The sequence below is a fragment of the Halorarum sp. SLYT50 genome, assembly GCF_059821265.1.
Genome location: NZ_JCAMRW010000004.1, coordinates 1 through 57,671, shown reverse-complemented (window position 1 = coordinate 57,671; position 57,671 = coordinate 1). Strand labels below are relative to the sequence as shown.

Genomic DNA, 57,671 nt, shown 5'->3' with positions numbered 1-57,671 from the left:
ACTGCTTACTCGTCTCAAAGTCATCCGGGTTCGCTGTATCGAGCTGATTGCGAGCCCGCTGGAACATCGTTACGTCCGCACGTCGGAACCGGTAGATGCTCTGTTTCTCGTCGCCGACGAGGAAGACATTCTCACCATCGAACGTTGGGTTGTCGCTCCCCGTCAGCAGTCGGACCAACTCCCACTGTCGTGGGTCGGTATCCTGCACCTCGTCAACCATGATGTACTCGAATTGGTCGCGCAGCGCGTGGCGAGCGCGATCGTCGTCCTCGAGGAATCTAATCGTCCGCTCGACGAGGTCCGAGTAGTCAAGTCCGTTCTGCGTTGCTTTTCGTTCGTCGTACTCGTCACGAACGACCCGATAGAGTCGAGCGATCGCAAACACGTACGGTGTTGACTCGACAGCTGCGTCTAGGTCTACGTCGGTATCTCGCGACTCTGGGTCCAATGCCTCGATGAGCGGGTCGAACGCCGCGACGAGCATCTCGTTATCATCGCCCCGGTCATGTTTCTTCCAGCGGGTCTTTGATCCAGCATAGTAGTGCGACTGCGAGTAGACGGAGCCACTTCCGGACGTGACAATGTCGCATATTTCGGTGAAGAGCCGCTGTCGGTCAGTGGTGGTCTCCGCTGGAAGGAGAGCGTCGATTCGAGAGAGGCTCTCGCGCCCATCGTCTTCGTCGGTACTGAATTCGAATGACTCGCCTGCAAGCGTTTCAATGGTAGTGAGCGCCTCTTGAACGTCGGTACGCTCTGCCAGTGTGTCCGCCTCTATCTCACTGATCGGAGACGCACGGGCAATGACGTCGTCGAGATATGCCGCTTCTGACCCTTCGAGCAGGGATGTCGCCCACCGATCGCTATCGGGACGTTCAGAGAGCAGTCCGTCAAGGAGGCTACGTAGCTCATCGCGAGAGAACAGCGTTGCCAGCGTGTCCACATCGTCTGCGATTGCTTCGAGTCGATGATCTGAGAGAGAGAGACTCTCCAAGTCACCCTCATCCGACGTCGCCATGAGGATTTCTTGGATGACCTCGATGGCAAGCGTCTCCGCGTCAGTTTCATCGAGTGTCTCGAAGTCAGGGTGTAGGTTCGCCTCAACAGCGAACTCGCGAAGGATACGGCTACAGAAGCCGTGAATCGTGTGAATATACGCGTCGTCGACGCCGTCTTTCGCGCGTCGCCAGCGATCGTACCGATCCGGGTCGGCGTCGGCGAGATTCTCGTCGACGACCTCTCGGATCCGATCCCGCATCTCGGCAGCGGCGTTCCGCGTGAACGTGATGGTCACGATATTAGTCGGATCGATGGAGGGCTCGGATTCGAGGATCTTCCGGTAACGTTCGGTGAGAACCGTCGTTTTCCCCGTCCCCGCTCCCGCTGTGGCTGCAGTATTGTGGTCTAACTCGAGGAGTGCACGCTGTTCCTCTGTGAGCGAGAAGCCGTCCTCTTCGTCCCTTTCATTGGTATCAACTGCGGCGTGTTCGGTCGTGTCTGTCTGCTCGCTCACTGGCCGTCACCCCCGTCGGACTCGAGTGTGATGTGTTCAGCTAACGCACCGTGGCGTGCATCGTCTGGCACGTACGCCGGGTGGTCGGCTTGGTCAATCGCGTCGATCGTGTCGAATCGACGGTGATGGCGGACGTCACAGACATCCGTGAAATCACAGTGTGCACATTTCGCTGCGTCTTCACCGGCGACCGACGGGTGGAACGCTCCCGACTCGATGCTCGATACAATGGTCTCAATCCGAGTGGACCCGATTTCTGCGAGGAACGTTTCGAGGTCTATCTCGAGATCGGACGCGACGCGATCCTCGAGACTCGCGGGATGTTGCACCAACGCTGGGGGATTGAACACCCGATACGCGCCGTCGAGCGAGTCAGGCTCGCTCCCAAGTGTCTCTTCAATGTGGGTATGCGCCCCGAATAGATACGAGAGTATCTGGAAGTCAAGTCCCTTGACGGCGTCTTTGGCGTCCATTCTGTACGTTTTGTAATCGATGACCTGCGTGTGCAGACGACCGTCGTCGGTCTCGTCGAGATCGACGCGATCGATTCGACCATGGATGGGGAGAGGTGTTCCATCAGGCAGCGTAACTGGCCGATCATCTCCGAACTCTGTCTCAACGAATCGGGGTGACGCATCAGTGCCTATCTCTCGGTCGAGAATGCGCACGAAAAGTCCACGCTCGTCGGTGGAGTCAGCTGAGTCGGGACGGAGTGCGTGAAGTCCGTTCTCCGTAGGTGACGCGAGGCCAGCGAACAGCGTTCGCAGTTGGTACCGGTCGAACGCGCTTGTGAACTCATCATCCGCCTCTGCACGGACTTGCTGTGCCGCATGGAGCAACCGACGTTCTAACTCGGTGCGGCCGTACGCAGCTAAGTCTACAGTGCCCTCGGCTTCCTCCAGCAGTTCCTCGTAGAACCGTTCAAGCGTCTCGTGAACGATATCCCCGATCGCGAACCCGTCGGCATCGGGGGAAATCTCATCAGGACCAGAGACCTCCAATCCGTTCTTCAGGTAGTATTTGAATCCACACTGCGCATAGACGTTCAGGCGGGAGGGGCTATAGGGGGTTTTCGTGAGATCTGACCCGACCTCCTGGAGTGTCGCTTCAGCAAGTTGGCCGTCGTGGTCAGTCAGATCAGCCCTCGCTCTATTTGCACACGCCGTTGCGCCTGTCCGTATGGCAGCAACTTGTTGTGACGAGAAATCACCGGCTTCCTGTGTACTCTCAAGAGGGCCTGTGAGATCATCGGGTGCGAGGCCGGCGAGAGTTCGCTGAATGTCCTCACGAGAGCAGCGGAGTTCATCTCTGATCCCCTCGGTCCGATCAATCGTGGCGACTTGACGGAGTTCATCAAGCATCGGCGAGGGGAGCAGCTCCTCGCCGTCCATCGTCTCGGCTGGTGTCGTGATGTGGACAGTGTCGGCGTTGGCGAGCAGCAGTCCGAAGTGATACCGTGCGAGTTCTCGCTCTCGGTTCGCCGGGAAGAGGTCAAGTGCGTCGCCAATCTGCTGGAAGTACCGCGGTCGCGTCGGCCGACCGGGGAGATGCTCCCGAGTTGCACCAAGAACGTACAGATGTTCGAACTCAGCCATCGGCGTGTCTCTGAGCCCGATGATACGCACTCGGGCGTCAGTTGATTGCTTCGGCGGCGAGACCCGAACCCCTTGGAGCGCTTGGTCGATTTCGGCGAGTGGGTCATCAACACCGCGTTCGATAACGGGGCCGAGCGAGTCGAGAATACGACGGACCCGCTGAACTGCACGTGTTTCATAGCCGACCGCAACGGTCTGTGTATCGGCTCGAGTCGTCGTAACCGATGGAGCGTCAACGTCGGCCGCAATAGCGTCAATCAATTCATCGAGTTCGCCGTTCTCGAGTGCGTCGACGTTCGCCTGTATTTCGAGTCCGTCGAGGAGGTCACCGAACGTCTGGAGAGCAGTTAGCCCATCGGCGTGTCGGACTCTGTCGACACGGTCGAGGAAGTCGCCGAGTGGCCCCCGCAGCGTCTCGTCCGCATGTTCACGGAGGGTTTCAGGGTCGGTTGAGGGGGCGCGTTCGGCCAAAGTTGTCAAAGTGGCCGAGTCGATACCTGGCAGGGTCACGACTGGGTTCGTCGCCAGTCGAGTGAGGTGACTCGAATGGGGCGTCGTACAGAACGCCGCAGCGTCAAGTATTGCTCGGCCGGCGTACGTCCGCTCGAGGAGAATACTGATACTCGCGACGTGTGGGACACCGTATTCGGTGAACACGTCGCTGATCCGATCTCGGTACGAGAGCAACCCAGGGGCAAACACGAGAATGTCTTCCGGGGCTGTGTCGGTCGTCGCGAGCTGCTCACGAAGACGGCGTGCGAGATGGCGTGCCTCCCGGTCGGCGGTCGGCGCTTTGTGCCATGAGACCTTGTCAGCTGCGTCGATCGAATGCTCGTTCGCGGTTGCAGTGTACAGTCGGCTGGAGAGATCGTGAAGTGGTGCCTCGGCGGCGGGCGAGACGTACTCGCTGTCGTGCGTGATTGCCTCGAAATCTTCGAGAGCTGAGGCGAGCGCGCTATCGGTACCGGTTGGATCCGGGGCGGACCGCTCGCTCTCGTCGCTTCGGTTATGGAGCGCCGGGAGGATGATCGTGGTTGGGAATGTGGTCACAATACGCTCGAGAACGTCCATCTCGATAGACGACGGGTCGACGTATCCCGAGACGATCACGTGGGTGACCGCCGGGAACGCATCTGCGAGTGACCCCGGCGCAGTGGCCACCTCCCTGAATCGTTGACTCCGGGTTTGAGCCTCCGGGTGGGCCAGCTCGTTCCGGAGGTCGTCGTACCGTTCGAAGACGGCCACAACTGCATCGACCTGCTTCGCATCGAGATCGCTTTCAGTCAGGACTGCAGTGACGTCGGCGGGCGTGAGATGGCCGTCTGTCTCAAGTGCACGGAATAATTCTGAGAACGAATCGGCGTGCTGACGGGCGTCGTCGAACGGTTCGACATCTGCAAGCGCCTGTTCGATCGTTCGCTGTCGCGCCATCGCTCCGACCTCGGGGGTAGCATCCACGAGCCGATCATGTGCCTGCGAGACGAATGCGGCGAGCCCGTCGACGTTCAGCTGGAGGGTGGTTCGGTCCGGCTCATCAGCCCACAGGTCGATGTGGGTGTCTCGCTGTGTATCATTCGATTCGAAGAGGAGGACACTACCCGGATAATCGGTGGCATCCGTGGCTGCCCGTGAAAACGCTCGTTCGCGAAGGCATGAGAAGGAAGGCCCATAGAGTAGTTTCGGCGCTGTCATCTCGTTTGCAAGTTGTGACATAGCTGATGACTTGAATCTATGGGTGGCTGGTAGGATTGATACCAGATAGCACGGCGGGACGGTTGACACCGAGTAGCGGCCATTTATCTCGAGAAAGGGGAATGACAGCCAGATATTCTCGAATGAGAAGGGTCGCATCATCCTCTATCTACAGCTGCGCATTTCGGATGAAGAACAATCGGGCGCAGCAATCCTCATATAGCCATCCGTACACAACGCCGACAATGGGGGACGACCGTCGAATGACGGCCGATCGGTTCTATGGGGGAGTAGATGGCCGACTCGAGAATCTACGCGCGATGTTGGCGTATATTGCGAAGACAACGCCAGGTGAGGAAGCGTTACTCGAGTGGGTGACCTCGAACACGACTGCCGGCAGTACTGATGCCGTCGAACACCATCTCGCGTTTCTTGCGGCCATCGGCCTGATCGAGCATGCGGAGAGGGGATATCGGCTTGACAGCTACGGGCGGAAATACCACCAGACACCCGATGCAGTCGTGTTGTACAATGCGCTCACAGATGGTGTCAAGGGGTTTCGGACGCTGTTAAACGCGCTCGATGAGGAGCCAATGACTGACGAGGAGATCATGAACCTCCTCGTGGCGACCTACGAAGAGTGTGAAATGACCACGCCGGGTGTTGCGGCTCGGCATCGAGAGTGGCTACAGGCGATCGGATATGTCGGTCGAGATGGCGACATCAATCGAATTACTGCGGCCGGTCGAGCTGCACTCGATGCGACGGCCAATCACCAGCAAAGCGACGACCTGGCGTCACAGCTCCGGCAGTCGGAGTTTCGTTGCGTACCTGCCGGGACACAGCAGCTGGTCGATGACATCTATCCGGCTGTTCAACAGGCGTATCCAGACCTCTGTAAGGGAGAGACTCGAACTGCGGATGACGGTGAGCCACTGGCGTGGCAATGTACTGTGCGAGATACGCTGCCCGAGGTAGCAGACAAGGAGGGTAGTCGTGTCTATCGTGAGGACGACTCCGAGACGTGGGTGTTCGCACCACGATTCACGCAAGGGAAGCAGTACCGGCGACGCAAACTCCACGATCGGTATGGTGGGATGCGGCAGAGTGGGATCGCACCCTCTCGAGATGTACCGGTGGTGTTCATCTTCACTAGCGATACCGGCGAACTGTACGGATACGACGACGAGTTCCGTGAGGATGGGACGTTCATCTACACCGGTGAAGGGCAGGTCGGTGACATGACCTACACCCGGGGGAACAAGGCGCTCGGTGAGCATCGTAACCAGGGACGCGAGCTCCATGTTTTCCGATCCGATGGAGGAGGGGTGGTCACCTACTTTGGACAGTACCTTTGTGAGGACGACTTTGAGGAGACGCTCCCGGACAAGCACGGTGACGACCGAACGGCGATTCGCTTCAAGCTACGGCCGGTCGATGAGGACGAAGACGATAGCGGCGAGGAGGAGTCAGTCCAAGGGGATGGTGAGCGGACGCCTAGTCGTGTTACGGTGACGCGGCAGCGAATCCAGCGCAATGACCAGATCGTACGAGAACTGAAGCAACGATACGATGACACCTGCCAGCTCTGTGGCGATCGTCGTCAACAGGGTGACGATGTCGGATACTCGAACGTTCACCATATCAAGCCACTCGGCAGCCAACACGGTGGGCCAGACTCCAAAGCGAATATGCTTGTGCTCTGTCCGACTCATCACGATGATTTCGATAATGGAATGCTGACCGTCGACCCAGAGACGCTCACGATCACTCACGACTATGAGGAAACGTTGACCGGAGAGGCGATGACGGTGAAGCGAAGTCATTCACTCGATACGCAGTTTCTCGCATATCACAATCAGACGATCGCGAATGAATAACCAGCCTCTCTAGTTGAGGACACTGGAGAATAGTCTATTTGGGCAATGGCTAGCGTGAAGCAGTCATACGTAGCGTAGGGTTCAAACTTCACTGAGCTTAGCACACACTGTTCAGTTCACGATCTGAGGAACTAGTGATTGCTACTCGAGAGCTGACTCCGCAACTTCTCCGAGCAGTTGTGTCAGTGCCTCCTCAAACTCTCTAGTCAGATCAGCGTGGCCGCCGCTTCTTGGATGTGCGATTTCGTGTAGGAGCGTACTCGCGAAGGTACGAGTGTTTTGTAGTCTATCACGACGGAGTACGATTTGTCGTTCTGCTCTATTCCATACGCCTTTCGCCATCTCGCCTTGCTTGGTCATCCGGATCGTCTCAGATACACGAATCTCATCGACCATCGGAGGGTGTTCGGCGAGGTCAAGAATCTCATATCGAAGCTCCCAGATGCGATGTTCTTCGGGAGTCATCTCCGCTTCGCTGACCCATTCATACTTGAAGCTGTCATTAAACGCCTCCCGATACACGTCTACACCTTGAATTCGGTTGCCTTCCGTATCACGTCTGTTCTGGAGTTCACTGCGGATATTCTCGGGGACCGTTACTACTCGCCGTCCCTCTTGCTGTGCATGGTCGAGAAGGTCCGTCTTTTTCCGTTGCTCCTCCACAGTCGCAAACACGACATTATCTTGCGCATTGAGCAGCTTTACCGCGTGCAGTCGGATCGGCTTCCAGCCAACCTCATCGTGGGTTGATCCGTCAGTAAAGCGCTCAAAGTCGTCGACAAGACGCTGGGCGACTGTATGAGTCCTGCACGCTTGGAGGATATCCTTTACCCGTGCACTGTAGGCCGTTCGTCCAACGTTCGACCGCTCTCGGTTCAGCGCGTCTCGGACCTGTTTCGTCGTTTTCGTAATATTGTAGCTGAAAAGGAAGTTCTCCTCGGTAGCGACCTTAAGACCCGTTACATAGATTCGGGAGTCTTTATCGGGGGGCGAGGTATACACCTCACCGAAGGAAGTCTCTTCGAGCAGTTCGTCGTCAGTGAATTGGAGGAAGTTGCGCTTCGCCTGCTCAATATGTTCTCTAGTGATACCGTCGAGTACGACGTCTGTCCCTCTTTGGTCAGACTCCGGCGACGAAACGACGCCATGGAGGGTTTCGATATCCTCGAATTCGGCCTTCGGAGCTTTCTCGACGGTGATCGTCGCATGCGGTGAATGAATCGTGACGTCGACATCATTCCGGTAGAACGTCGCGAGTGCGTCCTTGAGGCCAACACCGAACTTCCCGATCACTACATCCGGGTTGGAGAGTTTTTCATCGTTCTCGTTCTGTGTGAGGTGCTCAACACGAAGTCCACGACCATAATCCTGGATATGCCAGCGGCCGTTGTCGTCTTCGTAAATCTCGACGTCGTCGGTATCGGTTAGCTCCTGTTCATCAAGCGCATTGGCGATTACCTCCCGGGCCGCATCAGCGACGCCCCACGCTTCTAACACCTCCTCCATGTTGAGGTCGAACCTTCGTGGTGCTGCTGCCGTCATTGCCGTTCCACCTGCCTCCCACACTCGGGGCATTCATACACACGTCCCCTCACTCCATGGATGCCTTCCTCGAAGGGGCCCCCCATCTCAGCAGCGTATTGTTCGGCGAGCTGGCCATCCGTCATCGTCTCAGGATCGGGCTCGAAGGTGCGGCACGTCTCTCCAACCTGTTGCATCTCGACAGCACACCCGGGACAGGTAACGTCGCTTGTCATGCAGACGACTGATGATGAGAGAGCGACTTAACACTTTCCCACACTCATCCATATAGTCTGTCTAAAACTCCGTGTTTATCGTATTTTTGGCCATCAAATTCTCCATCAGTTTTCCATGTTCGATTTTGGCTGAGATGGCTGGTAGGAGAATATACTGAGATTACCCGGCGTGAAATCGAAGCCGAACAAACGAAGTAAAAATTCGGCCCAGTTCGTTCTCAATCACCTAATCAGGAGAAAGGTATATTAGGTGGTATGTAAATATCTCTATCAAGGAACCATCTAATGGGAGCAACTCACAAAGAAGCTCATTCACCCGGACGACGCGTTTACGATCGAAATGAGGGTCCCGGTACTTCGCTAGTCATAGTCGAAACACGCGATACGCCCTGCGAGGAGTGGCGAATCCCGGGCACTGAACAGACGGTCGCGGATTTTAACGATACCTATCCTGCTGACGCCCCGGTTTGTGTCGCCGCTTTCGCCGCTAGCCTCTATGATCCGATCCCCAACTGGGAATCGATGGAGCCAGCTGTACTGGCGGCAGCCATCCATGATGCAGGTGTGAAGACCTACAGCTACCCTGTTCCACGACTCAGGCCCTACGAGACTGACGATAGTTCTCTTGTCCCATCCGAAGTTACAACGTATTTCGAGCTCATTTGCTATCAACACGCACGGCTCATCCAGCTGGCTGCGGGCGTCGAAGAGTTCGGATTTCTCTGGACGAAATATGAGGATCTCGTCAGCGGTGAGATCGAGATGGCCTCAATCACAAAGGAGAATATGTACCAGCTTCGGGCGGGGTTTGGGGTCTGCACGTACTGTGGTGAAGAGGATGAGACACAGTACGACCACGTCATCCCAATTAGCGACGGGGGGTCCGCTGAGATCAGCAATCAAGTACCAGCATGCGCGTCGTGTAATCACGATAAGCGAGATCAGGATCCGATCGATTGGCATCAAGACAAGGGAGAACCCGTTCCGCGGATCGTTTGGGGGAAGTACCTGAAGCTATATCGAGACCGGCTCGCAGCCGCCGGACGCCTTCATGACCAACTGCCGGAAGCGGAGCGAGAACGGTGGGATGGTATCGAGCTGACGCGGAACATTACGAAGCAAATCCGGTCAAGCCACCTCAAACGCGATGAAGCTTGACGAAACCCATCACTAGATGACTTCGATAGCGTGGCCACGAGTCCGAATAGCGGTAGCTCAGCGGACACCGGGCAGACCACTCTGAACCAATGGGAGTAGGTGTAGATGCATGCCATTAGAAGCCCGTGACGCCCCCGACAGCGAGCAGGTCGTGACACCGGCTGAAGTCGCACCTAAAACGGATGCGTATTGTCCGGCATGCCAGGGACGGCTCCGAGTCCGACGGAGCTACACGCGTGAAGACGGTGTTGTGGTTATCCGGCACTTCTTCCACGTTTCGACTGACCAGTCCGGCAGTGGTGGATGTGGCGCGAGTGGCGGTGAAGGCGACCCACATGCCCGCGCGAGAGCCATCGCCGTTGAGACGCTCTCGGAGTTTTACCCCAATGGTGAGGCAACGTCAGAACAGGCATTCACGCTTTCGGCTGGCTTCTCTCAGCAGACGCGGACCGCCGATGCGGTCGTCGAGTTTGCCAAGCCCCATCCGACACTTGGCGCCGGAGTCGTTGTCGAAGTACAGGACAAGCACAAAGACAAGAATGTACTCGATACGACTCGAGCGTACCTCTCGCAAGGGTTCAGTGTCTGTTGGCTCTCGATTGACGCGTTTGGAAAATACAGTCTGCAGTACAGCAAGAGCGAATTCGAGCAGCTGGTTCACAACCAGTTACCCGACGCCAACGGCGTGTTTGAAGCATCGCTGAACCCCGATGGGACCGTGCCACGGGCCGACTGCTATCCGCTCGTCGCGGCGGCATGGCCACACACGATCGAGGTCGTTCGTGAGACGACGCCACTCGTCGATACAGGTTGGCGTTATTCCGCGTTCGACTCACAGGCCGGGTGTGTACAGCTCAACGCCGAGGCAGGTGTTTCGAACAAGCCGATGGCGCCACGAACGGTCAGGCTTCCGACCGAATGGTACGGGAAGCAGGCGCGTCAGTGGTATCGGTCGACGCCGTGGACTGAGCTGTTCTCACCATACGTATGGGATCCTGCCACAGTGCGGAGGAAATGGGGCGATGCCGTTGCGATTGACAAACTGGAGGTACGGTTCCCCATGGCAGCGTGGCTCAACAACCGTGATACCGTATTGGTAATCGGGGAACCCGCTGATACGGGCAAGCCGGCCGACGTGACGCTAGCAGGCGCGTCAGAACTGGAAAGTGTTGAGTTAGCCAATGAGAAGATCGCTACGTTCGTCTCTGGAGCAGCGATTCGTAACTCGACAGAATGGGAGACAATGTCGACAGTCGCAGTTACAACGGATGTGGGGGAGATTCTGCTTCGGGAGGCTGAATACTACGTTCCCGACACGACGACATGGAACTATGCGCCATGGATGAGTCGGTTCCCGGGGTCTCTTTCGTATCCAATTGAGGCAGGCAATAATGAGGACTCGTCGATGCCGCGTGAAGATATTCCACTCATCGAGTGGTTGACGAGCGCCGATGATTCGGCACCGGTTCGGCAAATGCTCCATCGCGCCTGGAAGCACGGACGACGAGCGCAGCCCCAGCGGCCGGGTAATGCCACTGAAGTAAAAACGAGCGTAGCCCGAATTGTCGAGTACAATACTGGTGGTCCGCAGCCAGAGAGTATTCGTGAAGTACATATTCTCATAACAGGTTCGAATGCTGGGCTGGAATCAGACGCAATTCGGTGGGCGTTGCGTGAACTCGTATCTGAAGGTGTGTTGGAGCGAACGAAGAACGGCCGATATCGAACCGATGAGGAGTTGGACCGTGGAACCACCTGACCATCTCGTCTTCCAAGAGGGCGTTAATCCTAAATAGTGTAGACGTTATCATCGATTACACCCAATACACAGGGTGTATTGAGAACACCAATGGCCGAGAAAACAATAAAGACGGACGAAGTTGTCCACGAGGAGCTCGAGACTCTTAAACAGAAGTATAGAGTAGAGACCTTCAACGATGTCCTTAGGCTCGAACTGGACATCGATGCTGGTACCGATATTGACAAACTGTCTGCGTTTCTCGACGACGAACTTCAGGTGGCAGTAGAGAAGGTGATCGACGATATTAACGAAGTTGCGCAGTTCGAACAGCGCTACGAAAAGGAGTACAGCAAAGACATCTTGACGTTCCATGTGCCGGGCGAATATCAGAAGATCGCCGAAATACGGTTCAGTGATGGGAGGTTTGTAGTCCAATATCGAGATAACAGAGGGGAGATGCGGAAGTGTGGTGAGATGAAAGAGGATGATGAACGAGGAGCACGATATGGGACCACTAGTGGGCCCTTTGATCACACTGGCTTCTCTGACGTGCGCAACTCAGTCCGAGAGAAGGTTGAGAAGTCACATCGTCGGTGGAGCTAAGGAGACTTCGGATGCGAGTTCCAACAGCTCAGGTTGAGGACAGCAGGTTTCAGCGAATCTAGCATGGCGAATAGTCGGCTTCGGTGGAGCGTCGCCCGCGACGCAATCCGAAGACAGGAATCACACATCAGAGAAGAACATGGAATGACTCTTTCTGTTTACGGCACCGGTTCACAGGGCTACAAGCTCCTTGCTGAGTGTCTGAATCGCGGGGAGTACCTGAAAGGAGGGAGAACCTCTGCCGCGGATATCTGGGTTGAGAGTGGGCGACGATCCCACATACTCCACAAACAGGTTCACGAGTACTGGGTTTTTCTGGTGCTAGTTGAGCGCCTCCTCAACGGATATCGATACGAGGGCAACGAAACGATCTACTATCGTCCAGTCCAAGGAAGCGAGACGCAGGGGATGACGTTCTTTGCACCAGGTGGGTCTCTCTTCGTCGAACCGTGCCTCACCGGATACGATGAATCTCGGATCTTGAGCGCATGGGAACGTCGATTAACATATCTCACGGCGAAGCAGACGCGAAATGTTCGGCCGGATTTTCTCGTTGCTGGACCGGATCTCGAGAGACTTCCCTGGGGAGCGTGGCTATATGAGTCCGGCGGCTTGGCTGACGAACAGCAGCAAGAAGCTCAGTGGGAACGAGTACGTAGTGAAGTTTCCTGGTTACTCGAGTGCAAGCATACGGTGCCGACTGCAAAGGACTTGTCACAGACACTGTGGTATGCGCTTGCCTACAGGGTGCCTATCGTGCTGTTGGTACAGGAGCAGATTCCAGCGGCGACGCGTGAGACATTCGAGGCAGACGCTGCACAGTTGGATACGCCCGTGCAAGTGATTGACGGGGTCACAGTTGGGGAACGCGAACAGAGTCTCCAAGCGGTCCAATCTGTGATTTAGATCGGACGGCGACAGTCCGATTTCGGCAGGTGGTAATGAACAGGTTGGAGACGGCCAAGTGTGGATAGGCCAGCTTCCTCAGCTCGCGATCTTGGATTCCGGGGTTCTGACACTTCCAATCGTCTACGACACTCAGCGAGAACTACGCGGACTGCCGGCTCACTTGACCTTGTACCCGACCAGTCCGCGATTTTCAAAGCCCGTCTTGATGATGACCAGGGCGTGACGATTCCGTGCGCTGAAGCAGATGCACTTGGGTTTGAATCAGGCGATATTCTTCGAGTGATAGCCTACAAAATGGAAGACCGATCAAAGAGCAGAGTGAGAATTAGGCAATTGAAGTAGTCTAAGCACCGATGGCCAACTCGTCAGTCACCACCCATCAGTGAACTCAATCTCCAGTCCGAGCTTTGAGGAGAGCTCCGAGAAGTATCGAATCTTTGCCTCAGCGCTCAGTGCTGTGAATAGGTAGTAGTCCCCCGAGAGAGGCTCAAACATTCGCATCTCGGTACCATCGGTGTGTTCAGGACGGTCGTTAATCAGCGCCCGGCTTCCGCGCCCCGTACCTGGTATGTGTGGGAGGTCGAGTACGTCCATCAACCCTTCTTCCTCGATGAGATAGTCGGCGAGTCGAGCAACCGCTCCTGCCTGCCGCTCTCCAGCAACTTGGTGAACTTCGTCTCCATTTCGGAGTAGCCGGATCACATACTCACTGCCTCCATTGCTCGACTCTGTATCTAAAGACTGAGTCGCAGTATCAGGAGTGCTCTCGACGGTCTCGGTCCGGGTCGCCTGTGCTTCGAGTGTATCCGTCAGTTCGTCGATGAACGTCTTTGCCTCGTCTTCAACCTGCTGGGAGACCGCTTCCCCAACGACCGCCGTGATAACGCCCGTGACGTCCTCTGCGAGCTCTTCCTTGTTACCCTGAAGAGCATCGATTGCACGCTGGATGGCTTCGAGTCTCTCTGCTAGCCGGCGGGACTCGCCTGACCTGATAGACCCCTTCGAGAGCGCACGGAGTGGCTGGTCGTGGTCGGTAATTGCCTCGATCGGGAATCGGGCAAGCGAGATTTCATTTGGGCGATCACTAGTGAAGTCACGACGGAAGATCTCAAACGTGCGTCCGTTTGAGAGGAGACCCCAGTCGACCCCGACCTGTCGCATATAGCTTTTCAGCTGGTCTTCGTGACTCTGATTGAGCGAGGTATCACAGCCTTTCGCCTCAACGAACACGACCGGTGCATCTTCAAGTTTGAGTGCATAGTCGACCTTCTTAGTGCCTGAACCCATTTGCACCGAGTATTCGAGTTCTATCTCACTTTCCGGTGAGAGGACGTCCCATCCGAGAAGCTCAATGAGTGGCTCGATAACTTTTCGCTTGGTATTCTCTTCGTTCATCTGCGGCGACTGCTCAATGAGTGTCGCAGAACGGTTCTCGTAGGCAGCAAGCTCCTCCCGAAACCCCATTTGACACATCGGTTTCGCCGGTCAGCGGATAAAGTTCTGGGGTTACTGGCCAATAGCCGGCGGCTTACCGCGATCGCTGGCGCTTGGACTGTGTATTCAGACCGGAGCTCACGAATCTCGGTGGAGGTCGCTGATAGATTTTGACAATCCGGTCGATCAAGGCATGCTCAGCAGCTAGAGAGAGCGCATCGACAGCCGTTTCTCGAACTCCTGTTCGGTCTGGGAGTGAACCTGCTTCCGCACCTCTTTCGGATTTGCTTCCATCCCAAATTCGTCGCTGAGTTCGTCAAACTCAACGCTATCAAGAATGTCAAGTAGTAGGTCAACACGACGGTCTTTGAGCCCTTCGTACGTCCAGAGCGAATCGAAGTACTCGGTTAGTTCTGTATCGATAGTATCTCGATCTTCCCCTTGGAGCTCTTCCCATTGCTTGAGTAGTCGCTCAAGCTTTTCTCCGTCAACTGGCCCCTCATCAGGAGTGAAATAACGATTCGGATAGATACTAATGAAATCATCTTGGCTATCGAAATACTGAGGCATCTTCTCGGAGAGGGGTCGGTTGCTAGCACTGATATTATCACTATCGCGGAGTAGAACAAAATTACCAATGTCATTTACAAACCGTTGCATGATGAACTCCTCAATATTGTCACGCCGTTGTTTTTGATCCTCGTCGAGTTCCTCATCTGGCTGTTGGATGAGTCGGATATACTGGCCGATCGCATCAGCGATCTCGACATCCGTATCATCCAGCTGGAAGAAGTGGGTCAGCCACACCGGATCGTCGGCATCGTGAACCAGACTCTGTGGGAGGACGTGCTCAAGATGAATGCTCCCCATGTTTAGTCGCCGATCGACGATCGCTCCAATTTCGCGGAAATGCTGATTAGCAATCTTCCCGAAGAGCAGCTTCGCATGTTGTGGATTCCACGACTGGGCCTGCGTAACAGTGTCTAAGAAGCGATCGGAGAACAGGGAGGGGTTTGTAGAGCGCATCTCCCGGATGAGATACTGCCGTGACCGTTCATAGAGGTCGTCCTCGTCAGCTGCCTCAGGGGAAAGAGAGAAGCCGTGAACTGCCTCGAGGAAGACCTCCTGGAAGATGTTCGGATCTTCACCTACCAATAGCCGTCGGAAGTTGAGCTTCTCAACAGCATTCAATGCTTTGTAGAGCTGCTCTCCGTCCCCATTCGACGAGGTGTCCGTATGATGGTAGAGTGACAGTATGAATGGACGCCATTGGTCCATCTGTTGGTCGTTCAATCTAATGAGAACCTCTTGACATCGATCCCGGTGTTCTGTGAGTTCGAGAGTCGTCGATTCCAGCGCGGGATTCGTGATATCCGTATAATAGGAGACGAGTTCATGCGCATGGTCGATGAACGCCCGAGCGTCCTCTAACCGTCGCAGGCGGGGCCGGACATCAGACTCGAGGTTCCGAGTTGCGAACGCATTGGTGAGTTCGGCGCTCGCTTCACCTACTGTATCGACTTCGTTATCAACGATACTCAAGTAGACGGAGAGGTATTCATCAATCTGGTCATCATCTGTAGCGAACGCGACGACGATATCCTCCCACTTGTCGATATACTCTTGACGATCTTCTGCATCGAAGAATGCATTCACTACAGCAGCTCGGATACGATCGATCTTCGTAAGCTCAAGCCCCCGATCATTGAGAATCTCGAATATCTGCATCCGGAAATCCGGTGCTGCATTCGTGATGATGAACTCGCCAATATGGTACGACCGCTGAATATAGTGGCTGAGATTGATTAGTGCCAATGCTTTGCTGTCTGGGTCGTCTCTCCTCTGGACAACCTCCTCAATCCGATCTTTATAGAAGTTGTACGCTTCAAGAAGTCGCCAATTCGAATCGTAGATTGGAATGTATCTCTCAAGCGTTGCTTGGTCCGGATTTCGCTCTTCAAGGATCTGATCTTCGATGTTGAATGCTTCAACCAGATCCGAAATACGAGTCGCATCGCCGCGTCGCCCGTCGACGTACTCGCGATCATCTGAGCACAGGTAGGTGAGTTGCATTTCGGACCCAGAAATCAACGCTTCGAAGAATCCGATGTCGTCTTCAGCATCGTCATCATGCTTGTTCAACGTCAAGCGCGGGACCTCTCCCATCATCACGTCCTGATATTTGTAAAGAACTGACTTGATCTGACTAGCGCTATTCGACCGTAGCGTTTCGATCGTTTCCTCCTCAAATGGTTCGCCCCCGAGGTCGTGAAGTTCCTCAAGTATGGTCCGAAGTAGGATATGGATGGAAGTTAGACGTTGCTGCCCGTCGATTATCTCGTGGGTGTGAGTTTCGTTGTCGACGGCAAAGTACATCGAACTAAAGAAAACGTCAGAAACCTCAGTCTCTCCCGGTCGAAGATCTGCATCGATCAGTTGCTGGAGGTCCGCCCACAACTGGCGGTGGTGTTTCTCCTCCCACGAGAACAGTCGTTGGTACTCGGGGACGTTGAAAGTTCGATCAGAGAGGACTTCTCCGAGCTTTCTCTTTCGCATCTCGAAGTTCCCCTCTGCGATCTGTTGCATCGCCTGGTAGTCCCCAATCGAATTGATAGGCAGATCCATAGTTTGATCATAATCGATGAACAGATCGTAGATCGACGAGGATTGCTGTGTCATATTTCTATATCAGACAGTGTCCATTTAGTATTGTCGCCGACTAGTTCTATTGAACAAAGGAGTTCCGAGAAATAAGTCGGTTTAGTCCTTCGGTAGACTTGCGCAGACGACGTTTAACGCAGAGATATAGACTTAGAAGAGACGATGAGAGTGGTCCTAACCAGAGGAAGACATAAATACTAGTATTTATTCGGTAACTACTGAACAACAAATTCATTTCCCTCCAATGACCACGCTATACACTGACCTTGAAGAGCGGACTCGTCTCGACATTACGGTCGATTTCAACAGCCAACAGTCGATAGACGATATTGCTCGGCTGCTAGTTACCGACAACTCTGACAGGCAGTTTACGCTCCTCGTCGCTCCTGACGTTGACGAGCTCCCTAATTTAGAGTCGGGCGCTACGTACTCATTTGCGAATCTCTTGGGAGCGGCTCCCATCGATTCGGCAGATGAGAGTCTCGGTGAGTGCCCTCACTGTGAGGGTACGCTTCGACGAGGGAGGGCTGTCGACACGGCCAGTCCAGCCGTCGTAGAGGCAACCCAAGAGCTAGAACTTGACGGACTATTCGGGCTGGTAGATACAGAGACATCCGTCAGTCGGGTTCGAGACAACACCGGTATCGTCGACGATTGGACGCCAATGCAGAACGGTCGGGGGCCTCGAGTTCAGCCACCTGACTGCGTCTGTGAATCCTGCGGTCGACACGTCGATGCGCACGAACACTCACAGGATTCTGATCTCCGCCGTCAATTCACCAACCAGCAAGTACTACACGAGACGCCCGCCGCTCCGTCGACTAGCGGTGACCAGACGCTTGGGCTCGCAACGGGCGGGGCGAAGGACGTGGTCAACTTCCGAGAAAACATCCGAAACGGCTACACGCCTCAACCGGAGGCTATCGCGGACGAAGGGTTGTTCTACGACTACTATTTCGAGACGGGGAATCGAGAGGAGTCTGATGCGCTCTTCGCGCCCCGGTATGCCGCTGCCGTAAGTGAACACCCCCTCACCGGTGACACTGAACAGTACCTCTCCGTCGGACTGGATTCGACGCTCTCCGTCTCCGAGTTCGAGCGACCACGACTCAACCTCGTCGCCGTCCTTGACGTCTCGGGGTCGATGAGCAGTCCGTTCAACGCGTACTACTATGACGAACACGGTCGCAAGCGCGAGGTCAAAAACGACGCGACGACCAAGATGAAGGCGGCGACGCGGTCACTGTGCGCGCTCACCGAGCAGTTGCGCGACGACGACCGACTGGGTGTTGTCCTCTACAACAGCCGCGCACACGTCGCAAAACCGCTTCGGGACATCGAACGTACGGACATGAACGCGATCAGGCGTCACATCCGAGACATCGCTGCCGGCGGTGGAACGAATCTATCGAAGGGATTCGAGACAGCTATCGATCTGTTCGACGAGGACGGCTACTCGGCTGAGACTGAACGGCGCGTCGTCTTCATGACCGATATGATGCCGAACGTGGGAATGACCGATGAGAGCGGGCTCACGCAGTTGTTCGCCGATGCGGCCGCTGACGGAATTCATACGACGTTCATTGGAATGGGGCTAGACGCGAACGCCGAACTGGCTGACGCGTTGTCGGGCATCCGCGGAGCGAATCACTACTTCATCCACTCGGCGTCGGAATTCGAGCACCGACTTGGTGAGGAGTTCGAGTATATGGTCACGCCGCTCGTGTACGATCTGAACCTCGAACTCGATGCCGACGGTTACGAGATCGCCGCGGTCCATGGATCACCATCTGCGGACGCCGCGACGGATCGACTGATGCACGTCGGAACGTTGTTCCCGTCAGCTAAGCAGGACGGAGAAGCGCGCGGGGGTGTCGTTCTCGTCCGGCTCGAAGGAACAGCTCCTGACGGGAGCCTAGAGCTAGTCGCTTCGTGGACTGAGCGAGATGGTGGGGAGCATGCTGAGCGCGTTTCTGTGACTCTTCCCGACGAGTCTGAAACGTTTGCACACGACGGTGTTCGGAAGGCCATCGGGTTGGCCCGATACGCCTGTGAACTCCGCGCGTGGGCCAGAGACGTTCACGAACAGGATGAGGCGACCGGTGCCGATGACTGGCAGCTACCTTCGTGGGGCAGTAGTCAGAGAGGCGAGCACGAACGTGAGTCTGTCTCATTGCACCTCTCCAATCAATATGCAGAGCGATTCGCTCGCCTCTCCGAGTACCTCAGCGTAGAGAAAGACGTGGTCGAAGACGAGACGATTCAGCAGGAGATAGAGTTACTAATATGCTGTGTGAAGTGCGAGCCGATACTCAGTCCCCAATCAGTGATTGACCTCGCTCCAAAACGGTAGACAGGCCTATAGATAGGGGAGGATACTCTTCTTGGTTGTTCTGGAGACAACTGACCTCCCTTCTCATTAACCAACAGATAAGTGGTTCTGTTGGTTAATCAAAAGACTCCGATCCCCTCTCTGCCGTCAGACACTCCACAATTGCCAGTAAAATCGCCGTGCGTAGTCACTTCTAGTGGAACTGGCAACGGTGGTTAGAGCAATTCGTCACGAGGAATGGCGAGATGGGTTTACTGGCAGAAGTGGAGAGGGTACTGGATAAACTGGCACCCCCGGTTGCCCTATTACTGGCAGAAGTGGAGAGGGTACTGGCAGTACTGGTAGCATTGGTTCCATCAACTACTCAAGAACCCGACGCTGTTCGGCGGTTTCGCGAATATCACTCAGATCTCCAAACTCGTTTTCGAGTGCATCTAGCGCCGACGAGAGCGACACATCCAGTTCGTACTCGTTGTAGTTACCGCGACCCCCTGACGAATCGACGAGTCGGAGGATCCCATGGAGGCTCAAATCGGAGAGGTGATCGTGGACACGTCTCCGCTTCAGCGGTTCGCCCCCGTGACTTCGCAGTACCTCTTGGTATCGCTTGTAGATTAGTTTCGTCCGTTCGGGGGTGTCACCCTCGGCTGCGAGCTGGCAGACGGTCAATAGTACGTACTGTCCCTGCTGTGTCAGTGAGTGCATCCCCTCGACGACCTGTTGGCGCTGTATCTGATGTTCCGCCTCGCGAACGTGTTCTTCGGCTATCGTGCCCTCACCTTCAGCCATAGCCTCGTTTTCGGCGATATCGGCTGCCTTTCGGAGGAGTCGGAGTGCCTGCCGTGCCGACCCGGAATCTTGGGCTGAAAACGCTGCACAGAGTGGAATGACATCCGAGTCAAGGACATCGGTGTGAAGGGCGATGTCCGCTCGTTGCTGGAGGATGTTTTGGAGTTCGTCCGCGTCGTAGGGCGGAAAGAGGATTTCCTCCTCACAGAGTGTGTCTTTTACCTTCGGTGAAAGATTCTCGCGGAACTTGAAGTCGTTCGAGATGCCAATGACACCGAGCTTGACGCCCAGATCCAGTTGGGAGCGTGCTCGTGGAAGCTCGTATAGAATATCGTCATCCGAGCCGATGTTATCGATCTCGTCGAGAACGATGAGGATCGTCCCACCAATTGACTCGAGATCGTTGTAGAGTTCGTTGAAGATCCGCTTTTGCTGATACCCGGTCTCACTCATCGGTTCTCGTCTGGATGAGATCGTCGTGAGCGGGTGAGATGGTGAGCGAATCTCGTTGACAAGGTTAACGGCTACCTGATAGGAGGTCGTACAGCCGGTACAGTTGAGCTCGATAACGTTGAGGTCGACATCATCGTACTCTTCTGCGGATTCTTGGAGCTCTTCGAGTAGGTCGTGGGTGGCAGCGGTCTTCCCGACACCTGTCACTCCGTAGAGAAAGACGTTGTTCGGTTGCCACCCCTGGATAACCGGGCGGAGAGCGGTCGCGTACTCGTCTAATTCCTCGTCTCGTTCCTCGAGGGTCTCCGGCTGGTAGTCGTCCCGGAGGACGTCTTTGTCCTGGATGATGAACGATTCCCGGTTGAACCGACCCATGTGGAAGCCCCACACGAGGAGACTGCATAAAACCACGGGATCCAGTATCACCACTAACCCACCACTACTACCAGTATTGCCAATATCTCGGTTGTTTATAAAACACACACACTCCACTATTGCCAATAACTTGATCAGGTAGTGGAGGGGCAGGTGACGCTCTCCTTGTAGTTGGCGATGGTTTATTATATAGCGGATCTAATTAGTCCGTAGTACTCTCACAAATGGAAAGTAGCTAGAGCAGAGGTGGAGTTGCCTGCGCCCCACCCTACTAGTTACGTTGATTACTGGCAATTGTGGAGGGTGTGTGGAACTTAAAGAACGCCATTACTGGCAACACTGGTTAGGGTGGTCCCACTACTGTTTACTGTCAAATCAAGAACGCCAGTTCTAGTTGGGGGTGAGGTAGAACTCATTCAGTGCGAGGTGTGTCTCTCAGAAACGTTGACGAATTAACAAAGGCCATTTCTCAAGGCAAAGTACTGCACTACACTGACATTAGCGAGGGATCCGATAGGTTGTGAAGGATTTTCCGTGATTCAGTTCCCTTGGATCGCGTCGATCACCATCGCTGCGGCGATGATCGGCTCCTTTGGGACAGTACTCGCATCGTCGATCGTAATTTCGTAGCGATCTCGAATCGATATCTGTCCACTAATCGTCCCGACGTGATTGCCGTCGGCGTCAGTAATCTCGTACTTGTGGGGAATCCACGCACCGAAGGGGACGTATCGGCGTGCCAGTGTAGCCATCGCACCTCGGGAGGTGATCTGAGCCAGCTTTGAACGTGTGCTCGGATCACGAATCGTCCACGTGTCTTGGAGGACAGAAAAGTCGTTATCCAACATCACGATTGGCTCGTTGGTCTGAGCATCCGAGAGCAGGTAGTCTCCGGCAACGTCGATGATACCACTGGCCTTCACCGTGAACACCTCTGTCCCATCGGCGTCGACGAACGGGAACTCTTCCTTCATCCGGAACATCTTCTGTTTACCTCGAAGAACTGTGTTCCCGGCCGCATCGAGAGCTCTGTACTTGTTCCGGATCAGACTCTGTTCGACCGTGTACCGATCGTCTGAGAGATCGATTCCAGAAATATCGTAGTCGATTGGGGGGACCATCGCGACTTCGTATATTGGTGAGCCAGAACTTCAAACTACATATGCGACTTCGCACAGATAGTTGAGAGATACGAAAATATATTGCGCACAGGTGCGTAGCAACGTGTATGTCTGAGTTCGACCCGGCTCCACCGGAGGCGGCAGTCGACGACGTTCGTCAACGGTGGCGTGACGAGACCGACACGTTCGGACGGGTGTATGAAACCATCCTCGGGATTACCGAGCTGACCCCGTACGACGACATTGCGGAGATCGCGGGGTGTTCGCCGAATGCAGCCAAGAAACATCTCGACCGACTGTCGGAGATGGGGATCGTCCGTGCTGACCAGGAGAGTCGCCCGGCACGCTACGAACGCAACGACGGCTATCTCGAGTGGCAGGAAGCGAGTCGGATCGCGGAGGATCTCACGGTCGACGAGATCATCGAACGCGTACGCGACCTCGAGAGTCGTCGAGAGACATTCGAAGAACGGTTCGATGCGGTCGACCCAGCGACGGTCTCGGCTCTTGAGGGAGCCGACCACGACGCGATCCACGATCGGATGACGGCGCTCAGTGAGTGGCAGTCGATCGACCGCGATATCCGGCTCTACGAGTTCGCACGACAGTTGGCACAGAACGATGGTCGGCTTCTCTCGGCGTAGATGACGTCATCGGCCGACGACCACCCGTCGACAGGCCCCCCGGACCGGCAGACGCTCCGACTGCTCGAACGGCGATTTGCCGACGATCCAATCGTCGCGACGACCGAGTTCGAGCCTGATAGCTATGAGCCGCGACTACTCCGTGCGCTCTTGGATACTGAGCGATACCCACCCACTGTCGAGGCGGTGCGGGTCGACGTACGCTGGTTCGAGCATGATGACTTCTCGTTTCACTATATCGAGACGGCAGTCGAGAGTACGTGGGAGTGCCGATGGGATTCCCATCCGAACCCTCACAATGCCCGACTCCATTTCCATGAACCGCCGACCGGCGACTCGTGTCGTGATCTCACACTCGAATCGACACACCCGCTTGATGTCACAGCGACGGTGCTCGCCGCCCTCGATCAACGGATCGACGACCGTTGGGCAGAAACGGAGCCGGAGTAAACGGGAAGGAGCTTAACCAATCAAGCCTGCGCCGACGTAGTGATGGACGAAAATATGACAATAGTTGAGGTCGTCACAGTGCTCAAGGCGAGTTTGGAAGGAGAGAAGCCACGCGAGAAGAAGGCTGTTATTTAGCTCCCTGTTTCCGTCTCTACCCGTCACCGGGTTGAGCGAAGACATCGCTGGGATAGACAGTAGGCGCGAGAACGTTGCCGCTACCTCCTTTCGTCTCATCCATCACGACAGCTAACCGACCACGAATATAGATCGGTGGCATCTTCTCTTTCTTATGGTAGATTCTGTCCGGGTTCTTCGCGGTTTCGGTGATCTCGTTGCGTGCTAGACGTTCCAGCGAGTTGTTGACGTAGTCTGCGGGTTCATCGTACATCCTCCTCACGTATTGCTTGATCGCGTGATCTGGGATGATGAGATCTAGACTCCGAATTCGGTCCTGTTTTTCGATTGGGTAAGTCAAGGGCTCATTATCAGAGGGAATTGACTCCTCAACGAGCTTCAGACTCTCATCTTGGTCCCCGTGCTACGCTTTGTTACGATACTCTCTGGACGGTGAGATTCCTCTTCTTGTTCGACTGTCATCGCTCCCACCGATGTTGATCTTCACTGTCATTGCCACGCGTTGAGTCGTTCGATTTGTCACGCTCCACTGGGCAACTGTATCGCAGAGCATCTGTGGTGACAGTATCGGCGAGTTGCTCGGCCAGTTCCTGCGCATACCCCGAATCCGGTTCCGGTGTAAGGTAGGCACCTGTCTCAATCAATCCCCAGTCGGTCGACTGGACCACGACTGCACTCTCGTCTACTGGCCGCTCGACCGACGAGGAGAGGCCATCAAGGAGTAATCGAGGGCGGCGAACGTAGTACGTCGTTCGCTCGTGGTCGTGTGCGCTATGCTGCTTGAGTTCGGACGTGACCCAGTCAGAGTAGACAGGTTGGTCCGGCTCTCCATCGAACGTTGCGAAGACGGACTCTCGATGATGTGCTGCGATTCCATCTGGAGTTCGCTGCTCCGCGTCGACGAGGCTGATACGACAGGCGATATGGACCCCTTGGTCGCCGATCTCGCCCGAGGGAGTGTAGATAACTGCCGCTGCTTCCCTCATCAGTCGTTCCGCGTCGACATAGCGAGCACTCTGGCCAGTATGAGTCCAGTAGCGCATATCTGTCGGCTTGAATGGGTCTGGCGTGAGCTTCGCCGACGGAAAGAGTTCGTCCAGTCGAGGGTATTCGCTTGGGGGAGAGGCCGTCACAGAGAAGTCGGGTGAGCGGTGCGTCTTTGGGTCTCTCCCCACTCGGAGGTCTAACCCAGTAGTCCGTCCAGGGAGGGTGGGGTGGAACATCATTTATTTTTCGGCTCCCATCCTTGGCTAGTCGTGTGTGTATACTGGCTCCGCCTATTGTCGCTGCTCCAGGGCTTAGTCCGGATCCTAATTTGAGACCGTTCTTTCATCCGTACCCAGTACGACCAAATGGACATGGAGTGATAGATATTTACTAGATATAAATGATAATTAATTGAGTGATATAGCCATAGAACCGGTTAATTCAACATATCACAGCAAATTGTGGGCCGGGTGTGTCACAGTATGTCGGACCCGGTGAGAACAGATGGCTACAAGAGCAGCATCCATATGTCCGTACTCTCGGACGCGAAGTAGTTATCCTTATCCGGGTGAACGCCTGAGTTCCTCTATGCCGAGACCAGATATCGACGAAGACATCATAGCGACAATAAAGCAGATTCATCGACAGAAGCAGGGAAAGTCGGCCGGAAGCTTCCAAGAAGCACTGGACACTGTCGTCCAGCTCGCGATCCAGAGCCAAGACGACTTGGAGTACTCGCGTGAGGAATCGAACGACTGGTACCCGGGAAAATACGCAAGTATGATCGTCAACCAAGCCGTCCGTGACTTCGGATCAGACAGTTCTGATGGAGGCAGTAGTCGAACGAGTTCACTGAGTTCTAACGCGTTGACTCAGGGCGCTGTCGAACTCGCACCGGACCAGTCGGCAATTTTCAAAGTGCGGCTTGACGACGACCGGGTAGTCCCGATCCCTGCAGCCGAGGCGGATGCGCTCGGTTTTGATAGCGGTGACATTATCCAAGTGATTGCGTATAGGATGGAGGACCGCTCGGATGATCGATCTGACGGTAACTGAGTCCACGGAACTTGCCTCGTCACTCACACTGGGTCGATCATCTCTCACCGGTCGGTGAACTCGGACTTGCTTCGATGCTTGAAAATAGCCTGGGATAATCGAATCTACTCTAGTGGTTTTAGGGATATTACAATTGATAAATTTAGCATAGATATATCTCGGCTACATTCCTATAAGCTGCATGAAAGACGCAGACATAGAGTGTGCTCGTAAACTTGCCGAGCAGGCGAAACACGAGTCCGTAACGCCGGAACGGTTGACCGAGATTGATCTCGGAATCGGACGCAAGCGGCTGCACGATAACCCCATTTATCGCTATCTCTTACCAGAAGAGCAGCCGCACTTTCTGTTTCACGCGTCGAAGCAGACGCCAGAATTCAACGGACTTGGTGCCCCAGAACCGCTTGAGCGGTCTCGTGGATATCGGATCATGCACGTGATCACTGACGCACGTTGGTTGATGGTTAGCGGGACGAAAGCCGGCGATCAGTTGCGGGAGTTTCCGCTGTCTGCGATCCAAGCCTCAAACTTCGATGTAGCCGGAGGGATCCCGAACAATCTCTCGAACAACCAATTCGTGATCGAACTGGCGTCGTTACACTGTATGATCCCACTGGCGAACGATTACGACGAGGCCGACTTGGAAGCGTTGAGTCTCTATCTTCGCGACGAGTTCGGTGTTGCCCGGGGTGGTGTCAATGTCGACTCCGATGAGGCAGGCTACACGATCGCTGGCAAAGACGCCATCCAATACGAGGCCCGAGACGTCCGAACCCGCATCGATCGCCTTCCAGAGTCGGCACACGATGAGGCTGATGCGCTCGCATTGGAAGCCAACTCGGTTGAGGAATTGATAGACGCGGTAGCCCGTGGTACTACGTGCCGACCCATTATTCGTCTGAGCGGCGACAGCAGCAGTGGCGAACAGACAGAGTTTCTTCTGGGTGCTGATGCCACGAACCACCTCAAGAACGCGGTTCTTCTCGACTTTGTCCTGCGCTTTCCGAACGTGTTCCTCGCGAACGCGGTCGTCGCCCTCGCGTTCGGCGAGTTCGCCGGCAACACGCATGAGGTCGATTGCCTTCCGCGCGTCTCCATGTGTCTGTGCGGCAAATGCGGCTGCTAACGGGATCACCTCGCTATCGACGACATCCTCGAAGAAGGCGTCTTGCCGCCGCCTGAGTATCGATTGCAGCTGATTCGCGTCGTAGTCGTCGAAGTGAACGTCCTCGGGGGTGAACGAACTCAACGCTCGACTCCCTACTGCCTCCATCATTTTCGTGTCATTGGAGATCGCAACGACCGAGACGAAGGCAGTTAGATCGTCGTTCGCACCTGCTCGGGAGAGTTGATAGAGAAGCCGTGAGAAGGCAGGATCTTTCTTGTCGCGTCGACCGACGAGCATGTCCAGTTCATCCAGGACGAAGACCGCGGTTCGCCGCTGATACTGACGGCCCTCCCTCATCGGATTCGAACATCGATTTTCCGCGCGCTTCTCACACCGACTGAGACGCGTTTCTCCGAGTACCATCCACAGAAGGCATATACCAGCACTGTGACCACATGGAGCCATGCGCCGCCGGACAGCCCTCCACGCACTCGCCGGGAGCGTCACCCTCCTCAGCGGGTGTCTTTCCACGTCCGATCCAGCGGGGTCCACGTCCCCAGTTGAATCGAGCACTTCAGCCGACACAGGCTCACCAACTACTGACGGCCCAATGCTCTCGATCGACAGCGTCGACACCTCCACTCATGCCCTCCGCCTGAACGACCTCGGTACGTCGCCTGCTGGCCCCATTCGCGAGTTCTCCGACTACGCCGAGCGTGAACAGGAGGTACTCACACAGGCCATCGAGAGCGGCTACGAGACGTCGGACCCCGACCAATGGCTCCTCAAGTTCGTCTCGTCGACGCCCCACTTCCGACGGGACGGACAGTACTACGGGCTCACCAACCCCTTCCCGCTATACAGGATTACCGGCGAGACGGTCGAGAAGGAGTCCGTCGAGGGCGAGATCGCGTCTCCCGACGAATACGAGGAGGCGGTCACACACGATGGGCTGGTCATGACGGGATTGGTCCGCATCGCACTCCAGGAGGGCTACGAGTCGACCTACCTCTGGGATGGGATACGCGAGTTCCTCAAGACGTACGAGGCAGTCGACTTCCGGGGCGATATTGTGAAACTTAGCCTCCAGCAGGAGGAGGCCGATCCGCCGTACACGGTTACCGCGACACGAATCCCCCCGACCAACCTGACTGACGACGCGGTCTGGGATGCGACCACCGCCTCGTCGGAGATCCAATCGATCGTCGAGGCGGCCGGCACCACCGAAGGTGTGTACCGTGTCGACGACCCGCCGGAAGAGCTTCTCGCCCAGCTTGACGCCCACCAGTACGTCTACCTTGATGGGACGTTCTACACGACGTATATCGAGAAGCGAACCGACCTCCCCGTCTCGGTTAATGCGTCGGTGACGGATGCAAGCCTCTCGGACGGTGCGGGGATCGAACTCTCGTTGACGAACGAGTCCGAGGCGACGGTCGGGATCATGACCGGCGCTCCGAAGCCCTTCGGTGTACTCTGGTTCCATCCGCATGGCTCCCCCGACGAGCGATTCATCCTGTGGACCGATGCGTACAAGGAGAGTTCACACGTCCAGACGGACGGGCACTCGGTCACGTTGATCAACAGCATTGGACTGACGATGGACTTGGAGCCGGACGAGACGGTCACCCGTGAATTCCGCATCGATCAGACGAACCTTGACCCCGACCAGTACGTGATTGAGAACAACGTGAGCGTCTCGCTAGAGGAGACTGAAGGTGGGACGCTCCCCTACCGAGTCGTGTTCTCGGTTTCCAAGTAGACTCGGGTCATATTCCGTCTGCTCCTGTGTCAGAGGTAGCTACACCACGCCGACCGAGAGCAGTAACCCAAACAGCATCAGCAGCGTCGTCACGATTCCGCCGCCGACGAGCGGCTTGTTCTCCATCGCCTTTCCGTACACCGGCATCTCGGCGTACTCCTCACGGAACGACTCGCGGTTCGTCTCGTCGTAGAAGTACTTCGTCTTCAGCGCGAACCGCTCGGTCACCGCACAGCCCGTACAGACCGGCTCACCCTCCAGTCGCTCGGTCTTGATGTGACTCGGACAGTTGATGCTCCCGCAGTTGGTACAGTACGTGTAGTGCTCATCCGTGCCGGCCGTTTCGCAGTGGACGCACTCGTGAATCCCGTCTTCGAGTGTAACCCGTGACGGTCCTGCCGCGTAGTACTCGTACGGGTACGAGTACTCCTCCAAGCGCGTCAGCTGGCGCACCTCGGGAAGATAGACGGGATCAATGGAGCGTACGGAGATGTCCGAGAGATTCGGCTCACACGTCTTGTCATAGGTGACGTTGTTGTCGCCCGTGTACGTCACCGTCGTCGTGTGATGTGACCGGAGCCGGTCGACCGCCCAGTCTTTGTACTCCGTTTCAGTCTGCCCGAATCGACCTTCATCCACCGTATCGAACGTCTCGGTGAACCGACCGTCGTCGAGCCTGATCGTCGTGTGCCGGTTTTGAGTCACCAACTGTTCAATTCCTGCATCGGCCACGGTCGGTTGACCCCGATCGGCGTGAACGACGAACCGCGACTGCTCGTCGATCTGGTGGATGACGCCGACGGAGGTTTCGAAGACCGCGTTCGTGTCGGCGGTGACCGTGACCATCGGTCGGAACGAGACGTGCGCGTGGGCGGCAGGGAGGTCAGCCGTGTCGATGTTGTCGATATCGCGGAACGCTTCGTCGACGGGGACTTGGATGGACGCCGCCGGGTCGTACGGACGGAGCGTCTCGTCACACAGGATTTCGATCCGACCGTTGTAGAGGTCGAGACCGATCTCGTCGGCGATCTCGCGGAGGTCCGTCCCGTCGACGAGTTCGATCGGGAACTGGTCGCCGTTCTGCCGGAGGCGATCGGCGTACTCGATAGCCGGATTCGTGAACCGACCCGTCGTCACGACCATCCCGCGCTTCGGGCCGCTGTAGTCGAAGGTGGCGACGGCGGAGTGGAGTTTCTGGACGACAGGCCGGCCGACCGATCCAGTGTGCTTACACTCGACGACGACCGCACGTCGGGTGCCGTCGATTACCTCCTCCATGAGAATGTCACGGCCTTCGTCGGCGGTTTTCCGAGCTTGTCTGACTTGCTCGTACCCGAGGTTGCGAAATACGTCCTCCATGAGGTCCTCGAATTCGAACCCGGAGAGGTCGTCCAAGACTGCCATCGTGATGTAGCTACGGTAACTGTTCTATGCTATAAGTGTAGTAGTTGATTGGCATGTAAGATGCGAGGTTGAGACACGGCTCGCCCTCAGATACTCACTGATTCGACGTGGCCGAGCCACGCATCAGCCAGTACGACACTCGGGTCTACTTGGTTACGAGCGAGCGTTTGATCCCGACGAGGCGGAGCGAGCAGACCGTTCTCAGGGAGATGCCTCTGATCGGTGTGATAAGATGGTGGGCAACACACCGAGTACCCCTACCCGGTGCCCACCGCTGTACTTGTTCGGTGGATACTGACGGGAATATGCTTTGTGTCGTCGGTTCAGTTGAGACGTCGACTCGCCCTCCGCACACCGCTCCCGACGAGATACGCGACAACGCCGACGGTGACGTACCCAGCGGCCCAGATGATGAAGATGAGCCACGTCGGGGAGTCAGTACTCGGTGGCAAGATGAGGTGGTACCCGAATAGGTACAGCGCGAGCCCCGTGATCGGACCGAACGCGACGAGGATCGCGGTCGCGACGGTGTAACCCTGATATGACGCAGCGAGTGCGCTCACGCCCACGGCAAGAACCGTCCCCGAAAGCACGTACCGGAGCGGCCAGCCCACCGTGGCGCCGGTCGTCTCGTACAGAAGCCGGTCACCACCGAACGCAACGAGAACCACCACCGCGAGGACAGTGGCGAGTAGATGATACGGGGTCCAGGGAGGCACGTCATCGGTTTGAGCGCCACCGAAGCGATTCATCGTCTGAACATGATGCTGAGATTAATATAGGTCTTCGGGACAGCCAGCTGTCTCTTTCATACGACTGGCATCTTCGCGTGACCCGTGGAGATAAGCCGTCGACCATCGAGACGGGGGAATACCAATGGTCGATCTCCCTGAGTCGCTCCAGGCTGTCTATACCGCGATCCTCCGCGAGCGCGATGGATCGTACGTCATCGAGGTGCCGAAGCGTGAGGTTGAACACAACGCTGTCTCGCCCGGTCAGGTCTGTCGCGTCGCATTGATCGACCGCGTTTCAGACGCGAGCGACGACGCCGACAGCGCCTCGCAAGAGTCGTCGGAGCGCACGGACTCGGAATCCGACGGCCCGCCGGTCTCGGAGGGGGAGGTTCGGCAGGTGGCAGTCGAATCGCTCGGTGACCAGGGCGACGGCATCGCGAAGGTTGGGGAGGGGTACGTCGTGATCGTGCCCGACGCACATCCGGGCGACGAGCCGACGGTCAGGATCGAGCGCACGCAGGACAACGTCGCGTTCGCGAGTGTCGTCGACCGCGATGACCGGACGCTGTGACCTCTGCCTACCTCACTATCCCCAACATCCAAGCCCTATCCGACGAAAGCCGTCGACGAGATGCCCTCCCTGCTCGAGAGACTACTCGGCAATGATACGCCCGACGAACAGGTTGACCTCGAATCACGGCAGCACGACGCCGACGAAACGCTCCGTGATGCCGTCGAGGACTGTGGTGTGACCGGCGTCGCGGTCGTCAACGAAGGGCCTGACGAGGAGCCGGTTGTGGTCCCCATCGCGCGCTTCTCGCTGGGCGAGGACGTCGAGACGCCCGACACAGACCTCGTGTGGGAGTTGGGGGGTGAGGCAGCCAGTGCAATGCAAGCGCCGTTCGACGACGTGTTCGTGCGTCACTACGACATCCAGTTCACGTTCGACGGCGACGAACTGTTCGAGGCCGAGGAGTACCGGCGCGTCCTGCTGACCGACGAGTTGGTCGATCGCTTCGCGACCGACGCCGGCTTCTCGCTCGCGGACCTTCGTGAGGCGGTCTTCGAGGCGGACGATATCGACGACGCGATCGCGCAGCAGAGTTGCGGGAGATGTTCAGCCCTCTCAAACGACAGATCGTCGACTTGGTTGAGCAGGAGTTCCGGACGGCTCATCGGAGAGGCTGGCGACTAACGCCTGCGGGTTCTCACCGTCGTCCGCAACTTCAAGGGTCATCTCACTATTCGTGCCGTACTCGATCGGAGGTACGACCAAAAGGTCGGTGTTCGCGAGCAGTGCGCGAAACTGACGTGTGCATGGTGGCGGACCCGGAGACCGTACGGCGGATCCTGTTCAATAATCACGCCGCCTACGGGAAGGGCGATGTCTTTACCGGCACTGTTAGTTTAGCACCTCCTCAACCGGCGTTTTTCCATCGAGAGATTGATGCGGCCTCTGATGGTTGCAGTAATGCACAAACTGTTCAATCCATTTGCGCGCGCTCGACCGACTGCCTACCCACAAATTCTGGAAACGGTCGATGCGCATTTTGAGCGTGTGGAACCATTTTTCGATGAGGTTCCGGTCGGTATAGTCAACCCGACCGTTCAACCCTAATCAAGCAGGGGAAGAGTCCGATAACCAAATTGATCGACGAGAACACAGCGTCCGGGAGATCGTGTTTCTCTCGGATCCCATGCAGAAACGCACCTCCGGATCGGTGCCATGATGTTCGAACAACTGGACGTCGAGAATCAATTTCGTGTCGAGGTCGATTGAAGCATACAACCAAGACCACCCACCGTTGATCTTGATAGCGGTCTCGTCAACAGCGACGCTTGACGGCTGCGCCGTCGCCGGGTCGCCAATGTTATCAGATACGCGATGTACCCACTGAAAGATCGCTTGATACGAACGATTTACGTCGAAGAGGCGAACAATCTCTTGTGTCTTCTGAGTAAACAACCGGCCGCTCACGCTTCCAACATTCTTCAAAATCCGGTGCAAACGACTCACTGAGTCGGTCTGCGAGAATTCTAGTTAAATCACTCACTGACCTGTTCACTTCTCAAACTGGCTTAACTAGACAGTGCCGACATTGATTTGGGTTCGAATATCTGACAGTAGCCAACAATGCATTTCCCCTCTTGACATCCTTGCGGAAATCCTTGGTAGAGTTGATGTGTAGATTCGGACCTTTGGGATCGTCCTCTCCAGTGACTACGGGTTCGTATCGCGATAGACTTTGCTAAATGTAGTGACCTCCATTCGTGGCATCGAGCGTAAGATTCCACCGATAAACTGACTACCTCATAGACTGGTCCCTTGTTATGGTCATCGAACGGCTAGAAACATTCACGGGGGATGAGGGAACCATCGTACGATTAACGACTAATGATGGGGATCGCGGGATCGGCCAGTTAGCGACAGGCGGAGAAAATATTTCGACCCAAGTATTCCACGATTACGTCGCGCCACACGCCCTTGAAGCCGATCCCACCGATGTCGAGGGACTAATAAACGGAATCATGGAGTCCTCCCACCAACCACGCCCATACAAGTATCCAGGAACGTTCTTCCTCCGAGCGCTCTGTGGGTTGGACACGGCGCTCTGGGATCTCCGAGGTAAACGTCAGGGTAAATCTGTATGCAAACTACTCGGCGGTTCGAATGATCCTGATCCGGTCAGGGCCTATGGGTCACGACTGAGCAGAGAGACGACTGCTGAAGAGGAGATCGAGATCTGTACACGGTATCTTGAGGAGAGTGGACTCAAAGCTTTCAAGCTCAAGATTGGAAAGCGTCTTGCGTTCAGGACTGATGAGGATGTCTGGCCGGATCGGACCGAAGAAGTCGTGAGCGCCGTGCGTGATGCAGTCGGACCAGATATTGACCTCATGGTCGACGCCAACAGCGCCTATTCTAAGGAGAAAGCTATCGAAGTGGGAAAAGAAGTACTCGAACCAAACGACGTCGTTCACTACGAGGAGCCCTGCCCTTACTGGGAACTCGACTGGACTACCGACGTTCGCAAAGCACTCTCTATACCTATCGCCGGGGGTGAACAAAATAATATGGTGGGCCAGTGGGGGAAAACTTGGGAACGGATCGTTAAGACACCGGTCGTGGATATCACTCAACCCGATGTGGGATATATCGGTGGAGTGACTCGCACGAAACGCGTTGCGGAGATGGCCGCGGACACCGGCCTGATCTGCGTCCCGCACGGTCCAAACCATTCGCTCCAGAAGGTATTTACAATTCACACAATGGCTGCCATTGAAAATGCAGGTCCGTACCCCTTCGAATACCGAATTCCCGAAGGCAACAAACCTGGAACTATGTACTCACCCGAACCACTCGTACAACGAGGATCAGTGCCTGTTCCTGATGGGCCTGGATGGGGCGTTGAAGTCAATCAGGATTGGCTCGCAAGAGCCGAGTACAAGCGAAGTGCGGTCTAAACCGGGGGAGAAAATATTACCGGACGCCCACATGCAATTCGTCGAATGGAGTCGACGAATTATGAGACTTCGGGAAGGAGACTACTCCCTAATATCGCGAACAGTTCCCTAAGTTCCGTTGTCCTTGATCGATATACAGCTGGCTGGCCCTTCTAGAGAGATATCTAATGAGCGGTACATATTGATGCAAACCGGCTCGTCGGTCATGGGCGCGTAAAGAAAATCGAGCATAGGAAAGAGGTCGAAGTCTGCGTAACTAGCCTCGGTGAACTCCGATGAGGCTTCTTTACTATTCGAGATCAGACCCTAACTCGGTGAAGCGGCCATCTCCTCTATGATTGGTTCACTATCACTTTGTTCTCGAATTTCTTCTTCAGTAATAGCGACATGTTTGATCCCAGCACGTCGATATTCATACATAATATGGATAGTCCCGTCATTTGCTTGAGTGATGGAGCCGTAGGTAAAGTCGGGCTTTCCAATAGGATCATAGTCGGCGAGTTTACCCTCAATTTCCTCGTACTCAAGATAAAACTGATATGGCCATGTCTCCCCATCGTCTTCGGAGAGGAATAGTGCCAATTCGTTCCGCCCTTCAGGGAAATCAGCAACCACAGGGTTGTTGACTAGGAGAAGATTCCCATCATGGGTTCGATGAATATCAAACCCCGCATTTGGGTTCGGTATAGTCGTTTCCTCCGCCTCTGTCCAAGTGATCCCACCATTATCTGAGTGAGTAGTCCAGAGATACCCACCTCCGACCGGACGCATATAGGCGCGCAATTGACCATCAGACAACTCAACAGGGGTAGCGTAGCGTAGCCCTTGGTGACCACTCATGAATTCCTTATTGTCTGGAACAATCTGATCGCCACCAACAAGAGCAGGAAAGTCTCCCGGACGATCAGTAAAGTCGTCCGGGATGATTAAGAAGGCAGGTCTATTTGCATAGCCGTGGTCCAGATCGACACCTAACACCCACCAGTTTTCACCATCGATATGGATGGGGGGATTTTTAAGGTAGATTCCTGGTCTTTCGTGCAACAACTCTAGGTCGGTCCACGACTCCCCGTTATCGGACGAACGCTTGAGGAATGGTTTGCTTGTATGGATACCTCCATAGAATTCGGTTACGATTAACCAAAGACGATCATCCGGTCCCATGAACATAACGGGGGGTTGGACCGCTCGGTCGGGGACATCAACTAGTACGCGAGAATCTTCCCACTCATTACCATCAGCAGGGAGACGACTGCCGTAAACATTTGTGTCCCGATGAAACTCGCCCGCGACATCCTGCGAATTAGCGAACCATGCTCCGAACAGATCTCCATTCGGTAATTCAATGATCTCCGCATTTTTATGAAAGCCGTTGCCACAAGCGCATGTGTCTGCATGACACACCATTTGCTCGCGCATAGCGCGCAATTAGTTCCCAATGATAAATGCTTTTCGGAGCTTATAAATCTTAACTAGTATTTCCCCTATGTGGACGATTCAGGCCTCAGCGAGCCAATGGCGAACGAAAGTCACCGCCCACTTCCCTCCGTTAATGCCAAGATCTCAGTGAGATTCGCTTGCTCGGAGAGAATCCCATTCACCTGTGTATGATTGAGCCTGACTACCTATGCATACGTGATGCTGAGTTCGATAATATTGGCGGCATTATTTATGAGCTCAATGTACTCCTCCCGTGTCTCGGACTTATCTAAACGGCTCTTAGGGGCTGATAAGCTGATCGAACCTTCCACAGTTCCATCTTCGGTGAGGATCGGAGTACCGATGCACTGCAGACCACGCCACTTCTCCTCGTCGTCAATTGCGTATCCCTGTTCTCTGATCTCTTCTAGTTCGTCGTAGAGCGTTCTTTTTTCGGTAATAGTATTTGGTGTAACCGCCGCTAAGCCGCGCATATCGATGATTTCATCGGTCTCCTCACGAGGAAGGTGAGCAAGGATTGCCTTACCAAGTCCTGAGTTGTGGAGCGTTACTTGGCTTCCAACCCGTGTATCGATTTCAACTCCTTTGGGTCCTTTTGCGCGGTAGAGTACGACTGCTAACCCCCGCTCATGGGAAGCAAGCGTCACGAGTTCTCCCGTTTGTCCGACGAGTTCGTCGACTTTGGGTTTAGCTGCTTTGTATAGCTCTATTTCATTCCGTAAGCTCCCGCCAATATGAAGAAACCGCAAACTCAACTGATACCCCTCTTCGTTTCGAATGACATATTCGTGTTCTCGGAGGGTACTGAGATGATTGTGAACCGTACTCTTATTCATCTGAAGTTCGGTTGCGATCTCGTGGAGTTTTGCAGTTTTGCGACGTCTGAGGACGTCAATGATCTCAATGGCCTTTTCCAGTGATTTGACAGGGTGGTTTGCCTTTTTGTTCATATTCCTCCCTAGAGACTGACCCCACTTAATATTATTCACTATTAAAGAATTGTGTTGCGGCCCTCCCGTCGAATTCCACCTAAGTATTCGGACCGCCTGAGGCGAGATATATCGGCTACCGCTTCTCGTCCCCTGTCTCTCTACCATTATCTATTGGAAAATATTCAAATGGTGCCAAGCGTATAGTCAGCTAGTAACGAACCAAATACCGACAAGGGCCGGGTACATGCACTACAAACAGCCAAGCCAGCGTTTGTTTGCCGTCCCGATTTACAATGGGTCGTCGTAATCGTAATCGTAGTTATCGCTCGAGCATCATTACATTGGTACTATTGTAATCGATGTTATCGCTCGGATATCATTACATCGGTACCATTGTAATCGAGACGATAAAATTTCAAACCATAAACCGGAACGATCGTATCTTCGGGCTAAGCTGCGGAAGTTCAGGATCTGATGCATTTTCACATAGATAATGATGAGAGCACCGTCTACTTCACTTTCCTAAGACGCTACATTGATGTCTGGAAAGGAGTCGTTAGTTTAGCCGTTTGAACTCTCGATCAGTGAAGCAAGAGCTCTTGAATCGGAGTATCAAGCTGTGTATTTCAAATAATCCAATCTAGAATACTCCTACCCAACGACACATTTAATATCCTCGGAAAACCGCTATACACGTTGTATGGGTAGCAAGCGACACTACAATCGTGAGTTTGTCCGTACCTTCTTTACCACGCCAACAGCGGTAGAGGGGGAAGAGAACTCAGCCAGCATGCTAGAGAGCGCGATCCAATTGCGGGGGATGCGTGCTCCGGATGTTTGGGTCCCGGACAACGAAGACGCGATCGCCCCTTCAATGCGTAGTATAGGGGTTGAAAACATTATCACGGTGATTTCTCAGTCCGGGAATGACTTCCCAGGCGAGATCCACCCTCGTGTAGTTTGGCACCGTGATAACCCTACGACTCGGTATCGAGGGTTCCAGCAAATGCTTAAAATAGCGGACCCGGCTAATGACGCTATTCAGTACATCGACGGGTTCGTTATTCCAGAGGTAGGTGATGTTGATGACTGGAAGAAGGCCGATGAGTTCATCACGATTGTTGAAGATGTAAATGGACTCGAAGTGGGCAGTCTCTCTATGTCCGTGATCATAGAGAGTGGTGAGGCTGAATTGGCTGTCGGGAGGCTTCGAGAACAGATTGGCAACCCCTCCAATTCCCTTGAGCGTCTCTTCATGCTCGTCGATGGTGAAGTCGATTATACCAAAGACATGCGAGCTATGACGCCTACCGGTGAACTACCAGTCTGGTCCGAGCTCCGTCACAACACTTCTCGAGGCGCTAGCGCAGCTGGACTTATCGCGGTTGATGGTCCGTATGATGATATCCGGAATGTGGATGGATATAAACACCGGATGTTAGATAACCGGTCGAAGGGGATGACAGGGATCTGGTCCCTGACCCCAGGTCAGGTTGTCGAAGCGAATCGAGATCCGCTACCCCCGAAGACCGGTAGCTGGCTATTGGAGGTAGATGGTTCCGAGGTCAAGCTAGAAATCAAGGACGAAGGTCAGATATACCAAGGTGAAGAATTGAACTTAGAGGAGACCGATGAACAGAGCTATCTCCTGCATGTCGGGAAAAGCGAACTCGTCTTCGATTCTGAAAGAATAGATGAGGAGATATCTAAAAGGACATCATATATCCCCAGTATGGACGATATCGTCAATTCCATGGAAGAATTCGAGGCGGCCAAGGAAGCAGGTAAAGGAGCCATTGCCATGTCCCAGACTGCAACATTCGTTCTCTCAGGGACTGAAATCGAGATTAATAAGGATAGAATGTGGGATGAGGCCACTTATCAAGCTGCTCAAATCCCTATAAATCTATTTCAGGATGTCTACGAGAATCGACCAGACCAGCGTGAGGAATTAGAGGAGATATATGGCGGGAATGTCGTCAGCCGTGCAATGAACATCGGAATTTAACCCCTAATGTTCATCCATTTCTTCTAAGTATTCAGGCATTTCTTCCGGGTTAACGCCGATGATCATCGTATCGACCAGCGCGTATAGAGTCATCGTAGTTGGCTTAATTCGCATTCTAATAATATGAATTATTATATTTAATAGAATGAATAAATTCCCTCGCTGAGATGATTCTTTAAAGTCATCCGGGTCCCAAGGATACCATAGATGTATATACAGGGCGGGAAAAAGGGGTAGCGAGGTCTAATCCAATGGAAGACCAGATGATTTGCCACGCGCGCAATTGCCCACACGGAAACACGTTCCACAAGAATTCAGCCATTGCCGAACTCCCAAATGGAGATTTGTTCGCTGCGTGGTTCGCTAGCCCCTATGAGGATGGTCACCGTACTCAGACTGTCTATGGAAGTCGACTCCCGGAAGGAGAAAATGAGTGGACCAGAACAGAACAACTTGTTGACGTAGAGAATATCCCAGTCGCTTCTCCGGTAGTATTCAATGGACCAGATGGCGCACTCTGGCTGATCGTCCCCCAGCTATATGTTCACATGAGCGAGGGGTGGCTGCTACTAAAGCGATCATGGGACAACGGCCGTACCTGGTCTGACTTTGAAATCTTCTACCCTGACGACGGACTCTATCTCAAGAATAAACCGCTCTATCTCGAAGAGTACGACCGATACGTGATGGGGGTCGATATCGGTCATTCACGTGGCAATCGACCAGGCTTCCTACTTATTCCCGATGACTATGCCGATCGACCGGCTGACTTCCCGCTGTTAACCGGCGGGGACGAGATCGTCCCACCCAAAAACGGATATGTTGTTTTTTCCCGTCAGGGTCTTATTTATCCCACGCCCACGATTCTCTCAGATGGCTCAGTCTTGGCGTATTTGCGTCCTCGACCCAGTGGTAGTATCTGGCAAACTCGCTCGACTGATGGAGGCGTGACGTGGACGGAAGCGAAGGAAACTGATATTCCGAATCCTGACGCAGGCTTTGATCTCCACAGGACTGAATCTGGGAATCACATCCTCGTCAGTAATCCTCACGCCTCTGAACTCGGGGCTGGCCGGCACGAACTCGTATTGTTCATGTCTGAAGATGATTGCGAGACGTGGCCGTACCAGTTTTATTTGGAAAAGCACGACCCGGACGAGTGGACAGCACCCTCGATTCCCCAGCCGAACCAAGGTGAAGAATTCCCCGGACGTGGCCCTCGCCCTCAGTATACGTATGCCTCTATCATCCAAGCCAACGACGGGACCATCCACATCATGTACGAGTATGAGCGGAGCGGTGTTAAGCATCTCACCGTTACCGAAGAGGAGATCCGCGAGCGAGGAGACGGCGAGCCAATCTTGACTGAGATTACGAGATAACGCCGTTCAGGTTCATCAGCCTGAAGGCTTCAGCTGTCCTATATTCTGGGCATAACTTGGGCCGAGAGAATCTTATTGCAACTCCGCTGGGAGTAGTAAGTCATCAGCTCAGTCTCTCAGCCGTACTCTCATTAGTGCGTAGTCCAAGCACTTGAGCGCGTATCTCCTATCGGAGTCTCTTAGGGTTCTCCATACATATTTGCACGACCGACGTAATCACAATATTCCCAACAGAAGAACAGATAATTATTCACTTGGATGAGCGAAAATATGATCGTATTACCTGAGAACCTGTTCTGGGAGACAGGGAAAGTATAAACACACCACCGAAAGCTTAAGTGATCTCAGATGAACACGAGTGCTATGTGTCCAAGTGACACACCAAAAAGCAAGAAGTCGAGAGTTACTCGACGAAGAGCGCTAGGATATTCAGCAGGGTTCCTATCCATGGGACTTGCTGGGTGTTCAGAACAAGAGGGAGGTCAGGGCACTGTCTCTGTGGACGCCTTTGGAACGGACACCTCTAGTGACGAGACGTCTAGTGAGGGGATGTCCAACGAGGACACCTCCAGTAGTAACGGGGCTAGTTCCGACGTCATCGAACAGGAGTTAGTGTCGACCAATTGGACCGACCCAACTACCGCACAATATAACACGTACAATCCGACAAACCACGACTTTGATTCTACACGCATCATATATACGTATCTCATCCAAGTTAATGATGCAAACGGGAACTTCCTCCCATCTTTGCTCTCAGAGTGGTCGAGCCAATCAGGTGGAAGCGAATTCCAGCTCACTGTCAACACGGACTACAAATGGCACAACGGGGATACCGTCACCGCCGAGGACGTTGCTATGAAGCTCTGGATCGAGAACTATATGGGCTTCGCGATATCAGACATCATTGACGATATCACTGTCCCTGACGATCAGACGCTAAATCTTGTCTTTGGCGGAAATACCAATCCGAATATCTTCCTGCAGTTGTTGGCGCGACTTCAGCTGGATACACACCCAGATAAGTATGGTCAATTCTACGAGGCATTCCAGCAGGCAGAAGGCGATGAAGATGCCATGGAATCAGCGCGAGCTGATTTACTCAACTTCTCTGATGAGGATCCGATCGGTAACGGCCCGTTCCAATTCTCTGAGCGGTCCGAGCAAGGAATCATACTAAACCGCTTCCCTGATCATCCAAACTCAGGGAACATCAACTACCATCGGATGAGGAAAGTCCCAATCAGTAGCAATCAGGAACGAATTCAGGGGGCAATCAGTGGTGATTACGACAATACGTTCGTCGATATCCCTACCGAGAGTCTTCGGAATCAGTTCCCAGAGGAGTCCGTTCTTTACGAAGAGAGAGCGGGTAGCCCTGCTGTCGGGTTCCAGATTGACCATGAGATATTTGGCCAAACAGAGGTACGTCAGGCGCTGGCGTATGCTGTGGAGAACGCTCCAATCGCCAACGCCATATACAGCCCGAGCCAGACAAGGATAGTAGAAATTCCGTGCGGAATTCAGATCGGCTCGGTCGATAGATGGCTCGGGGATCGGAAAAGCGAGTATCTCACCTACGAACAGGACACAGAGCAGGCGACCACGCTTCTTGAAGAGGTTGGGTTCCAACGGGATGACGGGACATGGTATGACTCATCAGGCGAAGAATTGACATTCGAATACAAAACTTACGCAGGATTCGACAATCACATTCGACAGGCGCAGGTATTCCGGGATCAGCTCAACAACTTCGGGATTACTGTTGAAGTTACTACTATTGAACAGACCACGTATACAGGACAGACTCTCCCACAGGGTGATTATGAGATTGCTGGACTAGGCTGGAGCAGCCGATGGCCCCACCCATATTTCTCTCTGAATGATATGTTACGGCAGCAGCCGGGACAAAACATACCCAACGAGGTATCAGCCCCACCCATCGGTGAGCCAGACGGTCAGGAAGAGACAGTGAACCTACAGGAGAAATTTGCACAGCTTTTCCAAACGACCGATGAAAATCAGGAGCAACAACTGGTACAAGAAATTGCTTGGGCTCAGAACTATAATCTATTCGTGATCCCATATGCTGAACAGATCTCGCTCGTATATCAAAAGGGCGAAGGTTGGGAGATTCCGGCCAAAGATTCCACAAGTGCAAGCGTTGTCTCCCCTCGATGGGCACCTATTCACAACGGTGATATTCAAGCTACCCGTTAAGGCCAACAGAAACTCATAGGATAAATTATCATTATCTGCCCGGACTGAATAGCGTTGCCAAATCGGGATCTCGAGTACTGTACTACAATTTCACGCTGCGGGATGAAGAAGGGGATGTATCCTCTGAACCCTAGTTTCAACCACGTGCGCACAGTCTACGCACCTGAGTGGTATTCTTCGCACTAGTGGCGCGATGGGTTCCATGGAACCTTTTCGAGTCACTTGGTTTGCTGCACCGGCTTTAATATACTACCCCTATCTACTGTGTGATAATCTCATTGAGTTGTAGTGAAGTAGAGAAGGAGTTCCCGACTACCGGTACATATATCCTCCACCGTCGTATTTTTAATTATCATATAATCTGATCTTGTATGGGTCAAACAAGTGCAAAGGGTCGTCTTACAATAGACGACCTAACCATCGCGGATATCGACTCGCATGTAAGCGTTGGACTTGAAGAGCTGCTGCCCTATATCGATGACCGTTTCGACGGTGTGAAGCGACTTATCGAGTACGCTGACAACCCCGGATCACAGATCTACTCAGGGTTTCGTGCAACACCACAGTGGTACCAAACGAAGGGGCAGGATAATTATGGCGATATGGACGTCCAGATGGGAGAAACAACCACCGCTGAAGGAAAACAAGAACTGATGGAGGAGTACAGCATTGACTACTCAATTCTCTCAACGGGTCCAAACGGCCTTGCGAGCGTAAATCATGAAGAGACTGCGGTTGCTATTGCAAACGCATACAACAACTATCTCGTTGATAATTTCACGGGATTCGATAATCTCAAGGCGACACTCATCGTCGCTCCACAGCGTCCAGAAGCGGCGGTTGAGGAAATCCGTCGTCACGGTGACAACGATGACATCGTTGGCGTCCAGATTCCAGGTGTAAGTCTTATTCCGCCACCGGGCCACGAGATGTATAACCCCATCTATGAGATCGCCCAAGAAAAAAACTTATCAATTCTGATGCATAGTGGTAATTCAGCTTCTTGGGCAGAATTCCCAGTTCAGCGGTATTGGGCCAAGACATTTGTCGAAGACCATGCATTCACGTTCCCGATTATCACTATCTGGCATGCTATCTCACTAATTTTCCGTGGTGTCCCAGAGCGATTCCCTGATCTAAACTTCATTATGCAGGAGGCGGGTGCCGAATGGGTCGGATGGCTTACGGGGCGGCTTGATGATCACTTCCTCCAATGTTCGGAGGATGTTCCGTATCTGTCGAAACTCCCGAGCGAGTATATCCAGGATCAATTCTACATAGGCACCCAACCAGTCGGTACGCGCAGGAACCCGAGACACACAGCCATGTTGTTTGAACTTGCAGGCGGCGCAGATACTGTCGTATTCGGAACCGATGTCCCCCACCCAGATTTCGATCCGCCCGAGGATGTGTTCAATATCGTTCGGTCTCACTTCGACGAAGAAGAGGTGCGTGGCATTATGGGTGAGACGCTACTTGAGGCATTAGATATTAAGTAGGTGAACTCTGGAGGGTTCGGTTCTGGATCAGAAAGTGCTCGCCCTGCCTGGTTAAAAATTAATATGGGGAAAAGTACTGGCGAATGTTAAAAACAAACCTAGAAAAAGTTTTAAATACTTTGAAAATAATCTTTAGCCACACAATGGTAGAGAGACATGAGATAGCGAAGGTAGACGAATTTTCGACAGACGGCGATTGTGTTATCGGGAATGTTGGAGAGATAGAGGTGGCGGTTTATCAGATCAGCGGCGAGTACTACGCTATTGGAAACTACTGTATTCATCAGGGTGGACCGCTCTGCGAGGGTGACGTTAGTGGTCGGATGGTAACAGAAGAGAATGAGTTTGGCTGGGATCTCAGCTACGACTCCAAAAAGTGTTATGTTCGATGTCCGTGGCATGGTTGGATGTTCGATATTGAGACTGGGGGGCACGCCAATACTGACCGATATCAGGCGCCGACATTTGATGTAGAGGTGGAGAACGGGACTGTCTTCGTTATTCGATGACGATATGGCTCCTGAATGTGAGTTAGGAATACTTCTGTCTTCTATCGGTAGGGTATGAGCTGTTCAAGAGGATATACGAGCAGATTTCTGGATATTCTGTGTTCTTATAATCACCATGACCTGGGGGACGACAACATTTAACATGGTAGACCCCATTCTCGAATCTATGCTTAGATACTTGACCAAACGGGTCGCGCAGGCAGTATTTACGATCTACGTCGTGGTCACATTGTCATTCGCTATGATACGGCTCCTACCCGGAGGGCCTATGGATTACCTGAGAGCTACATTACAACAACAAGAAGTAGATTACACTCAGGCCGAAATAAACCAGATTGTCGAAATATACACGGACGTCAATCCGAGTGAGCCAATATGGCTTCAGTATATCGACTATGTGTCGTCTGTGTTCCGCGGTAATTTTGGTCGATCGGTGTGGTATGACCAGCCAGTTGCAGATATAATAACAAGTGCACTTCCATGGACAATATTCGTCATGTCTATCGCGACAGTTATTACATTTGGAATAGCTATATTACTTGGAGCTATAATGGCATACTCGGAAGGGAGTAGGTTCGATTCTTCGATGTCACTAGCTGCGACGTTCTTGAATTCTATCCCCTACTACATCGCAGCTGTATTATTCCTATACTTCTTAGGGTTCATTCTAGGGTGGTTCCCAACTGGAGGAAGGCTGAGTGAGAATACTCAGATTGCTCTGAGTATCCCGTTTGTTCTCGACGCGTTGTACCATGCTACGCTTCCGATAGCATCCTTCGTGATTACTGGCTTTGGGATCCAGGCGCTTGCTATGCGGGGCAATTCTATCAGTGTACTCGGCGAAGATTATCTTCGTGTAGCGGAACTCCGAGGATTACGTACGCGCACGATCGCTGTTCACTACGTTGGCCGGAACGCAATCTTACCAATGTATACGACTCTGATGATCTCAATTGGATTTATGTTTGGTGGTTCAGTCATTTTAGAACAGATATTTTCCTATCCAGGGATTGGGTACTACATGATACAAGCAATAGATGCACGAGATTACCCCCTTATGATGGGCGCATTCATTGTAATTACGGTAGCAGTGGTGTTTGCGGTGTTGGTCGCAGACCTCACTTATGGGCTAATTGATCCCCGTGTAAAGGTAGGTGATTCAAATGGAGCAAACTGATGCTGAAACAGGCGCATCGATATTCGGCGACCGAGAATTTGAAGAGGAGTCCCTATCACGATCACAGCGATCTAGGCGAGCGCTGTTCAGGTATATCTACGTTCCTTTCCGCATTATCTGGGAAGACTGGCGAGCGAGAGTGTCTGTACTCATCATGTTAATTTATGGACTGATGGGCACCCTCGGTGTGTGGCTGGTCGAACGACCAGAATCGTATCAGGGCCAACCTTTCCAGAGTGCTTTGGTGACCTGGGAACATCCGCTTGGGACTGACCCGACTGGTCAAGACCTAGTGAGTTTGGTTGTCCATGCGACTCCTGCAATGATGGAAATGATACTTGCTGGTGCTGTGTTTTCGACGTTTTTAGCGACGGTTATCGGAGTCTATTCGGGATATAAGGGTGGACGGATTGATAGCATATTGATGTCGTTCACGGATATTATGCTAACACTCCCTGGCCTCCCGCTGGTGATAGTAGTCGCAGCTATTCTCGAACCAAGAAGTCCCTGGGTGATCGGTGTTATCCTGACGGTCAATGCATGGGCGGGGTTAGCTCGTTCCATTCGTTCAGAGATTCTCACACTTAAAACGACAGAATACATCGAGGCATCTCGTACATTGGGAATCTCTACACATAATATTCTATCCAAGGATATATTACCGAATATAATGCCATACGTGATGGTCAATTTCGTAAATTCGGCCAGAGGAGTGATATTCGGGTCAGTCGCGCTCTATTTCCTTGGAGTATTGCCATTCACTAATCTCAACTGGGGGGTGGTCCTCAACCTTGGATATAGGTCGGGAGCGATGTACGGACTCGGTGCAATACACTTAGTTCTCGTTCCAATGGTAGTCATTGTTGTCCTGTCATTCGGATTGATCCTCTTTTCGCAATCGACTGATCGATTGTTTAATCCCCGTGTGAGAGCCAGACACATCGACAACACCAAGACGGCTTCAGAGGAAACGACGGAAGAAGACAACACCTCGTACATCGGAGGACAAATATAAATGAGTTTCAACAAACAGACCAACGATACAATACTAGATGTCCAGAATGCAAATGTAACATTCGATATGGAGCGGGGGACTTCAAACGTCCTCAATAACGTTTCGATTACTATCGAACGTGAAGAAGTGCTCGGCATCGTCGGTGAAAGTGGAAGCGGAAAATCGATGTTCGCGGATTCGCTGCTCGACGCCGTTGTGAAACCAGGTATACTCACAGGAGATATTATTTATTCATCGAAGGAAAACAATCAAATTGACGTTACTGAACTAAGTAGTGAGGAACTCCGAAGACTGCGCTGGGAAGAAATATCAATGGTTTTCCAGGGCGCACAGAGTTCATTCAATCCGACGAGAAGCATCAGAAAACACTTTGAAGAAACCCTCAAAGCACATAATTTCGATAAAAGGGAAGGCATGGAACGCGCACGTACGCTGTGTCAGGACCTCTACCTAGATCCAGACCGGGTACTCAGTTCATACCCTCATGAACTCAGTGGTGGAATGAAACAACGAGCTCTAATCGCGCTCAGTTTGGTTTTAGAACCGAATGTACTCGTTATGGATGAACCTACTGCTGCACTAGATCTGCTAATGCAGCAATCAATAATACAGTTGCTAAGAGACTTGAAAGAGAAATATGATTTAACTCTAGTATTTATTACCCACGACCTTCCGCTCGTTATGGGTCTTGCTGATCGAATCGCAGTCATATATGCATTTGAGTTCGTGGAGATAGGTCAAACTAAGGATATAATGACGAATTCAGCACATCCATACACTCGGGCGTTGCTTAAATCGACCCCAGATATTGATGCGCCACTTACGGAAATGCGCCCCATTCCAGGATCAAGCCCTGATCCGGTTGAAGTCCCGAACGGTTGTTCGTATCACCCCCGCTGTCCATTAGCGGACGATATCTGCGAGACTGATGATCCGGAATATCATACTGTATCGGAAAATCACAAAGCAGCTTGTTTCCACTGGGAACAAGCTTCCGCTGAGGTACCGCTTGACTTTGAATCCTCAAATATGGAGGAAAGACGATGAACTCCGAACAACCCTTAGTCTCACTGGAAGATGTTAATGTCCATTTCGAGAAAGAATCGGATCTGTTTGACTTATTCTCTGATCCCGGACTGGTTCGTGCGGTTGATGGAGTATCGCTTGATATCCAAGAAAATGAGATCGTTGCACTTGTTGGTGAAAGTGGATGTGGGAAAACTACCTTGGGCAAAACAGCGATCGGCATTCAATCACCATCTTCTGGGAAAGTTAAGTACAGGGGGCAAGATATCTGGGCGGCGAAGCAAAATAGCGACAATGCCCAGATACCTTTTGGTGATATACGTCGTTCGTTACAAATTATCCACCAAGACCCAGGTAGCTCTCTGAATCCAAATCGGACTGTCTTAGCGACCCTCGCGGAACCTATTAAAAAGTGGGAGCCAGATATGGGGGAAAATACTCGGTATAAAACTATCCTAGCGATGCTCAATCAGGTTGGCCTTTCTCCACCAAATGATTATGCAGATAGATACCCTCATCAACTAAGTGGTGGAGAAAAACAGCGGGTCGCATTAGTTCGAGCACTGTCGATGAATCCAGATTTGATTCTTGCAGACGAAGCAGTGAGTGCTCTTGATGTATCACTGCGTGTGGATATGATGGACTTAATGCTTGAACTTCAAGATCGATTTAATACATCCTATTTGTTCATATCTCACGACCTATCGAACGCAAGATACTTAACCGAAAAATCAGGTGGACGGATTGGAATCATGTATCTTGGAAACCTCGTCGAGATTGGTTCTGCAGATCAGATAATAAACAATCCAAGGCACCCGTATACCAAAGTTTTACGATGGGCTACACCAAAGTTGAGTGAATGGAATACAATCCCAGAAAGCATGCCAATTCGTGATATTGACATTCCAGATCCAGTCAACCCACCAAGTGGATGTCGCTTCCACACGCGCTGTCCCGAAGCTAGAAAGGCATGCAAAGAAGAAATACCCGGATTGATCGGGGGTGAGTCGCAAAAAGTCGCCTGCTTCCGTGAGTACGATGATCATAGATACTGGAATAGTAGAGAACTTGAGGATACATCAAGCGGAAGTCCATAGGATAGAACTCATGATTTAAGCAGGAACCTCGGATTGGATAACAGAACCACGTGGAAACAGTTATCGAACTTCAGGAGTGAATATGTCCGAGTAGGAGAGTGTTCACAGGCGAGACGGGATGGCTCGGGAGCCACTTTGGTGGCTTGTCAAACTATCTGGACGGCCGTCTTTGTCTTCTGGTTCGATTCGTAGATAGAGGTGAAACAGTTGCCGTACTCATTATGTAGAGCAGAGACTAATCGAAATCAAGAAATTCCATCAATCCGGATTGGCAACTACAAAGTAGTATGAAGAGAGGCAATCGAACGGCGTGTCAGTCATTAATTAAAGAATCCAAGCGGTGATCGAGCTCAGTCGCGGTCCACTCGGTGCGAAGAAAAGCGTCAATGGTCATCAGTATGCGGCAACAAGCGGCGACCGCACGAGCGTAGCGAGACTTGCCGCTAGCGTCGGTGAGCGAACGGTTAGTGTCGATCCGACTGTTCGTTGCTCCGCGCTGAAGCAACCGAACTGCCCGGATTAGGTCTTCGTCGGAGTCGTACTCATCGGGTGAGATGAGATCCCTAGGTTTATCGGCAGAGGCGAATGTTTTGCCATAGTCGACGAGGCGCCGCTCGTTCCACTCACACCACTCGAAAGCGTGTTCCATCCAAGGCTCGATAGCGTTGGTATCCGGGATAAGCGTGTGCCAACGTTGTCGCGCGCGGGGAATCATTCCTTTGAACAGTTCGGTGACGGCTGCTGCGTTGACCGCGGGAGTACTCGGGTCTGTGATGTCGGACGATCGGTCGATGAGGACGGCGACATCGTATCGCGTTGACTCTTTGTTCGGTCCACCGACTGGGTCGGCTGTACAGTAACACAGCGCTCCACAGACGACAGCGGCTCGTTCCGTGGCCTCGTCTGTACGGTTCGTTCGGTAGTCAGCCAAGACGGGAACGAGGTCCGGGTATTCGATCAGGTCGGTCGCCTCGACAGCCCCCCCGATGTGGGGAGGAATACCGGCATTCAATACCTTCGACAGCGGCGCTTCTTTGTCGAGAGATGTTCGGGCCAAGCGGAGGCTATCATCGACCGCCGCAACGGTAACTAACGGACGGTGGACAAGAGGGTGACCAGTCCCAGATCCGGGTTGGTAGTTAGACGGAGTCACACTTCGATCTATGTCGGCGTTGTACTGTAATGCATCGTCCAATTCATGGTCATACAACGGTGTATCGAACCGGTCGCACATCTCCTCCGCCGACGTGTTTCCAGTGAAGTATTCGCTGGCGGTGATGAGGAACCCAACCGCGTCAGAAATTGCATTGGCGTACTGGCTTCCTTCGGATGCAGCGTTCAACGCAGACCAGACGTCGATATCGTCCTCACCACTCGAATCAGAATCGCCGTGAAGCAGATAAAGAAGTGGGTCCAAGGAGTCATAGAAATTCGGGTGATTGATGAACTGTTGAACGTGATCCGGCGGCGGGTCATAGTACGCCTCCTCGTACCAAGCGGTCCGGTATGAGTCCCCCTGATATCGACTTAGCACCTCAGTGAGCCACTCGTCGACGTCACCACACCTAGTTAGGGACGGGTGACCGGCGAGCAGTTCCTGCCGCCACTGTTCAACAAACAGGCGTTCGACAGCCCCCACGTCGACGGCGGCGGCAGCCGGATGGGATTGCATCGCGGCATCAAACGTCCCCGGGACGAATGGATCTCTCTGGCCGTTGTTGTAGGAGGCTCTGAACAAGACGGCGTCGTGATAGAGCTTCGCGTAGTTTCGGCGGTCGTCCTCACCGTATCGTGGGTCTACCCACCGAAAACGGGGCTTGAAGTACATATCTGTTGCTCGGTGTGTGATCCACCCGAGAACGTAGGCCAAGTGTCGCTTGAACACCGGTCTCTCTTCTTGTTCCTCCCACAGCTCGCGATACTTGTGGAGTAATGGCAGGAGATTCGTGTGATTCCCTCTCGACAGGCTACCGAGCCGAGCCATCTGATGATGGTCATTCAAACTTTGCTCGAATGCGTCACACACCAATCCGTCCTCCATCCGGACGAGGCGTCGACAGTCATCGAGTATCCCGAGGTGGACGATCTGTTCAGACATGGTGGATCTCCCTCGGAGAGATTAATAAAGTATCGTGTCGAGGTCTATTGTAGCGTACAGCCAAGACCACTCGCCATTAATTCTGACAGCGGTCTCGTCGACCGCGAACCGCCTCGGCTGCACCGTCGGCAGGTTAGGAACGCTGTCAGCCAGCCGATGCACCCACTGAAAATAGCTTGGTAAGAATGTTCAACACCTAATTCAGCGAGAGTTGAAGCTATCTCTCTGAGAGAATATCCAGTCGTGTGAAAATGGACGGCGAACACCCTGACGGGTGTCGCCATCCGCTCACGTTCTCAATAGACTTCTCAGAAGTCGAGACGAGACCTCTCACTGCATGTTATCAATCGACCGCATGGTTCGCCACCCTATATAATATCACGATCATCTAGCTTCAAACTTGAGTCCTCACGCGATCAGACGCCACACTGCCATACTCATCCCTCGCACCTACGTAACCTCTCGGTTGACGAGATTCGGGCAATGTATTGAGAGGCTGGAAGTCGGCCCATCGGTTGAATCGCTGAAACAGAGCAGTTCTACTGGGCAGGAGTCGTCGCCATCGACACGACTGAGGATGATCCGTTTACTGGGGATCGAACGGGTCACGAGAGCGAGATCATCGGGACGAAAGGGAAATCGGACGAATTCGCCTATCAGTGGGGTACCAGCCAGCTGGTGGGGAATGCCGTGCCATTAGCTCTCGACACTCGACAATTCGGAAGGAAGCCAGTCGATATAGATTGTCAATATCCTGCTCGGTTCGGCGCGAGAGCTCGTTCACGTCGACGAAGTGCTGATGGATCGTAGATTCGACAGCCAACACGTGCCTAAGCCGTCTCCGACCGGCGACTGACGTATATCGTTCCGAAGCGGATAGACACGAGCGAGAAGGTGCAAGCGAAGCGTTTGCTCAAACGCAATGAGGATCGGTTTACTACTTACAGACAGTTCCATCTCGGAAACGACGAGTGGCTACCGACCACGCTGGTCTACAAGCGGGAGGAAGATTCTGAGCGAACGGATTACGGGCAGTACACGGTGTTCATGACGAACAAGCCGGCTGGATAGATTCGCGAGTACAGCTCGCGCTGGGAGATCGAGAGCGGCTACCAGAGTATCAAGCGGTTCATGGCGGCGATGACGTCGAAGAACTGCGTCCTGCGGTTCATCGCATTCGCGTGCCTCCTGTACTCGGTGTGGCGTGTGGTCAACCGATAGTGGGTCGGACCCTTTAGGTGCGAGGTGGAGCCACGACGCCGTCTCTCAAAGAATCGAGGTCTAGGTACGACATATATCTGAATATACGGATCATTAAGTAGAGATAGTCACTCGAGATCGATTTTCGGTGTTCCACATGGTCCTCCAAGAGTAGGGGGAGCGTGAAACCAACATCGATTTACAAAGGTACGCCCGTAATCCATTATGTTCATCAACCATCACAATAGTTTCAGGTACCTCCTGTACTTTCTGATAAACTCCACCAAGCATTCTAGCCCTCTAGCTATTCCGTAATAGTTGATAATTTAAGTATGCTCGGTCGCATCTACCGCGTATCGGGTCAAGAGCAGCGGACGAGCGAGAAAGAGATCATCAGGTATGACAAAAGCCTCGTCTTCCGCCGTGATTAGTTAGATTTAGGAAGCCAGTTGCCTCCAGAGCGCGAATGGGTTTGGTGGTCATCCAGTGTCAATTTGTCCGACAATGCCGAACATGTATATGTCCGGCGTTATCAGTGGCGCACTCAGCCGCGTGTCGTACTCAATTGGGAAGCCATCTGATAGACGAACGGTTCGTTTTCACCAACAGTGGGAAGCGCGTTTTTACACCCGTTCATACCAATCATAAGACTATTTTTCCTCAGATCTCACGGATCCGTTGGCAGAAATACGGATTCGACTGTTCTCCTTGACTTGGTCGAACTTGAGCTCGGTCCCATCCGGGTAGACAATACGGACGCGTTCGACGGTGGCGTCCTGTCCCAGTCCAAAGTGGAGCCACCTCGACGACTGAGAGAAGAAGTCCGACTCGCTGCGCTGTATCTGTCGCATAGTGCCGCGCTCCGTTTCGACGTACACTTCGGTTCCGAGCGCAGTCCCGCGTTTGGTGTCGGAGACGTGTAGCTGGAGCCAGTCTCCACACTCATCCTCAACCTCGTTCTCGTAGAGTTTGAACGTCTCTGACGTATCCGCGACCACGATGTCTTGATCCCCGTCGCGGTCGAAATCCAGCGTCGCGAGACCACGCCCGTTCGACGGTTCGAACCCTGCCGCGCTCGCATTGTGCCGCTGGAACGTCCCGTTCTCTAACCCCGTCCAGACCGACGGTGGCGGGGTAACACCCACCCAGTCGCCAGTACTCGACTTCTCAACGTACGCCTTCGTGGCATGGAGTAGGTCCAGACGGCCGTCGTTGTTGAGGTCGGTGAGTTCGGCGGCCCACCCCCAGCCGCCGCGCTTGACGTTGTACGCGGTCGCTCTGTCCTTAAGCGTCCCGTTCTCCCGATTTATTAGCAGTTGGTTCCCCCGGTTCGTCACGGATAGGCCGCTCTGAAGTTCCCAGATGCGGCCGGGATCGCGGAACTCGATGTTAGTCACGAATACGTCTGGGAACCCGTCCCCGTTGACGTCAGCTATCTCGGAAGCCATTCCGTGTCTGTTCGAAGTGGGGACCGTTGAGTGTCGGAACGTGCCGTCTCCTTGGTTCATGTAGACGACGTCGTATCCATAGTCGTTCGCTACATGAATGTCCTGACGACTATCGTCGTTCAGGTCAACAAAACTCGTCGCTAAGCTCCAGCGCGTCCCCCGAATACCGGCGTCTTCGACGCGTTCAAACCCGGTTCCGTTCCCAGCGAACAGGTAGTTCGGATTCCCGTTAAGCGCGTCCCCGCGTGCGTTCCGACGCGGGACTCTGTCGTTCCAGTTGCCATTCTGGAGGATGAAGAGGTCAAGGTGTCCATCTCCATTGTAATCCCCCACCGTGGCGCCGGCCCCGCCGTCCAGCGTGACGTCAATTCCGACGTTACGCCGCTCAAATCCTTCCTCGGTATTGGCCAAAAACACGACCTCCCCGCTCCACGGGACCAGTAGCAGGTCCTCGAACCCGTTACTGTCGTAATCGAATGAAAGACCCGTTTTGAACGAGGTATGTCCGAGCGGTGGAAGGACGTTCGCCCGCTGGAACGACCCGCCGACGTTCTTGAACAGTGCTGGCTGGTCGCCGCCGATCGCGAGCAGATCGGGAGCGCCGTCGCGGTTGTAGTCGGTTACCACGATCGCTCCATCGGCACTACCGACCTGGCTCCCACTGGTCCGGTAGTTCAAGCCACTCTCGGCCGCCGTCTCGTCGAATTGGAGGTCGCAATTCGTTCCCGTCATCCCGATGCTCCCGATGCCCGCGCATCCAGCGGAGACGGCGAGCACGAGAGCAAGCAGCAGTGCAAGTGAGTTTCGAAGCATACCGGGATCAGAGTCGTCCGGCGAGAGCGCACGATAGCCGGAGCACGGTGAATCGGAGCGACTCGGTGAAGCGATTTCGACGGGAGGCGAAAGACCGAATGGACCCGTACCAGTACGCCATATGGTCACAAGGCGAATTCTCGACTTATAGATACCGGAAGAATATTAATGGAGTTCAGTGGAACCGCCTGACTGCTGGGTCCTGACACGAAATCGGCGAAATATTCATATATTTCTGATTTAGACGACTGGTATGGACTTTTCACGAGAATCGATCCCGCGGCGTCAGTTCGTGAGGACCGCCGTTGCCATCGGCGGGACGTCCGCGCTCGCGGCGTGTCAACAGCGGGAAGCGGACTCCCGAACGACCACAGACGCGGAGGCCGGCGCGACGCATCCGACGGGTACTGCCGATCCCACTTCACGTCCGGAGCGACAGTTTGCGTGGAACGACTACTTAGTCCGGGACAACAGCGGGAACACAGTCCTCCCACAGCACCAAGTTCTCCTGTTTTTGAACTACGCCGGCCCGTCGATTCCGACGGCGAGCGAGCGGTCTACCGTGGAGGACGCGTTTCGGACGCTCGAGCGGGCATTTCAGTGGGGGACTGGTGATAACCAAGGGGCGGTCATCAACCAGGGGCTGTTGTTCACCGTGGGGTACTCCTCGTCGTACTTCGATCGGTTTGAGGAACGCCTGCCCGACGAAGCTACCATCCCCCCCGCGGAAGAGGTGTCTCGCGCGGTCGGAGAAGACCCTGCGAACGCGGAGGACTACGACGCACTCGTACTGCTCACCAGCGACTCCGGGTCAGCCGTACTCGCCGCCGAAGAGGCCTTGACAGGGGAACTCGGTCGAGTCAACGGTGTGGCTGTAGAGGGGTCGCTTCGGGACGTTTTCCAGGTGACGGAGCGCCGTTCGGGATTCATCGGGAGGGGACTCCCCGCGGAGAGAATCAACGACGACCGAATCCCCGATGAGGCGCCGCAGGCGATGGGATTCAAATCTGGGTTCAAAGCCAACCAGGCCACCGAGGACCGGGTGAGTATCGGCGAGGGTCCCTTTGCGGACGGAACAACCCAGGCCGTCTCGCGCATCCAGATCGACATCGATTCCTGGTACAACAACAACAAATCCGAGCGCGTACACAAGATGTTCAGCCCCGTTCACGACCCGGATGACATCGGCGCAGTCGGCGAGAGTCTCGCCGCCGACAGCAACGTCACCCGCAAGGTGGCGGACAGCGTAGCAGAACATGCCGAGAAGTACAGAACCATTGGTCACACACAGAAGGTCGCGCGGGCCCGCGACGAGAACTTCGAACCGCGCATCCTCCGCCGTTCTGAGAGTAACGCTACCGACACTGGCAAAGAGGGAGTCGTCGCGTTGAACTTCACCTCGGTCCAGCAGGATATCGACGCGTTCATCGAGACCAGGAAAGCGATGAACACGGACGACCTCGATGTTGCCGAGGAACGAAACGGGATTCTGGGAGTGATTGAGACGGTGAGCAGGGCGGTATTCCTGATGCCGCCGCGGCGCGCTCGGGCCCTCCCGTCACCTCGTCCCTCGTGAAGACTCTATCATACAAAATGCTTAATAAATAGAGGTCGGATTGGCTTCGTAGGTTAATGAGCTACAGAACTATACAGGTGGGAACCGGCGGCCAGGGTGCGAGATGGTGTTCGACCTTTCTGCCGCCGAACATCGACAACGGGTTGATCGACGTCGTCGCCGCTGTCGACGTCAGCGAGGAGCAGCACGCAAACGCGAAGCAACATCTTGGATTGAGTGACGAAGAGTGCTACACGGACGTGGAGCAGGCATTCGAGGAACACGACGCCGACATCTGTAACGTGGTCGTCCCCTCCAGCGTTCACGAGGACGTGGTTGATGTCGCACTTGCACACGACGCGCACGTTCTCTCCGAGAAGCCGATCGCCGACACGTTAGAAGGGTCGGTTCGCATCGCCGAGAAGGTCAGACAGGCCGGGAAGAAGATGGGGGTGACGATGAGTCACCGCTTCGACCAGGACAAGACGACGCTCCGGCGAGAGATTCGTTCCGGCGAGCACGGGCCGCTCGACTACCTCGTCAACCGGTTCACCTGCAACTGTCGAACGTACGGGAGCTGGGGGGCCGAGTGGAAGTACACGATGGACAACCCTCTCCTCATCGGAGGCGCGATTCACCACCTCGATATCCTAGCAGACATGGCCGGCTCGAAGTGCGAGACGCTGTGGGCCAAGACGTGGAACCCAGCGTGGAGCGATTTCGAGGGGAACTCACAGGCGCTGGTCATGATGTCGTTCGAAAACGGGCGGCACGCGTTCTACGAGGGAACAAAGGCGAACGCGGCCGGGCTGAACGGCTGGGGAACGGAGTACGTTCGCGCCGAGTGCCGCGACTCGACACTCATCCTCGACGACCGGGAACTCGAATGCCTCCCGTACGACCCAGACAACGAAGCGGACTACTCAGGTGGGAAAGAGGGAACGGGAGAGCGAATCCCGCTGGCAGAGCAGGACAAGTGGAGCAACACGTGGCTGATCGAGCAGTTTGTCGAGTGGCTCGACGGGGGGGAGCCGATGCCGACGAACGTCGAGGACAACCTCCAGTCCGTGGCGCTAGTCTTCGCCGCGATCGAGAGCAGTGAGACGAACCGTCCCGTCCAGGTTCAGGAATTCCTCGAAGATGCGCGCGAACAGGTACGCGTTTGACGGCGTCGGGTGACCTCGCCTCCCCAACAGTAGCTTTATGCGGAGCGATGTCGAGTTTTGGTCGTATGTCGGTTCACGTGACCGTTTGGAACGAGTATCGGGTAGAAAACCAACTAGAGGCAGCGGAGGAGACGTACCCGGACGGCATCCACAACGCTATCGCCGAGTTCGTCGAGGAGGCCGGATACGAGACGGGGACGGCGACGCTTGACGAACCCGAACACGGGCTGACGGAAGAAATCCTGAAGAGGACGGACGTACTTATTTGGTGGGACCACATTGCCCGCGACGAAGTCGACGACGAGGTCGCCCAACGCGTCCGCGAGTACGTACGGGATGGGATGGGACTGATCGTCCTCCACGGCTCCGGGGGGAAGGTATTCAGTGGACTGATGGGTACCTCCTGTAGTCTCAAGTGGCGCGAAGCGGAGGAAAAAGAACGCATCTGGGTCGTCGATCCGGGCCACCCCATCGTCGAGGGGGTTGACGAGTACGTCGAGGTTCCGACGGCCGAGATGTACGGAGAGTTTCACGATATCCCCGCGCCGGAAACTCTCGTCTTCGTCAGCTGGTTCGAGGGCGGCGAGGTCTTCCGAAGCGGGTGCTGTTACAGCCGCGGCGAAGGGAAGATATTCTACTTCCGGCCTGGTCACGAAACCTACCCGGTCTTTCACCAAGACGAGATCCAACAGATCATCACCAACGCGGTCGGCTGGGCCACACCGACGCCCGCCAACGAAATTACCCAAGGAAACCACGAACCGCTTGAGCCGCTTGACTGACAGGGCATCGTATATCGGGCGGGTATCCTTGGTCCTGGGAAGGATCATCAGTCACCGGGGTTATGATTCTCCTCGCCTGCGTCCGGGAGACATAATGCGGCAGAGACTCACCGTACGACGACTACGAGAACGGCTCTAAGATGTCCCAACGGCGCCGCGCCGTCACTCCGTTTCGGCGTCCTCGTCGACGAGCGTGAACTCCCGTGAACCGGTGTCATAGCAGATGACCGCGACCGCGTCCTCGTCGCCTTCGTTGATACCCTGGTGGGGTTCCCCCTGTGGGATATGGATAAGGTCGCCCTCCTCTAGGACGATCTCCTCATCGCCGAGCGTATGAGTCAGTTCGCCCGAGAGCATGTACAGTGCCTCGTCGCAGTTGGGGTGGTAATGCTCGCTGTTCCGCTCTCCGGCCTCTATCGTTACCTTCCCGACGGTCAATGTGTCCTCCCCAGTCAGTTCTCGGCTGTCGGTCCATACAATGGTTCCCCAGTCGAACTCAACGGTCTCCTGCTCCTCACCGGTCGTAACGAGTTGATCGATAGCCATCAG

At 54.2% G+C, this 57,671-nt stretch carries 42 protein-coding genes and 3 pseudogenes (1 of these 45 running past the window's edge); 25 read left to right on the top strand and 20 right to left on the bottom strand.

All coding sequences use genetic code 11. The features are described 5' to 3' along the window. A protein-coding gene (locus AC6RUA_RS18885) for a UvrD-helicase domain-containing protein (protein WP_499816153.1) crosses the window boundary here: on the bottom strand, positions 1–1,510 show its 5' end (the start). It extends 2,225 nt beyond the left edge of the window; only the first 1,510 of its 3,735 coding nucleotides appear in the window; it begins with the start codon at positions 1,508–1,510; the stop codon falls past the left edge of the window. Then, positions 1,507–4,797, bottom strand: a complete 3,291-nt coding sequence (locus AC6RUA_RS18880) for a PD-(D/E)XK nuclease family protein (RefSeq protein WP_499816152.1) — start codon at positions 4,795–4,797, stop codon at positions 1,507–1,509. The genes AC6RUA_RS18885 and AC6RUA_RS18880 overlap by 4 nt, the downstream gene beginning before the upstream one ends. A gap of 245 nt (positions 4,798–5,042) precedes the next feature. Here AC6RUA_RS18880 and AC6RUA_RS18875 point away from each other — a divergent pair, with 245 nt between their 5' ends. Further along, positions 5,043–6,677, top strand: a complete 1,635-nt coding sequence (locus AC6RUA_RS18875) for a double winged helix-containing putative transcriptional regulator (protein WP_499816151.1) — start codon at positions 5,043–5,045, stop codon at positions 6,675–6,677. Positions 6,678–6,818: 141 nt separating this feature from the next. Here the strand turns inward: AC6RUA_RS18875 and AC6RUA_RS18870 are convergent, their stop codons facing one another. Then, complete coding sequence (locus AC6RUA_RS18870; protein WP_499816150.1) at positions 6,819–8,219, bottom strand: ATP-binding protein; 1,401 nt, start codon at positions 8,217–8,219, stop codon at positions 6,819–6,821. Continuing rightward, entirely contained in the window at positions 8,216–8,434 is a 219-nt protein-coding gene (locus AC6RUA_RS18865; RefSeq protein ID WP_499816149.1) for a hypothetical protein, read from the bottom strand. Before AC6RUA_RS18865 ends, AC6RUA_RS18870 begins: the two co-directional genes overlap by 4 nt. A 522-nt stretch (positions 8,435–8,956) precedes the next feature. On the opposite strand from AC6RUA_RS18865, the gene AC6RUA_RS18860 reads away from it, so the two are divergent. The 4 genes from AC6RUA_RS18860 (at position 8,957) to AC6RUA_RS18845 (ending at position 12,842) form a co-directional block, all read left to right on the top strand. After that, complete coding sequence (locus AC6RUA_RS18860; RefSeq protein ID WP_499816148.1) at positions 8,957–9,592, top strand: HNH endonuclease; 636 nt, start codon at positions 8,957–8,959, stop codon at positions 9,590–9,592. 109 nt (positions 9,593–9,701) lie between these two features. Continuing rightward, on the top strand, positions 9,702–11,351 hold the full coding sequence (locus tag AC6RUA_RS18855) for a hypothetical protein (RefSeq protein ID WP_499816147.1): 1,650 nt from the start codon (positions 9,702–9,704) through the stop codon (positions 11,349–11,351). A 90-nt stretch (positions 11,352–11,441) separates the two neighbouring features. Further along, on the top strand, positions 11,442–11,936 hold the full coding sequence (locus tag AC6RUA_RS18850; RefSeq protein WP_499816146.1) for a hypothetical protein: 495 nt from the start codon (positions 11,442–11,444) through the stop codon (positions 11,934–11,936). A 63-nt stretch (positions 11,937–11,999) separates the two neighbouring features. Next, positions 12,000–12,842 (top strand): hypothetical protein, encoded by an 843-nt coding sequence (locus AC6RUA_RS18845; RefSeq protein ID WP_499816145.1) that lies wholly within the window; start codon positions 12,000–12,002, stop codon positions 12,840–12,842. A gap of 372 nt (positions 12,843–13,214) precedes the next feature. On the opposite strand, the gene AC6RUA_RS18840 is transcribed toward AC6RUA_RS18845, so the two are convergent. Together AC6RUA_RS18840 and AC6RUA_RS18835 are read right to left on the bottom strand one after the other, a co-directional pair. Beyond that, positions 13,215–14,309 (bottom strand): type I restriction enzyme HsdR N-terminal domain-containing protein, encoded by a 1,095-nt coding sequence (locus tag AC6RUA_RS18840; protein WP_499816144.1) that lies wholly within the window; start codon positions 14,307–14,309, stop codon positions 13,215–13,217. 174 nt (positions 14,310–14,483) lie between these two features. Beyond that, a complete protein-coding gene (locus AC6RUA_RS18835; protein WP_499816143.1) occupies positions 14,484–16,958 on the bottom strand; it encodes a GmrSD restriction endonuclease domain-containing protein in 2,475 nt (824 codons plus the stop codon). A 226-nt stretch (positions 16,959–17,184) separates the two neighbouring features. Here AC6RUA_RS18835 and AC6RUA_RS18830 point away from each other — a divergent pair, with 226 nt between their 5' ends. Further along, entirely contained in the window at positions 17,185–19,293 is a 2,109-nt protein-coding gene (locus AC6RUA_RS18830) for a vWA domain-containing protein (protein ID WP_499816142.1), read from the top strand. 339 nt (positions 19,294–19,632) lie between these two features. On the opposite strand, the gene AC6RUA_RS18825 is transcribed toward AC6RUA_RS18830, so the two are convergent. After that, positions 19,633–20,889 carry an orc1/cdc6 family replication initiation protein gene (locus AC6RUA_RS18825; protein WP_499816141.1) on the bottom strand — a complete coding sequence of 419 codons (1,257 nt, stop codon included), beginning with the start codon at positions 20,887–20,889 and terminating at the stop codon, positions 19,633–19,635. Between the two features lie 539 nt (positions 20,890–21,428). Beyond that, entirely contained in the window at positions 21,429–22,010 is a 582-nt protein-coding gene (locus AC6RUA_RS18820; protein WP_499816140.1) for an LURP-one-related/scramblase family protein, read from the bottom strand. A gap of 107 nt (positions 22,011–22,117) precedes the next feature. On the opposite strand from AC6RUA_RS18820, the gene AC6RUA_RS18815 reads away from it, so the two are divergent. Continuing rightward, positions 22,118–22,654 carry a DUF7342 family protein gene (locus AC6RUA_RS18815; protein ID WP_499816139.1) on the top strand — a complete coding sequence of 179 codons (537 nt, stop codon included), beginning with the start codon at positions 22,118–22,120 and terminating at the stop codon, positions 22,652–22,654. Then, positions 22,655–23,104, top strand: a complete 450-nt coding sequence (locus tag AC6RUA_RS18810; RefSeq protein WP_499816138.1) for a toxin-antitoxin system TumE family protein — start codon at positions 22,655–22,657, stop codon at positions 23,102–23,104. A gap of 151 nt (positions 23,105–23,255) precedes the next feature. On the opposite strand, the gene AC6RUA_RS18805 is transcribed toward AC6RUA_RS18810, so the two are convergent. Both AC6RUA_RS18805 and AC6RUA_RS18800 read right to left on the bottom strand, forming a co-directional pair. Beyond that, positions 23,256–23,492: a hypothetical protein gene (locus AC6RUA_RS18805; protein WP_499816137.1), complete on the bottom strand. Its 237-nt coding sequence runs from the start codon at positions 23,490–23,492 to the stop codon at positions 23,256–23,258. Positions 23,493–23,697: 205 nt separating this feature from the next. After that, positions 23,698–24,225 carry a hypothetical protein gene (locus AC6RUA_RS18800; RefSeq protein ID WP_499816136.1) on the bottom strand — a complete coding sequence of 176 codons (528 nt, stop codon included), beginning with the start codon at positions 24,223–24,225 and terminating at the stop codon, positions 23,698–23,700. A 589-nt stretch (positions 24,226–24,814) separates the two neighbouring features. Here AC6RUA_RS18800 and AC6RUA_RS18795 point away from each other — a divergent pair. Beyond that, entirely contained in the window at positions 24,815–25,282 is a 468-nt protein-coding gene (locus AC6RUA_RS18795; protein ID WP_499816135.1) for a hypothetical protein, read from the top strand. A gap of 844 nt (positions 25,283–26,126) precedes the next feature. Here the strand turns inward: AC6RUA_RS18795 and AC6RUA_RS18790 are convergent. Beyond that, positions 26,127–26,717 (bottom strand): annotated as a pseudogene (locus AC6RUA_RS18790) (cell division control protein Cdc6); the annotation flags it as partial. A 136-nt stretch (positions 26,718–26,853) separates the two neighbouring features. On the opposite strand from AC6RUA_RS18790, the gene AC6RUA_RS18785 reads away from it, so the two are divergent. Next, positions 26,854–28,152: a DUF8130 domain-containing protein gene (locus tag AC6RUA_RS18785; RefSeq protein WP_499816134.1), complete on the top strand. Its 1,299-nt coding sequence runs from the start codon at positions 26,854–26,856 to the stop codon at positions 28,150–28,152. Positions 28,153–28,191: 39 nt separating this feature from the next. Here the strand turns inward: AC6RUA_RS18785 and AC6RUA_RS18780 are convergent, their stop codons facing one another. Next, positions 28,192–29,556 (bottom strand): restriction endonuclease, encoded by a 1,365-nt coding sequence (locus AC6RUA_RS18780; protein WP_499816133.1) that lies wholly within the window; start codon positions 29,554–29,556, stop codon positions 28,192–28,194. Positions 29,557–29,879: 323 nt separating this feature from the next. Further along, complete coding sequence (locus AC6RUA_RS18775; RefSeq protein WP_499816132.1) at positions 29,880–30,308, bottom strand: hypothetical protein; 429 nt, start codon at positions 30,306–30,308, stop codon at positions 29,880–29,882. A gap of 124 nt (positions 30,309–30,432) precedes the next feature. On the opposite strand from AC6RUA_RS18775, the gene AC6RUA_RS18770 reads away from it, so the two are divergent. Both AC6RUA_RS18770 and AC6RUA_RS18765 read left to right on the top strand, forming a co-directional pair. Then, entirely contained in the window at positions 30,433–30,861 is a 429-nt protein-coding gene (locus AC6RUA_RS18770) for a TRAM domain-containing protein (RefSeq protein ID WP_499816131.1), read from the top strand. Between the two features lie 60 nt (positions 30,862–30,921). After that, complete coding sequence (locus AC6RUA_RS18765; RefSeq protein ID WP_499816130.1) at positions 30,922–31,485, top strand: hypothetical protein; 564 nt, start codon at positions 30,922–30,924, stop codon at positions 31,483–31,485. Positions 31,486–31,692: 207 nt separating this feature from the next. Here AC6RUA_RS18765 and AC6RUA_RS18760 read toward each other — a convergent pair. Next, positions 31,693–32,326: pseudogene (locus AC6RUA_RS18760) on the bottom strand (IS6 family transposase). 295 nt (positions 32,327–32,621) lie between these two features. Here AC6RUA_RS18760 and AC6RUA_RS18755 point away from each other — a divergent pair. After that, positions 32,622–33,755, top strand: a complete 1,134-nt coding sequence (locus AC6RUA_RS18755) for a mandelate racemase/muconate lactonizing enzyme family protein (protein WP_499816129.1) — start codon at positions 32,622–32,624, stop codon at positions 33,753–33,755. Between the two features lie 306 nt (positions 33,756–34,061). Here AC6RUA_RS18755 and AC6RUA_RS18750 read toward each other — a convergent pair whose 3' ends face one another. Then, positions 34,062–35,174, bottom strand: coding sequence for an exo-alpha-sialidase (locus AC6RUA_RS18750; RefSeq protein ID WP_499816128.1), 1,113 nt, complete (start codon positions 35,172–35,174; stop codon positions 34,062–34,064). A 206-nt stretch (positions 35,175–35,380) separates the two neighbouring features. Continuing rightward, positions 35,381–36,145 carry an IclR family transcriptional regulator gene (locus tag AC6RUA_RS18745; RefSeq protein WP_499816127.1) on the bottom strand — a complete coding sequence of 255 codons (765 nt, stop codon included), beginning with the start codon at positions 36,143–36,145 and terminating at the stop codon, positions 35,381–35,383. 682 nt (positions 36,146–36,827) lie between these two features. Here AC6RUA_RS18745 and aceB point away from each other — a divergent pair. The 9 genes from aceB to AC6RUA_RS18700 all read left to right on the top strand — a co-directional run bounded on the left by aceB (position 36,828) and on the right by AC6RUA_RS18700 (position 48,060). Then, a complete protein-coding gene (aceB, locus tag AC6RUA_RS18740) occupies positions 36,828–38,135 on the top strand; it encodes a malate synthase AceB (protein ID WP_499816126.1) in 1,308 nt (435 codons plus the stop codon). Positions 38,136–38,386: 251 nt separating this feature from the next. Continuing rightward, the gene (locus AC6RUA_RS18735) at positions 38,387–39,517 is read left to right on the top strand and encodes an exo-alpha-sialidase (protein ID WP_499816125.1); all 1,131 of its coding nucleotides are present in this window, start codon (positions 38,387–38,389) and stop codon (positions 39,515–39,517) included. A 363-nt stretch (positions 39,518–39,880) separates the two neighbouring features. Further along, entirely contained in the window at positions 39,881–41,737 is a 1,857-nt protein-coding gene (locus tag AC6RUA_RS18730) for an ABC transporter substrate-binding protein (protein WP_499816124.1), read from the top strand. A gap of 371 nt (positions 41,738–42,108) precedes the next feature. Continuing rightward, positions 42,109–43,236: an amidohydrolase family protein gene (locus tag AC6RUA_RS18725; protein WP_499816123.1), complete on the top strand. Its 1,128-nt coding sequence runs from the start codon at positions 42,109–42,111 to the stop codon at positions 43,234–43,236. A 143-nt stretch (positions 43,237–43,379) separates the two neighbouring features. Beyond that, positions 43,380–43,745, top strand: coding sequence for a Rieske (2Fe-2S) protein (locus AC6RUA_RS18720; RefSeq protein WP_499816122.1), 366 nt, complete (start codon positions 43,380–43,382; stop codon positions 43,743–43,745). A gap of 142 nt (positions 43,746–43,887) precedes the next feature. After that, positions 43,888–44,922, top strand: a complete 1,035-nt coding sequence (locus AC6RUA_RS18715) for an ABC transporter permease (RefSeq protein WP_499816121.1) — start codon at positions 43,888–43,890, stop codon at positions 44,920–44,922. Beyond that, on the top strand, positions 44,909–45,937 hold the full coding sequence (locus tag AC6RUA_RS18710; RefSeq protein WP_499816159.1) for an ABC transporter permease: 1,029 nt from the start codon (positions 44,909–44,911) through the stop codon (positions 45,935–45,937). The genes AC6RUA_RS18715 and AC6RUA_RS18710 overlap by 14 nt, the downstream gene beginning before the upstream one ends. Beyond that, the gene (locus AC6RUA_RS18705; protein WP_499816120.1) at positions 45,938–46,984 is read left to right on the top strand and encodes an ABC transporter ATP-binding protein; all 1,047 of its coding nucleotides are present in this window, start codon (positions 45,938–45,940) and stop codon (positions 46,982–46,984) included. After that, complete coding sequence (locus AC6RUA_RS18700; RefSeq protein WP_499816119.1) at positions 46,981–48,060, top strand: ABC transporter ATP-binding protein; 1,080 nt, start codon at positions 46,981–46,983, stop codon at positions 48,058–48,060. Before AC6RUA_RS18705 ends, AC6RUA_RS18700 begins: the two co-directional genes overlap by 4 nt. A 313-nt stretch (positions 48,061–48,373) precedes the next feature. Here the strand turns inward: AC6RUA_RS18700 and AC6RUA_RS18695 are convergent, their stop codons facing one another. The 3 genes and pseudogenes from AC6RUA_RS18695 to AC6RUA_RS18685 all read right to left on the bottom strand — a co-directional run bounded on the left by AC6RUA_RS18695 (position 48,374) and on the right by AC6RUA_RS18685 (position 53,619). Further along, positions 48,374–50,158: a hypothetical protein gene (locus AC6RUA_RS18695; protein ID WP_499816118.1), complete on the bottom strand. Its 1,785-nt coding sequence runs from the start codon at positions 50,156–50,158 to the stop codon at positions 48,374–48,376. A gap of 27 nt (positions 50,159–50,185) precedes the next feature. After that, positions 50,186–50,454 (bottom strand): annotated as a pseudogene (locus AC6RUA_RS18690) (transposase domain-containing protein); the annotation flags it as partial. A 1,554-nt stretch (positions 50,455–52,008) separates the two neighbouring features. After that, positions 52,009–53,619, bottom strand: a complete 1,611-nt coding sequence (locus AC6RUA_RS18685) for a CRTAC1 family protein (protein WP_499816117.1) — start codon at positions 53,617–53,619, stop codon at positions 52,009–52,011. Between the two features lie 253 nt (positions 53,620–53,872). Here AC6RUA_RS18685 and AC6RUA_RS18680 point away from each other — a divergent pair, with 253 nt between their 5' ends. From AC6RUA_RS18680 to AC6RUA_RS18670, 3 genes are all read left to right on the top strand, one after another. Then, on the top strand, positions 53,873–55,195 hold the full coding sequence (locus tag AC6RUA_RS18680) for a DUF7405 family protein (RefSeq protein WP_499816116.1): 1,323 nt from the start codon (positions 53,873–53,875) through the stop codon (positions 55,193–55,195). A gap of 56 nt (positions 55,196–55,251) precedes the next feature. Further along, complete coding sequence (locus AC6RUA_RS18675; protein WP_499816115.1) at positions 55,252–56,340, top strand: Gfo/Idh/MocA family protein; 1,089 nt, start codon at positions 55,252–55,254, stop codon at positions 56,338–56,340. Positions 56,341–56,405: 65 nt separating this feature from the next. Then, complete coding sequence (locus tag AC6RUA_RS18670; protein ID WP_499816114.1) at positions 56,406–57,122, top strand: ThuA domain-containing protein; 717 nt, start codon at positions 56,406–56,408, stop codon at positions 57,120–57,122. Positions 57,123–57,284: 162 nt separating this feature from the next. Here the strand turns inward: AC6RUA_RS18670 and AC6RUA_RS18665 are convergent, their stop codons facing one another. Further along, entirely contained in the window at positions 57,285–57,668 is a 384-nt protein-coding gene (locus tag AC6RUA_RS18665) for a cupin domain-containing protein (protein ID WP_499816113.1), read from the bottom strand. Between the last annotated feature and the right edge of the window lie 3 nt (positions 57,669–57,671).

What these genes read in the sequence shown, in the direction of transcription:
- AC6RUA_RS18880 (WP_499816152.1), bottom strand. Translation starts at nt 4,797, where the DNA reads ATGACAGCGCCGAAACTACTCTATGGGCCTTCCTTCTCATGCCTTCGC.
- AC6RUA_RS18875 (WP_499816151.1), top strand. Translation starts at nt 5,043, where the DNA reads ATGGGGGACGACCGTCGAATGACGGCCGATCGGTTCTATGGGGGAGTA.
- AC6RUA_RS18870 (WP_499816150.1), bottom strand. Translation starts at nt 8,219, where the DNA reads ATGACGGCAGCAGCACCACGAAGGTTCGACCTCAACATGGAGGAGGTG.
- AC6RUA_RS18865 (WP_499816149.1), bottom strand. Translation starts at nt 8,434, where the DNA reads ATGACAAGCGACGTTACCTGTCCCGGGTGTGCTGTCGAGATGCAACAG.
- AC6RUA_RS18860 (WP_499816148.1), top strand. Translation starts at nt 8,957, where the DNA reads ATGGAGCCAGCTGTACTGGCGGCAGCCATCCATGATGCAGGTGTGAAG.
- AC6RUA_RS18855 (WP_499816147.1), top strand. Translation starts at nt 9,702, where the DNA reads ATGCCATTAGAAGCCCGTGACGCCCCCGACAGCGAGCAGGTCGTGACA.
- AC6RUA_RS18850 (WP_499816146.1), top strand. Translation starts at nt 11,442, where the DNA reads ATGGCCGAGAAAACAATAAAGACGGACGAAGTTGTCCACGAGGAGCTC.
- AC6RUA_RS18845 (WP_499816145.1), top strand. Translation starts at nt 12,000, where the DNA reads ATGGCGAATAGTCGGCTTCGGTGGAGCGTCGCCCGCGACGCAATCCGA.
- AC6RUA_RS18840 (WP_499816144.1), bottom strand. Translation starts at nt 14,309, where the DNA reads ATGGGGTTTCGGGAGGAGCTTGCTGCCTACGAGAACCGTTCTGCGACA.
- AC6RUA_RS18835 (WP_499816143.1), bottom strand. Translation starts at nt 16,958, where the DNA reads ATGACACAGCAATCCTCGTCGATCTACGATCTGTTCATCGATTATGAT.
- AC6RUA_RS18830 (WP_499816142.1), top strand. Translation starts at nt 17,185, where the DNA reads ATGACCACGCTATACACTGACCTTGAAGAGCGGACTCGTCTCGACATT.
- AC6RUA_RS18825 (WP_499816141.1), bottom strand. Translation starts at nt 20,889, where the DNA reads ATGGGTCGGTTCAACCGGGAATCGTTCATCATCCAGGACAAAGACGTC.
- AC6RUA_RS18820 (WP_499816140.1), bottom strand. Translation starts at nt 22,010, where the DNA reads ATGGTCCCCCCAATCGACTACGATATTTCTGGAATCGATCTCTCAGAC.
- AC6RUA_RS18815 (WP_499816139.1), top strand. Translation starts at nt 22,118, where the DNA reads ATGTCTGAGTTCGACCCGGCTCCACCGGAGGCGGCAGTCGACGACGTT.
- AC6RUA_RS18810 (WP_499816138.1), top strand. Translation starts at nt 22,655, where the DNA reads ATGACGTCATCGGCCGACGACCACCCGTCGACAGGCCCCCCGGACCGG.
- AC6RUA_RS18805 (WP_499816137.1), bottom strand. Translation starts at nt 23,492, where the DNA reads ATGTACGATGAACCCGCAGACTACGTCAACAACTCGCTGGAACGTCTA.
- AC6RUA_RS18800 (WP_499816136.1), bottom strand. Translation starts at nt 24,225, where the DNA reads ATGAGGGAAGCAGCGGCAGTTATCTACACTCCCTCGGGCGAGATCGGC.
- AC6RUA_RS18795 (WP_499816135.1), top strand. Translation starts at nt 24,815, where the DNA reads ATGCCGAGACCAGATATCGACGAAGACATCATAGCGACAATAAAGCAG.
- AC6RUA_RS18785 (WP_499816134.1), top strand. Translation starts at nt 26,854, where the DNA reads ATGCGCCGCCGGACAGCCCTCCACGCACTCGCCGGGAGCGTCACCCTC.
- AC6RUA_RS18780 (WP_499816133.1), bottom strand. Translation starts at nt 29,556, where the DNA reads ATGGCAGTCTTGGACGACCTCTCCGGGTTCGAATTCGAGGACCTCATG.
- AC6RUA_RS18775 (WP_499816132.1), bottom strand. Translation starts at nt 30,308, where the DNA reads ATGAATCGCTTCGGTGGCGCTCAAACCGATGACGTGCCTCCCTGGACC.
- AC6RUA_RS18770 (WP_499816131.1), top strand. Translation starts at nt 30,433, where the DNA reads ATGGTCGATCTCCCTGAGTCGCTCCAGGCTGTCTATACCGCGATCCTC.
- AC6RUA_RS18765 (WP_499816130.1), top strand. Translation starts at nt 30,922, where the DNA reads ATGCCCTCCCTGCTCGAGAGACTACTCGGCAATGATACGCCCGACGAA.
- AC6RUA_RS18755 (WP_499816129.1), top strand. Translation starts at nt 32,622, where the DNA reads ATGGTCATCGAACGGCTAGAAACATTCACGGGGGATGAGGGAACCATC.
- AC6RUA_RS18750 (WP_499816128.1), bottom strand. Translation starts at nt 35,174, where the DNA reads ATGCGCGAGCAAATGGTGTGTCATGCAGACACATGCGCTTGTGGCAAC.
- AC6RUA_RS18745 (WP_499816127.1), bottom strand. Translation starts at nt 36,145, where the DNA reads ATGAACAAAAAGGCAAACCACCCTGTCAAATCACTGGAAAAGGCCATT.
- aceB (WP_499816126.1), top strand. Translation starts at nt 36,828, where the DNA reads ATGGGTAGCAAGCGACACTACAATCGTGAGTTTGTCCGTACCTTCTTT.
- AC6RUA_RS18735 (WP_499816125.1), top strand. Translation starts at nt 38,387, where the DNA reads ATGGAAGACCAGATGATTTGCCACGCGCGCAATTGCCCACACGGAAAC.
- AC6RUA_RS18730 (WP_499816124.1), top strand. Translation starts at nt 39,881, where the DNA reads ATGTGTCCAAGTGACACACCAAAAAGCAAGAAGTCGAGAGTTACTCGA.
- AC6RUA_RS18725 (WP_499816123.1), top strand. Translation starts at nt 42,109, where the DNA reads ATGGGTCAAACAAGTGCAAAGGGTCGTCTTACAATAGACGACCTAACC.
- AC6RUA_RS18720 (WP_499816122.1), top strand. Translation starts at nt 43,380, where the DNA reads ATGGTAGAGAGACATGAGATAGCGAAGGTAGACGAATTTTCGACAGAC.
- AC6RUA_RS18715 (WP_499816121.1), top strand. Translation starts at nt 43,888, where the DNA reads ATGGTAGACCCCATTCTCGAATCTATGCTTAGATACTTGACCAAACGG.
- AC6RUA_RS18710 (WP_499816159.1), top strand. Translation starts at nt 44,909, where the DNA reads ATGGAGCAAACTGATGCTGAAACAGGCGCATCGATATTCGGCGACCGA.
- AC6RUA_RS18705 (WP_499816120.1), top strand. Translation starts at nt 45,938, where the DNA reads ATGAGTTTCAACAAACAGACCAACGATACAATACTAGATGTCCAGAAT.
- AC6RUA_RS18700 (WP_499816119.1), top strand. Translation starts at nt 46,981, where the DNA reads ATGAACTCCGAACAACCCTTAGTCTCACTGGAAGATGTTAATGTCCAT.
- AC6RUA_RS18695 (WP_499816118.1), bottom strand. Translation starts at nt 50,158, where the DNA reads ATGTCTGAACAGATCGTCCACCTCGGGATACTCGATGACTGTCGACGC.
- AC6RUA_RS18685 (WP_499816117.1), bottom strand. Translation starts at nt 53,619, where the DNA reads ATGCTTCGAAACTCACTTGCACTGCTGCTTGCTCTCGTGCTCGCCGTC.
- AC6RUA_RS18680 (WP_499816116.1), top strand. Translation starts at nt 53,873, where the DNA reads ATGGACTTTTCACGAGAATCGATCCCGCGGCGTCAGTTCGTGAGGACC.
- AC6RUA_RS18675 (WP_499816115.1), top strand. Translation starts at nt 55,252, where the DNA reads ATGAGCTACAGAACTATACAGGTGGGAACCGGCGGCCAGGGTGCGAGA.
- AC6RUA_RS18670 (WP_499816114.1), top strand. Translation starts at nt 56,406, where the DNA reads ATGTCGGTTCACGTGACCGTTTGGAACGAGTATCGGGTAGAAAACCAA.
- AC6RUA_RS18665 (WP_499816113.1), bottom strand. Translation starts at nt 57,668, where the DNA reads ATGGCTATCGATCAACTCGTTACGACCGGTGAGGAGCAGGAGACCGTT.